Source organism: Phycisphaeraceae bacterium, assembly GCA_019636675.1.
Lineage (GTDB): Bacteria > Planctomycetota > Phycisphaerae > Phycisphaerales > UBA1924 > JAHBXC01.
Genome location: JAHBXC010000001.1, coordinates 115,344 through 172,537, shown reverse-complemented (window position 1 = coordinate 172,537; position 57,194 = coordinate 115,344). Strand labels below are relative to the sequence as shown.

The window sequence follows — 57,194 nt, the reverse complement described above, 5'->3', positions numbered from 1 at the left end:
CGTTCGAGCGCGGGGAGCGCGCGCTTGTCGCGCGTCTCGACGAGCGCGTTCACCGCGGAGCGCCGGACACGCGGGTTGTCGATGCCCTCGCGCAGCAGGGTGAGCAGCTCGTCGGAGTGATTGAGCCGGCCCAGCGTCTCGGCGGCGCGCTGACGCAGGGCGTAGTGCTCGGTGGTGGCGCGGACGGTCGAGCGCAGTGCGTCGACCGTGTCGCGTCCGGGATGATCTCGCAGCGCCGTCACGGCGTCGAGGCGCGACGCGATCGTCGGGCCCTCGCGCAGCTGGGCGATGATCCTCGCGCGCGGCTGCACCATCTTCGGCGTCATCAGCACGTGCAGGTCCGGGTCGACGCAGACCATCTTGGGGTCGCGCGCCAGGGGGACGCGCGTCTCGTGGCGTTTGCCGGTGACGGGGATGACGATCTCCGTCCACTTCTGGCCGTCGTGGATGCGGATCGGCAGGTCGAACGCGAACGCGGGGACCTCGGGCGAGATCGCCTGGGTCTGCTCGACGACGATCCGCAGCGACTTGGACGACTCGTCCCACGAGGCGGTGGTGGTGACGTCGGGCGTGCCCGGGCGGCGCGTCCACTGCTCGAAGAAGTGCTCGAGGGAGAGGCCCGACGCCTTCTCGAGGTGCTCCATGAGGTTGTGGGTGCGGACCGTGCCGAGCCGGTGCTCGGCGACATACGCGCGCAGCGCGCCGAAGAACGCCTCGTCGCCCAGCTTCATCCGGAGCATGTGCAGGACCGACGCGCCCTTGGGGTACGGGTTCGCCGCCTTGCGGAAGTTGTCGATCGGGTCCGCGTAGAGGTTCGAGACCATGCCCGGCGTGGCGAGCGGGTCCTTCGCGGGGACCTTGTCGCGCCCGGCGGCGGAGCGGACATTGATCCATGTGTCGTAGAGATAGCCGGCGTCGTAGCCGTCGCGGTCCTCGAACCAGATGGACTCGAAGAAGACCGCGAAGCCCTCGTTGAGCCAGAGGTGCTCCCACGAATTACAGGTCAGGTAGTCGCCGAACCACTGGTGGATCAACTCGTGGGAGATGAGCGGATCGAGGTCGGCGTCTTCGAGCGCGATCTCGTCGAAGTTGGCGGTGTCGTACATCGTCGTCGCGGAGGTGTTCTCCATGCCGCCGGCGCCGAAGTTCCAGACGACGAGCTGGGCGTAGCGGGGCCAGGGGTAGGGGGTGTCGAGCACGCGCTCATAGGTCTCGAGCATCCGCGAGGTGTTCCCGTAGGTCCCGCGGACTTTGTGGCCCTCGCCCGGGGGCACATAGACGGGCATGGAGATGCGATCGCCGGGTCGGGCGACATCGACGACGTCAAACTTGCCGACGATCAGCGAGACGAGGTAGTTGGGGTGGGGTTTGTCGAGGGCCCAGTGGAATGTGCGGCGGCGGTCGCGCACGCTCTCGGAGCGCAGCTCGCCGTTGCTGCTGACGAGGTAGCCGTCGGGGACGGTGACCACGAGCTCGGTGGCGAGGCGCACGTTTGGGAAATCGTGGGAGGGGAACCAGAACCGGTTGCTCTCGGGCTGGCCCTGGGTGTGGATCTGGGCGGGTCGCCCCTCCATGCCGTTGTCCTCGGTGAGCCAGAAGAGCCCGTCGACCGGGGAGGTGCAGGAATAGGTCGTGACGATGCTTGCGTCCTTGCCGGGGGGCAGGGGCGGATCGAAGGTGACGACCAGGCGCTCGCCGTCGTAGGAGTGGGTGAGACGAGCCCCGTTGAGCTCGACCTTCTGGATGTCCAGCTCGACGGCGTTGAGGGTGAGCGTCGTGAGGGGCTTCGAGATCGGGGCGAAGGTGAGGGTCTGCACCGCCTCGAAGCGAGGGGAGTTCATGTCGGGGATGTCGATGCGCAGGACCATCCGCTTGTGGTCTGCGAGCCGGTCGGGGGGGAAGTTGCGGATGTCCTGCCCGGTCGCGCCGTCGAAACGCAGGTCGGCCATCTCGGCGGCGCCGGCGGCCCAGAGGTAGCGGTCGGTCTTGAAGTGCTGGCAGGTGTGCCCGAGGTGCTCGTGGAGTTCATGGGAGAAGGACCGCTCGCCGGCGCTGCTGACGCCCGCGGCGAAGAGGGCGACGGGCAGGCCGGCCGCCAGCAGGATCCTGGCGGCGTGGGGATAACGCTTCGAGAACGCACGCATGGGAGGCTCCGCGAATCTGGACGCGAGTGAACCGCGGACCCTGGACGGTCGGCGCGGCGGGAGGACCGGGAATGTACCAAACCTTTACGGGGTTGTTGCAACGCCCTCGGCTTGTGTTCGCGCCGATGGTCGCACTACACTTGGTCCATGCCTGACATGAACCCTGCCGGCCATGAGCGGCGGCGACCGGACGAAGGCCCCCTGGGTCCCACCGGCGCCCCCGACAGCGCTGATCTGCTTGCCTCGACACGCGACGCCGCCGCCAGCGAGTTCTACAGCCCCATACCCGACGGCTACCGCAAGGGACGGACGAAGTACGTCGTCGTCCTCGGGACGGTCATGTCCGGACTGGGCAAGGGCATTTTCGCGAGCAGCCTCGCCAAGCTCTTCAAGGACAAGGGCCTCGTCGTCGCCCCCATCAAGATGGAGGGTTACCTCAACATCGACTCGGGCACGCTCAACCCGTTCCGCCACGGCGAGGTCTTCGTCCTCGACGACGGCACCGAGTGCGATATGGACCTGGGCACCTACGAGCGCATGCTCGACCAGAACCTGACGCGCCGGAACTTCATCACGGCCGGTCGCGTGTTCAGCGAGATCCTGGAGCGCGAACGGCGGGGCGGGTACCTCGGGCGCGATGTCCAGTTCATCCCCCATGTCACCGGCGAGGTGAAGCGGACCCTGCGAGAGCTGGCGATGTACGGCGACGGCGAGAAGCCGGCCGACATCGTGTTCGTCGAGGTCGGCGGTACGGTGGGCGACTACGAGAACGCGCACTACATCGAGGCGCTCCGCGAGCTGGCCTTCGAGGAGGGCGAGGGGTCGACCTGTTTCGTCGCGCTGACCTATGTCATCGAGCCCCCGGCGCTGGGCGAGCAGAAGAGCAAGGCCGCCCAGCTGGGCATCAAGCGCCTGCTCGAGGCGGGCATCCAGCCCCACATCATCGCGTGCCGCGCGAGCAACCCGGCGTCTCACTCGGTGATGCAGAAGATCGCGATGTTCTCGAATGTGCCCCTCAAGCGCATGTTCAGCATGCACGACCGCCCGAGCATTTACACGATCCCCGACGCGATGCGCCGGTCCGGGCTCGACCGGGAGGTCCTGAGCATCATGGGCCTGCACGACCGGGTCGACTCGGTCCACGAGGACGAGGCGCGCGGGCAGTGGAGCAAGTTCACCAACGCGCTGCTGCGCCCTCGCAAACGCCAGCTGCGCGTCGGGCTCGCCGGGAAGTACGCCAGTCTGCGCGACGCCTACGCCTCGATCGACAAGGCGCTCGAGCACTGCGCGGCCCACCTCGACTCCAAGGCCGAGCTGGTGTGGATCGAGTCCGAGGACATCAATCACGCCAACGCGAGCAAGACCCTCGACAACCTCGACGCGGTCATCGTGCCCGGCGGCTTCGGGGCACGCGGCGTCGAGGGCAAGATCGCGTGCGTGAAGCACTGCCGCGAGAACGCCATCCCGTACCTGGGCATCTGTCTTGGCTTCCAGGTGGCGGTCATCGAGTTCGCGCGCCATGTCCTTGGGCTCGAGGGCGCCAACAGCACCGAGTTCGACCCCGCCACGCCGCACCCGGTCATCAGCGAGCTGCCCGACCAGAAGAAGATCGAACTCCTGGGCGGCACGATGCGCCTGGGCGGGCAGGACGTGCAGCTGACCCCCGGCTCGCTCGCGGCGCACCTGTACGGCTCGACCTCGGTGCGCGAGCGTTTCCGGCACCGCTACGAGGTCGAACCGGCGTACATCGAGCGTCTCGAGGGCGCCGGCATGGTGTTCAGCGGGCGTCACCCGAAGCACCCGATCATGCAGTTCCTCGAGTTGCCCCGGCGCGCGAAGCACGACGGAGCCCCGTCGCACCCGTACTTCGTCGGCGCGCAGTTCCACCCGGAGCTGACGGGGCGCCCGCTGCGCCCCCAGCCCATGTTCATGGGGCTGCTGGCCGCGGCGATCCGCCGGCGCGAACCCTCGGCCGATGTCGGTCGCTGGGCGTTCCCCGACGACCGCGACGACGAGGGCCGACCTGCCGGCGAGGTCCACGTCTCGCGCGGCGATCGGGCCACGCTCCACGCCTGATTCGCGCGCCGGAACGCCCTAGCGTTGGCCCTCGTGCACGACATGCCCTGGTACATCCCGCTGCTGATCTTCGCTGCGCGAGTGTGCGATGTGTCCGTGGGAACGATGCGCGTGATGCTGGTCGTGCAGGGCAAGCGTTACGCCGCCGCCTGCCTGGGCGTGGTCGAGGTCACCATCTGGGTGCTCGCGGTGCGCGAGGCGCTGCTGCACCTGCCCAACCCCTTCGCGATCATCGCCTACGCCGGCGGGTTCGCGACGGGCACGCTGATCGGGATGACCATCGAGGACAAGCTGGCCTTCGGCTACCGCGCGGTGCGCGTGATCAACCCCGAGGCAGACACCGACCTCGCGCGCACGCTGCGAGAAGAGGGTTATCGCGCCACGAAACTCACCGGCTACGGGCGCGACGGCCCGGTGGACGTCGTGTTCCTGGTCGTGCGCCGTCGAGGGGTGCGCGAGCTGCTGCAGCGCCTCAGCGAGGCGGCGCCCCGCGCGTTCGTGACCATCGAGCGGGTCGAGCAGCCGCACGGAGGGGGCTTCGAGCGCCGCGCGGCGGGCCTGCCGGGTGCGCTCACGGGCGGGCTCAGGAAGTAGCGACCGCGACTCGGAACCCCCGCTGGCGGGCCGGGCGTTGACCCTCCCGGGCTCGCGGATACAGTCCGGACCGGCGCGTCGGGCTGTGTTCCGCCCATCGCGTCCGACGGCGATGTAGCTCAGTCGGTTAGAGCGAGGGATTCATAAACCCTAGGTCGGAGGTTCGAATCCTCCCATCGCCACTTCGTCCCCGCCCAGCCCCGCTCCACGCGGGGCTTTCGCGTTTTGTCGGGCACGCTGCGCTCACGAGGGGCTTGCTCGCGGGCCGATAAGCCCGGCTTGGACCCAGCGATCAGCGTCATCCTGCCTACCCGCGAACGAACCGGCAAACTCGGCTCGTGCCTGCGCGCGTTCGCGACGCAGACCCTCCCGCCCGACCGCTTCGAGGTCCTCGTCGCCCTCGACGGCGAGGACGCGGAATCCGACCGGCTCGTCACCCGCCTCGCGACCGAGACGCCCTTTGCCCTGCGCCTGATCCGCTGCCCGGCCCGCGGCATCGCGCACGCCAAGAACGAACTCCTCGGCGCGGCGCGCGGACGCTTCGTGCTGTCCATCAACGATGACATCCTCCCCGAGCCCGGCTTCGTCGAGGCGCACCTGCGCGCGCAGGAAGAAGCGCTCCCCCGCGGCGGCGCGATGGTCCTCGGCGCGACGCCATGGGTCGTCCACGAGCCCGACCGGCTCTTCGACCGCATGATCCGCGAGACCTCGATGGTCTTCTTCTACGACCGGATGCTCGCGTCTCCCCACCTGCACGACGCAGACCACGACTGGGGCTTCCGGCACGCGTGGAACATGAACCTCTCGATGCCGCGCGACGCGGCACTCGACGCCGGGGGGTACACGGTCTTTCCCGACCCGATCTACTACGAGGATCTCGAACTCGCGCACCGGCTCCAGCGCGAGCGGGGCATGCCGGTGCTGTATCGGCCCGGCGCCGTCGCGCTGCACGATCATCGGTACGAGCCGCGCGGCTACCTCGCTCGCGAAGAGGTCCTCGGACGCACCGCCTGGGGGGTGGCGCAGACGCGACCCCTGTTTGCGCGCGAGGTCTTCGGGCGTGACATCACCACCGAAGCCGAGGCAGCCTTCTGCCGCGACAGCGTCGAGCGTGACCGGGCGCTGGCCGATCGTCTGCGCGCGTCGTTCGAGCGGACGGCGACGCTGCCTTCGGGCGCGATCGACGGCCGACAGCCGGGCTTCCTGATGAACGCGCTCTACGAGCAGCACCTGGCGCTCAAGCGGTGGCACTGGCGGGTGGGGTTCCTTCGCGCCGTCGACGGCGTTCGGCACGACGGCGTACAGCGGGAGGCCCACCTCGCCGGGGATCGGGATCTTCGCGCAGGAAACGCCTTTGGGACTGCAGTGGGTGGGCGGGCTGGCCGATAACGGGAGCGGCGGTCCGAGAAAGCCGCCCTCTGTTTGTCTGCCCACGCCGACCCACCCCGCGCGGAGCGCCGCATGTCGAGCATCGAAGTCTGGTACGCGATCCCGTCCGCCAACCCCGAGCTCTGCCGCAAGACGCTGCCGGTGTGGCGTGAGATGGGCTATCGCATCGCGGTGCTGCAGAACTACGAGGAGGGTCGCATCCCGGCGGACATCACCGTCTGGCGCGACTCGTACCCCGGGTGGGCGCAGTCGATCAACATCCTCTGCAAAGAGGTTGTGCCCAAGAGCGCGTCGATCGTGGTTTCGGGCGGCGACGACATGCTGCCCGACCCTCACACGCCGGCGCACGCGATCGCGCGCCAGTTCATGGACCGCTTCCCCGATGGCTTCGGCGTCATGCAGCCCCAGGGCGACGCGTATATGGAAGCCGAGCACTACTGCGGCTCTCCCTGGCTCGGGCGCGGGTGGATCGACCGGATGTACCACGGGCGCGGGCCGATGTGGGGTGGATACACGCACAACTGGGCGGACCTCGAGCTCTTCTGGCTCGCGAAGGGCCTGGACGCGCTCTGGCAGCGTCCCGACCTCGCGCAGCACCACGAGCACTTCTGGCGCACCGGCGAGGGCAAGCCCAAGTACTGGTCGAACAATGTCGAGCCGAAGGACCGGGCCGATGTCCAGCTCTTCATTGCGCGAAGCTGGCAGAACTTCCCGGGCCACGAGCCCCTGGCCGGCGCCAAGCACACCAAGAGCCCGGTCTTCAACCCGACCCCGATGCGCGAGGACACCAAGCGCCTCGCCGAGCGCCACTGGATGAACATGTACGGCGGCGCCGGTCTGGGCGACACCTGGAACACCCGCATGACCGGGGCTCTCCAGCGCTGCGCCGATCAGGGAATGAAGCGTGTCGCGCTCTTCGGCGCCGGCACGCACACCAAGGGGCTCGGCGCTTCGCTGCGCAACCCGCCCGCGACGGTCGTGGCGATCATCGACGAGAACCCCGACCTGCGCGGCACGACGCTCTGGAACTACCCCATCGTCTCGCTCGAGGACGCCCTCACGCTGAACCTGGACGCGGTGATCCTGTCGTCCAACAGCATGGAGGAGCGTCTGCTCGAGTCGGCCCTGCCCCTTCGCGATCGGGGGGTCCAGGTGATCCGGCTCTACGAGGGCGAGCGCGGGATGTGGCGGGGCGACCGGGACGAGCGAATCCGCGGCCCGATCGAGTCGGCCGACCGCAAGCGCGACACCGCGGCAGCGTGAATCGCCCTCAGAACGCCCTCAAGACCGCCTCTGCGAAGCGTCGATAACCCAGAGTCCGGGAACGCCACGCAGCGTCCCGCCTGCCGCGAAACGGAGCCACGATGTCCCGCACGCCCGAAGTCTGGTTCGCGATCCCCTCCGCCAACCCGAGGAACTGTCGCGAGGTTCTGCCCGCGTGGCGCGACATGGGCTACAAGGTGGCGATCCTGCAGAACTACGAGCGGGCCGAGATCCCAGCCGACATCTGCGAGTGGAGCGACACCTACCCGGGCTGGGCGCGGTCCATCAACATCCTCGCCAAACGCATCGTTCCTCGCAGCGCGGGGATCATCGTTTCCGGCGGCGACGACATGCTTCCGGACCCGAACCTCACGGCGAGCGAGATCGCCGAGCAGTTCTTCGAGCGGTTCCCCGACGGGTTCGGCGTCATGCAGCCCATCGGCGATGACTACATGTGGGCGCCGCATTACTGCGGCTCGCCCTGGCTCGGCCGGCGCTTCTGCGACCTGATGTACCAGGGTCGCGGGCCGATGTGCGAGGGCTATGCGCACAACTGGGCGGACAACGAGCTGCACTGGGTCGCGCGAGGGCTCAACGCCCTCTGGAAGCGCCCCGACCTCTCGCAGCGCCACGAGCACTTCACCCGTCGCGGCGAGGACAAGCCCGCCTACTGGACCACCGCGGTGCAGAACAAGGACAAGCTCGACGTCGAGCTGTACATCGCGCGCAAGTGGGCCGACTGGCCGGGGCACGAGCCCCTCCCCGGGCCGAACGGGAAGATCTGGAAGTACGACCCGGCGCCGCTGCGCGAGGGCGACAACCGTCTCGCCGAGCACCACTGGACGAACCGCTACTCGCCCGATCGCGTGACGCAGGCCTGGGTGAACCGCGCGCGAGAGGCGCTCGAGACGTGCCGCGATCGGGGGCGCCGGCGTGTGGCGCTCTACGGCGCCGGCACGCACACGCGTCAGCTCGGCGCGCTGCTGATGGAGCCCCCGGTCGAGATCGCGTGCATCATCGACGACAAGCCCTCGCTGCGCGGCGCGAAACTCTGGGGTTTCCCAATCGTGACGCGCGACGAGGCGATGCGCATGTCGCTGGACGCGGTGGTGCTCTCGGCGAACAGCCACGAGGACGCCCTGTGGGCGCAGAGCGAGCCGCTGCGCGCCGCGGGCGTCGAGGTCATCCGCCTGTACGGGGACGAGTCCGCGATGCACGCCGGCCCGCTCGCGACGCAGGAAGCCACGACGAAGCGAAAGACCGCCTGAAGACGAGCCCCTTTCACTGGAGCGCCCGATGCGCCTGACGGAATACGACGCGTTCGAGATGATGTCGTGGGTCCTCGATCCGGCGAAGGAGTGGACGATCGTCGACGCCGGCGCGCACGAGGGCGTCGTGGCCGAGCGCCTTCTTGAGGTGTTTCCGCGGTCGGTGGTCTATGGGTTCGAGCCGATCCCCGAGACCTTCGAAACGCTGCGTGCGCGAGCCGAGCGACTCCCGCGTCTGCGTCCGGTGAACGCCGCGCTGGGCGACAGCAACACGACGGCCCGGATGAATGTGAACAAGAACTCGTGGACCGCGAGCTTCCTGCCGCCGAGCGAGCGGGGCCTGGCGTACCACGGCGACTGGCTCGAGCGTGAGCGGACGCAGCAGGTCGATGTCTTCCGCCTCGACGACTGGGCCGCGGAGCACGGGGTTCCCGAGGTGCATGCGTTGAAGATCGATGTGCAGGGCTTCGAGGGTGCGCTGCTCAAGGGCGCCAAGCGCCTGCTTCGCGACTCGGTTGTCGCGGTGTTTTCGGAAGCGCAGCTGATCCCCGAGTACGAGGGCGCCACGACTTTCGGCGAGATCGATGCCGCACTCCGGGAGCTCGGGTTCGGACTGCACCAGATCGTCGACATCCAGACCAAGGGTGAGCTGCAGGAGACCTCCTGCTGTGACGCGCTGTGGATCAAGCAGCCGGCCCTCGACGCGCTCCGGCGCAACCCGCCTTCACTGCCTCTCGACGAACTCAATGCCCGCCTCCGCGGGGTGTTCGACCGGCTGGCGGCGCGCGGGCTCAATCAGATCGCCATCTATGGGGCAGGCGCCCACACGCGGACCCGCCTCGCAGAGATCCTTATGGAGTGCCCGGTCCGTGTCGCGTGCGTCATCGACGACGACCCGCGACGGCAGGGCAACCGTCTCTGGGGCTTCCCCATCGTCTCACGCGACCAGGCGATCGCGATGGGCGTTTCCGCGGTCGTCCTCTCGTCGGACCTGTTCGAGGACGACCTGTGGAAGATATCCGCTGATATCCGCGCCGCCGGCGTCGAGGTGATCCGGCTTTACGGGGCGTCCGTCAAGGACGCGTCGCCCCGACGCCTCAGTGAGCTCGTGGGAGCGATGCACGCATGAAACTCCTCGACACCGATCCATTCGTCACGATGACACGCACCCTGCCGCGGGACGCGCCGCTGACGCTCCTCGATATCGGCGCGAACGAGGGCGCGGTGGCTCGGCGCATGCTCGATGTCTTCCCCAACGCCACCGTGCACGCGTTCGAGCCCGCCCCTGACATGTTCACTCGGCTCGCCGAGCGTGCCGAGCGAACCCCCGGCCTCGTGCCGCACCCCCTGGCGGTAGGCGACCGCAACGGCCAGGCGATGATGCACATCACCCGCAATCACCTGCTGTCGAGTCTTCTGCCCGCGAGCGCAGAGGGTTTTTCCGCGTACGGCCAGTGGGTGGAACGCGTGCGGACCGTTCCCGTCCGATGCGTCCGGCTCGACGATTGGGCGATCGAGGCCGGCGTGGCCCGCGTCGACGCGCTCAAGATCGATGTGCAGGGCCTCGAGCTCGATGTGCTCCGCGGCGCGACCCGGTTGCTGGGTGAGGGAACCACCTGGATCTTCAGCGAGGCGCAGCTCATCCCCGAGTACGATGGCGCCGCCAGTTTCTCGCAGATCGATCTCTTCCTGAACTCGCTGGGCTATTCGCTGCACCAGATGCACGAGATTTATCACAAAGGCCCCGACCAGCGATCCACGGCCTGCGACGCTCTCTGGGTTCGGCGCGACGCGCTGTGCGAGGTCAAGCCCCCCGAGTTCCTCGACGACGAGCGGCTGTACTGGCAGAACCGGGTCAGACGCGCGCTGGACCTCTGCAAACGCGAAGGGCTCACCCGCGTCGCGCTCTACGGCGCCGGGCAACACACCCGCGCGCTGGGCGATGTCCTGATGTCGCCAGCAGCGTCCGTCGTGTGCGTGATCGACGACGCGCTCGGTGCTTCGGGCGAATCGCTCTGGGGTTTCCCGATCGTCACACGCCAGCGGGCCATGGATATGGGCCTTGACGCGGTGATTCTCTCCGCGAACAGCCACGAGCCCGCGCTCTGGAAGGCGAGCGAGCCCCTTCGCGCCAGTGGTGTCCGAGTAATCCGCCTGTATTCGAGCGACGACCCCGCTGGCCTCGAAGCTGCCTGCGCCGCGGGTTGATCCGCTTCAGGGCGTGGCCAGCATCGCGGCGACATCGGCCAGCATGCGCGGGGCGAAGCTCTCGTAGGTGAGGTCCGCTCTCACTCTCGATGCGATGCCAGCGCTTGCGTCAACGCGCCAGATCGGACGCTCGATCGCGCAGGCAAGCACCAGTTCCAGTGTCTCGCACGACCAGAAGGTCAGCGAAGGGATGTCCCCGAGGAAGTGATCCGCCTGCATCGGGCGAGGGACAACGGCGTCGGCCGTCGCCCGAACGCGGTACGCCGGGTCGATCGCGATGTGGTGGTGGCACGCCAGGCCCAGGCGCTGCTTCGTCGAGATCAGGCGCATCAACCACGGGTGCCAGGAAACGGGGTAGACATCCGCCGAAAGCGGGAGCCAGTGCAGCCAGCACTCGCCCCGCGTCAAACATTCGCGCGCACACCATGTCTCCGTTGCCGAGAGCTCGTCCCTGTGCATGCGGCAGATCGGCAGCCCGCCCGACAGCGCGCACTCGAAGACGCGCTGGTGCGCCAGGGTGTTGATCGAGATGTGCAGGTGTGCGCGGGCGGACTGATAGCACGCGCGCAGGTCCTCGCCGTGCTCGATCGCGGGGCGGGCGAAGGCGCGGAGGCGCGGGTGGTTCTGCCAGCCCCGCCCGTGGATGCGGAACCTCCAACCCCTGCGCTCCGCGATGTCGGCCGTCCACGCGAGCGACTGGTGTCGGAACACCCGGTCGGCGAAGGGCTGGGTGCAGCGGGTGTGCAGGAGCGCGACGCTCGCCTCGTCGGGTTCTCGGCCGAGTGTTTCCTTCAGCGCGGAGCGGGTCAGCGCGTCGAGGCCGCCCTGCGGGGATCGCTCCATCGCGTCGTCGATGATCGCCGGCACGCCGGCGCAGACGCGGTCGATGGCGCCGCGCATCGGGCCGGCGGTGGCTTCTCGCAGCAGGCGCTCGCGGAGGCGCTCGGGGGGCTCGGACTGGTGTCCGACATAGCCGACCTCGCACTCGAAGCGTTCGCGTACTTCACGCGTCGCGGGTGTCGCGTGGAACTTGTGCGCCGAGGCGAGCACGGGCGAGCGGATGGCGCGCGAGCGCGGGTACCCGAACTTCTCGAAGAGCGTCGGGTGCAAGTGGCCGACGAGGAAGTCGAGCTCGCCCTGCGCTCCGCCCAGTTCGGAGGTGAACAGGTGCGAGAGCGCGTCCTGGACCCAGCACGCGTAGGGAAGGTTGTCCGGGAAACACCTCTTGAGCGAAGCGCGCGGGTAGTTGATCACCACGACGAGGTCGGGCTCAAAGTCGTCGACGGCCCGCCAGTACGACAGCGCCGTGAGCAGCGAGTGCTCGTCGGCCTCCATCAGCACCCGCGCCTGGTGGCCGGCGCTGTCGATCGCCTGGGCGATGTCCTGAGCGGAGTAACGCACGAACGAGGAGAACCGGCTCGTCGCGACGAGGACGCGCAGCGGATTGTTCGCGCGGTCGGCGAACCGAGCGGCCCACCACGAACGGTCGCGTTCCGAGTAGACACCCTCGACGCGATCGCGCAACGCGAGGAGGGCGCGCTCTTGTGCGGAGATGAGCCCGGTGAGCGTGTCGCGCAGCGCGGGCTGGCCGTGCGTGAGCGGGCTCTCGCGGAGGGGCGGCCCCGGCAGTCGCGCGTCGGGACGCGCCGCGAGCCAGTCACGCAGCGCGTCGATCGCCCGGTCGCCGGTGAACACGCGTACGCGGGCATCGGCGAGTGGGGACGAAAGGTCGAGGAGCGAGAGCGCGTCGAGCGCCGCAATCGGATCGGGCTCGACGACCAGCACCGGCGCGCGGTAGCCGTTGGGCGTGGGGGGCGTGTCGCGCAGCGATTTCTCGAGTAGCCACGGTGTGGTGAGCCCGTCGATGAGAAGCGGGGGCGTCTCGGCCGCGTCGGCGGGCGCGGCCGGGCGCGAGGCGTTGGCGCGGGCGTCACGGAGCCCGCTCCAGCCGTTGGCGCCGCGGGACACGATGTTCCCGTCCTTCGCGCGAAAGTGTTTGACGGAGTGCGCATGCGCGGCCGCCCACGGGTCGAACGCGTCGGCCAGCCCGCCCGCGCGGTCGCCCAGCGCTTCGAGGTTGCGCCGGCAGGTGGCGATGCGCTGGTCGCCCGTCAGTTCGTCCGACGGCAGGCGGGCCGCCGACGCCTCGATCTGCGCCGCCTCGGGCGACGAACGGACTTCGGGCGAGAGCGCCGCGAGGTGTTCCATTGCGCCGGTGCGAAGTCGCAGCTCGGTCAGGTGCAGGGCCGCGAGCAGGCGGATCTCGTGATCGTCGCGGTGGGCGGCCAGGTGCTCGTGGGCGGGGGCGAGGAAGCCCCAGGGCGCGCCCGCTGCGAGGCGCAGGAGTGCGTCGCGTTCGACGGGCGAGGGCCGCGTTCGGGGGGCTGTCGGAGCGCCGGGGGGTGACATCTGAGAGGGTTATCGGCGCGTCGGCTGGGGAAGGTCGGCAAACGGGCCGAGAATGATCGGAGATGGGTTTGTGGAGGCCCGGGCCTTGGCGGCGCAGGGGCCGAATCGCCTAGAGTCGGGTTCCCAGAATGACGCGGCAAGGCCGGCCGGGACGCCCCCCGGGACCGCGCCCCGGCCCACGGCACCCGGAGAGGTTATGACGACCGTGACAGCAGACCGAGCGCAGCGACCTTCGTCCCACACCCCCGGCCTCGACAACGAGACGCTGCTGGGGTGGCTGCGCGACATGCAGCTCATCCGCGAGTTCGAGAGCCGCACGGCGCAGGCCTACCAGCAGGCGAAGATCGGCGGGTTCTGCCACGTGTACACCGGCCAGGAGGCGCTCGTCGTGGGCACCTTCGCCGCGGTGCGCAAGGACGACCCGGTCGTCACCGCCTATCGCGACCACGGGCACGCGCTGGCCCGCGGCATGAGCCCCGAGGCGTGCATGGCCGAGATGTTCGGCAAGATCTCCGGCTGCGCGAAGGGCAAGGGCGGGTCGATGCACATGTTCGACCGCCCCAACGAGCTCTACGGCGGGCACGGCATCGTCGGCGCGCAGTCGGGCCTTGGCGTCGGCCTGGCCTTCAGCGTCAAGTACGAGCGCGAGGTCCTGAAGCGCGATGTCTATGGCAACGAGAACCCGCCCAAGCGTGTGGCGCTGTGCTACCTCGGCGACGGCGCGCTCAATCAGGGCTGCCTCCACGAGTCCATGAACCTCGCGGGGCTCTTCTCCCTGCCGGTCATCTACATCGTCGAGAACAACATGTACTCGATGGGAACCTCGATCGAGCGCGGCACGACGATGGCCCACGACCTGACGGCGAAGGGCCGGGCCTACGGCATGCTCTCGCGGAAGATCGACTCGATGGACATCCTCGACATCTACGAGGAGTTCAAGGCGATCGCCGACGAGTGCCGCGAGGAGCAGAAGCCGGCGTTCGTCGACATCAGGACCTATCGGTACAAGGGCCACTCGATGAGCGACCCGCAGAAGTACCGCACGCGCGAGGAAGTCGAGAAGTACGAGAAGGAGAAGGACTCGATCGCGATGCTGGTGGGCCACCTGATGCGCGATCGCAAGTGCCTGACCGAGGACGAGTGGACGCAGATGCAGGACGAGATCCGCGAGCAGGTCCTGGCGGCGGTGAAGTTCGCCGAGGAAGCGCCCGAGCCCGATCCCGAGACGGAACTGTACAGCGATGTGTATGTGAACCCCCTTCCGCAGATGAGCCCGATGCGTGACTACACGCATGGCGCGCGGAACCCGCTCCTTGAGGGCGAGTGAGATCGCTCCGGATCGCCTCGCTGGAGGATTGATTGAATGGAACTCCTCATCCCCATCATCGTGCTCGCCATCGGGGTCGCCGCGGTGCGCGTGATCGGGATCGTGCTCGCAAAGCCGGGCAAGGTCGACCGGGTGTACACCAAGCCGGTGATCTCGGGGTCCTGGGGCGTGGCGGAGCGAGAGAGGCAGCGTCAGGAACAGCAGAAGCAGCAGCAGCAACCCACCGACACCAATCCCTCTGAGTCAAACGCATGACCACCTTCGTTGAGCCCGACGCCACTCTCTACAACCGCTGGTCGTTCGAGCCGGACTTCGACAAACCGCTGCCTTCGCGCGACGGCGACCGCGTCATCCAGTTCCGCGAGGCGCTGCGCGAGGCGATGAGCGAAGAGATGCGGCGCGACCCGCGCGTGCACCTGCTGGGCGAGGAGGTCGCGCAGTACCAGGGCGCGTACAAGGTCAGCCAGGGGATGCTCGAGGAGTTCGGCGAGAAGCGCATCATCGACACGCCCATCAGCGAGAACGGCTTTGCCGGGATGGCGATCGGCGCCGCGATGCGCGGGCTGCGCCCCATCGTCGAGTTCATGTCGTGGTCGTTCTCCCTCGTCGCGGCGGACCAGATCCTGAACAACGCGCCGAAGATGCTCTACATGAGCGGCGGGCAGTTCGGCTGCCCGGTCGTCTTCCGGGGCAACGACGGCGCCGGCGGGCAACTCGGCTCGACGCACTCCTGGTGCGTCGAGGGGCTCTACGCGAATGTCCCGGGCGTGAAGATCGCGATCCCCAGCAACCCGTACGACGCGAAGGGCCTGCTCAAGACCGCGATCATCGACAACGACCCGGTGTTCTTCCTCGAGTCCGAGCGCATGCTGGGCGACAAGGGCCATGTGCCCGAGGAGGAGTACTACATCCCCTTCGGGAAGGCGGCGCTGCGCGCCGAGGGCGACGCGTGCACGATCGTGTCGTTCGGGCGCCCGGTGAACTTCTGCCTGGAGGCGGACAAGGAACTGCGCGAGGAGGGGATCGAGTGCGACATCCTCGACATGCGCACGATCCGCCCGCTGGACATCGAGTCGGTGCTGAAGAGCGTGAAGAAGACCAACCGGCTCGTGGTGGTGGACCAGTCGTGGCCCTTCTCGAGCGTCGCGAGCGAGGTCATCACCCAGGTGATCGAGCGCGGGTTCGACTGGCTGGACGCCCAGCCGGTGCGCGTGAACAGCGACGATGTGCCTGCGCCGTACAGCAAGCGGCTGGAGCAGGCGTTCCTGCCGCACAAGGGAAAGATCGTGGCTGCGGTGAAGAAGACGCTGGGGCAGGCGTGAGTGCTGCCGCACAACTTCCACGACTGGTGTGTGGTGCGGTACGAGCACCGATGCGCATCGCGGCAGCTCTTCCTTGACCTTGATCCTCCCGGGGGAATGCCGGGAAGCCCCACGCGGCTGACCTTTGAGGGCGTCGCTGCGGTGGAATTCGATGCGCCAGGCGTGGAGAACATCCTGTTCGAGATCGTGGAGCATCCGTGGGATCGAACCCTTGAGGAACTCGAGGATCGGATCGCCCACACTTTGGATCCCCGGGTCGTGCCCCTCAAGCATGACCAGCCAGCGTCACTCGACGAGTTGCTCGAGATACTGCGGGGGACACCCCTGAAGTTCTTTGAGATTGGCACAAGCTACTGTCTGGGCGGCTGGATCATCGCGGAACGGGCATCCGCGGCGCCCCTTCATGCCGAGAAGTAAGACTACCCTGTAGGCGGTTCACGAAGCGAGGAAGACCTATGCCGATTGAAGTCACGATGCCGCGACTGTCCGACACGATGCAGCAGGGGACGGTTGTGAAGTGGAATGTGAAGGAGGGTGACCCGGTCAAGCCGGGGACGATCCTCGCGGACATCGAGACGGACAAGGCGACGATGGAACTCGAGTCCTTCGACGAGGGCACGGTCGCGACCCTGGCGGCGAAGGAGGGCGACAATGTCGGCATCGGCGAGGTGATCGTCGTGCTCGCGGGCAAGGGCGAGGACGCGGCCAAGGTGAAGGCGTCTTTCGGGGGGAAGAAGAGTTCCACCGCAGAGGGCGCGGAGAAGAAGGGGAGTGGGGGGGAGAAGAAGGCGGGGGCCGAGGTGGCGTCGTCGAACGGGAAGGCGTCGAGCAACGGCGCGGCGACGGCGGTGGTCGACGATGACTCCGGGGAAGATTCGCACGGGTCCGGCTCCGGTGGGCGGATCTTCGCGTCGCCGCTGGCGAAGAAGGTCGCGGAGGAGATGGGTGTTGATCTGGCCGAGGTGAAGGGCACGGGGCCGAGCGGGCGCATCGTGCGCGCGGATGTCGAGGCGGCGGCGAAGTCGCCCGCGGCGGCATCGCCCTCGAAGGCCGATCGCGGCGCGCCTGCGCCGAGCATGCCGCCGGTGGGCGCGAAGCTCGAGGCGAAATCGGTCGCGCTCTCCAACATGCGGCGCACCATCGCGGTCCGTCTCGTCGAGAGCAAGACCACGATCCCGCACTACCAGGTCACCATGGCGGTCGACATGGACCCGCTGCTGACGCTGCGCACGCAGTTGAACGAGCAGTTGAAGGCGCAGGGCGTCAAGCTCAGCGTGAACGACTTCCTCGTCCGGGCGTGCGCGCTGGCGATGCACCAGCACCCGCACATCAACGCGTCGTGGAAGCAGACCAAAGACGCGGCGTCGATCGAACTCAAGGACCGCGTGAACATCGGCGTGGCGATCTCGCTGCCGATGGAGCGTGGGGGCGGGCTGGTCGTGGGCGTCCTGCGCGACGCGGACCACGCCGGTCTGCGCCAACTCTCGGCCGAGACGAAGCGCCTGGCCGACAAAGCCCGCGCGAAGGGGCTGAGCGTCGAGGAGATGGACGGCTCGACCTTCACGATCTCGAACCTCGGGATGTACGGCGTGGAGCACTTCACGGCGATCATCAACCCGCCCAACAGCGCGATCCTGGCGGTGGGGGCCGCGGTGGAGAAGCCGGTGGTGCGCAACGGCCAGATCGTCGTCGGGCACGAGATGCAGATGACGATGAGCAGCGACCACCGCGTGATCGACGGCGCGATGGCTGCGGAGTATCTGCAGACGGTCAAGCGGATGCTGGAGGCGCCTGCTACATTGCTGGTGTGAGCACCCTCTTCAAGCGCGTCGTGATGATCGATTGGTCAGGGCGCAATGCGCCCTCCCGAGCGCGAGAGAGTAAAGACGCGATCTGGATTGCCGACGGCACGCGTTCACGGCGCGAGAGTGCTCAATACTTTCGCACGCGGCATGCATCGGAAACATGGCTGCTCGAGAGGCTGCGCGAAGAGACAGTGCGCACGCTCGTCGGCTTCGACTTTCCGTTCGGATACCCCTCCCACACCGGCGGGCCGACGATGCCGAGCGGGCGTGCGCTGTGCGAGATGCTCGCGAGTCGCATCAGCGATGATGCGCGGAACCGCTCGAACCGCTTCGCGATCGCGGGAGAGCTGAACGAGGAACTGGCCGCGAAGTTCGGGGGCGACGGGCCGTTCTGGGGGTGTCCGCCCGCACGGGCGAACGGGTCGATGAGGCCCACGAAACCGCTCGGTCGGTTGGTCGGGGAGTACCGGGTCGTCGAGGAGCATCAGCGCCGCGCGGCGGGGGCGTCGCCGAAGAGCGCATGGCAATTGCTGGGCGCAGGGAGCGTGGGGAGCCAGTCGCTGCTCGGGCTCGCCACGATCGGGCGGCTGCTTCGCGACGAGGAGATCGCTTCGCGCGCCAGAATCTGGCCGTTTGAGACGGGATGGGGCGACGAGATGCGATCGACGCTCGCTTCGGATGCAATCGTGTTCACCGAGATCTATCCGTCGCTGTTCAACGATCGCGCGGCGGGCGTCAACCATCACATCCACGATGCGCGCCAGGTCATCGCGACGCGCGATGCTGTGCTCGACGCGAGTGATGATGATGTCTGCGAGATGCTGTCGCCCTCGCGCTCGATCTCGAACGAAAGCCGACGGATCGCCGCCACGCTCGAGGGCTGGATCCTCGGCGTTCGCTGACGCTCACGCGCTCTCGGCCGGGCGGTCGTCGAGACTGGCGCCGGGGGGCATCTCGTCGATGTCGTCGAACTCGGGGACGTAGGGCTCGATCATCGGCCAGTCCTTCTCGGGCGAGCCCGAGCAGCGCACGAGCGCGAGGCCGACCTCGGCGAGGGTTTCGACGGTCATCTTGTCCTGCGTGTCGCGCGTTGCTTCGGGGCTGCCGCGGTCGATCTCGATCGCGAGCACCGGCGCCCAGTCGGGCAGGCGGCAGACGACGAAGTCGATGGCGCGGACGCGCACGCGCTGGCGCCAGGTGCGCCAGTCGTCGGCCGGGCGCTCGTCGGGGCGCGTGGGCACGAGCAGCGTGTCGAGGCGGAGCTGGGGGCAGAGGACATATCCCGAGGGCATGCGCGCCGTGATCGCTCGCGCGTACGCGCGCTCGCGCCAGGTCATGATGGAGTTGCGCAGCTTGAAGGGCGGCGAGGTCAGCTCCATCGGTCCGTTGGGCGTCATCACACGCCGTGGCCAGCCCTGCCTGGCGGCGTCAGACTCGTCGAGGAGTGAGTCGAGCTGGGGCCCGGTCCACGGCTCGACGGGCTCGCCGTGGAGCGAGTCGGACAGCACGGGAGAGCCGGGGGGCGGGTTCTCGGGGAGAAGGCCGACGCCGGCGGGGGTGATCTCGTCGCGGAAGGGGATTCGATCGCCCGACGCGCCCTCGAGCGAGGCGCCCAGGGGCGTGATCTTTGTGGATCGCGAGCGCGCGGCGCGAACCGCTGAGACGATTGACCAGACAGCGGCGAGGATCGCGACCCCGGCGAGCGTCCAGACGAGAATGAGCATGGCCGGCCTCCCTTGCCTTCCATTGCGGCCACAAGCGGTCTGCCCTGCGGCGGCGTCCGCGCCGGCCGTGTCCTTCAGGGCGTTGGAGGGCGGGCCGCTTGCTCGTCGGCGTCGCCCCCGGATTCTGTTCGGCTCTCCTCATCGGTCGGTTCGACCAATCGGGTGGAGTTCGGCTCCAGATCCGCCTTGGGCGTCTTGAGTTTGGCGGCCCGGAGGGCGTTCCTGAGGTCGTTGGGCCAGGGCGAGGTCGCCACTACGCGTTCCCCTGTGGTCGGGTCGTCGAAGCCGAGGAGGAACGCGTGCAGGGCCAGCCGGCGCGCGCGCTCGGCGATGATCGGCGGCGCATAGCGACGGTCCCCGAGGATGGGGCACTTGATCGACGCCAGGTGCACGCGGATCTGGTGCAGACGCCCCGGCCCGATGCGGCACTCCAGCAGCGAGGCGGTGCGCGAGGAGTCGATCACGCGGTACGCCGTCGCGGCGGGCTTGCCTGCCGGGTGGATCTTCGCGGTTTTCTCGCGCGCCTGGACCTCGAGAATGGGCTTGCGGACCACGCCGGCGGGCTTGGTGGGGCGGGCGTCGACCAGCGCCCAGTAGCGTTTTTCCATCGTGCGGCGCTCGAACTGGCCCCGCAGCGCGTGGTAGGCGTCGATGGTCAGCGCGATGAGGACGAGCCCCGACGCGTCCTTGTCGAGACGGTGCAGCAGGCCGAAATCGCGCGACTCGCCCAGGTTCTGGAGGCGGGCGCCGAAGCGATGAAAAACGCCGTTGAGGAGCGAGTTCGTGAGGGTGCCCTTGCCCGGCTGGGTGGAGACGCCGGCCGGCTTGTCGACGACGAGGTAGTCGTTCGCCTCGATGACGAGGCGGTAGGGGACATGCGGGTTGGGCTCGACGGAGAGGTTCACGGGGATCGCAGTGAAGGCGTGCCGCGCCGGGATGTCATGGAGGGCCGGGGGATTGCGCCGTTCTGCTCGACGCCCCACGGGGCGGGGTCTATTCTGGAGTAGATGAGAATGAGTCTCAACAATGTCCTGTCTGTCGACGCGGCCAGCAACCCGGATCCCACGCCCGAGCCGGCCCCGGGCGCCGGCCCGCGCTGGAAGCGCCTGATCGCGCGGTTCGGCGTCGCCGGGTTCCTGTTCTTTTTCATCAAGGGCCTGCTGTGGCTGATCATCCCCGGGGTGATCGCGCTCTGGGCGGCGCGATAGAGTCCGGGACGCCGCGGGGGCGAACCGATTTCCCATGCACGACGAGAGAGCGACACACGCGATGACGAGCACGCTGACCGAGCACCTGAAGGACTCCACCTGGGAGCTGCACAAGCACGCCGAGGGGCACCCGATCCAGCGCGGGCTGATCCAGGGCAAGCTGTCGCGCGAGATGTACGCGTCGCTGCTGGGGCAGCTGCTGTGTGTGCACCGCGCGCTCGAGAGCGCGCTGCGCGAGCTGCGCACCTCGAAGCCCTCGGTCGGGCGCATCATCCAGGACGGGCGCTTCCAGCAGGAGCGTCTGGAGCAGGACCTGCGCACGCTGGGCGTCGACATCGGCACGGTCTCTCCCCTCCCGGCGGCCAAACGCCTGATGACCACCATCGAGATGGCGCGCGCCGAGCAGCCGATGGCGCTGCTGGGCATGCACTATGTCCTCGAGGGCAGCACCAACGGGGGCCGGTTCATCGCGAAGGCGATCCGCCAGACCTACGCCTTCGAGAGCGACGCCGGCACGCGCTACTACGACCCCTACGGCGAGAACCAGAAGACGCTGTGGGCTGTGTACAAGGAAGAGTTCGACGCGATGACGGTGAGCGAGGTGGAACGCGACGCGATGGTGGCCGCCGCCCGCGACATGTTCCGCGCGATCAGCGAGATCGGCGACGACCTGGTGACCCTCGAGCAGCGCGCGGCGACGGTGTAAGAGGTTCAACGCGGAGACGCCCGGCGTGTGGTGTCAACTTTCCTCAACGGTGGCGTGGTACGGCCGCAGGCCGCGCCACGGTTCGTCGTGCATTCCGCTGAGATGATGATGCATGCGCGGGATCGAGCCACGGTAGAGAAAGAGCCCGGGTCAGGAATGCCCCGGTGCGCCGAAGAGAAGAGAAGAGAAGAGAAGAGAAGAGAAAGACAGAGGTTGAGGAGCGAAGCCCGAAGAAGGGGTAGCCCTCACCCCAGCCCTCTCCCATTCGGCTGCGCCGAACAGGAGAGGGGGCCGGATAGCGAGGTCTCGGATTTCTCCGACTTTCCGGTTCTCAGACCTTCCAATGTGGCAGCGTTTCCGGTAGATTGTGGCTGCACAGGACGCGCCCGTCGGGGGCCGCGTTGATCGAGTCACTCCGTTCCGAGGAGCGTCGCCGTGAAGATCCGTTCGTGTGTTTCTGTCGGGAGCGTGCTCGCGTGTGCGTCATTCGTCGTTGCGCAAGGCGTGCACAACAACCAGCACCTGCGCTTCACGCAGGAGCACGGCTACACCTTCAGCACCATCGGCGATGCCGGCAACGCGCCCGTCACCTTCGGCTCGCGCACGGTGGGGCGTGTTGACTACGAGTACCGGGTCTCCACCACCGAGGTCACCTGGGGTCAGTACCTCGGCTTCCTCAACGCCTACGCGCCGGTGATGCCCGCCAACTTCCGCTCGGGCATCGTCGGCCAAGACATGACGGCGGCGTCCGCGACCACGGGCGGCGCGAACAGCCCGATCACCTACCTCGGCCCCGTCGGCGGCGTGCCCCGCTACACCGTCGACGCGGCGCGCGCGAATCAGCCCGCCGCGTCGACCTGGCAGTTCTTCGCGCGCATGGTGAACTGGCTGCACCATGGGGCCAAGGGGCCGAGCGAGGTCACCAGCGCCGACTTCGAGACCGGCGTGTACGACACCACGACCTTCGTGCGCATCCCCGTGGGCCCGCTGGGGGCGCCGTACTGGACGGATCAGGACACGCGTTCTCCGGGCTCGCGGTTCTGGATCCCCTCGGAGGACGAGCTGACCAAGGCGACCTACTACGACCCCAACCGCCACGGCGAGGGTCAGGGCGGCTACTGGCTGTACGGCCACGGCTCGGATGATGCGCCGGTCCCCGGCGACCCGGCGCTGGGCGGGGAGACGAACGCGGGTCGCGACGGGTTCCAGTGGCCCGAGGGGCAGCTGCGGCCGCTGGATGTTGGCGCCTACGCGCAGACGCAGAGCCCGTGGGGCCTGCTGGACTCGGCGGGCGGGGGCGCGGAGTGGACCGAGGGCTGGAACAGCGAGGTCCAGGAGCTCCAGCAACGGCGGCTGTATTTCGGTGGCAAGAGCCATATGCCAACGGAATGGGGCGAGCTGGGTATGCACCTTCGTTCTTCAGGTCCGACCGGCACCTATGTCTCGCTGCGGCTGGCCGCGGCGATCCCCGCGCCGGGACCGACAGCGTTGATTCTGCTCGGGGGCCTGAGCGTCGGCGTGCGACGGCGGCGCTGAGCTCGCGCTCTCGCCCGCTCCCGTCTCCTGCCTTTTCTGCTGCCCGTTCCCCGCTCCCTTCCCCTCACGACCGCTTGATGTTCTCGCGGCTCAGCATGAGTTCGAGGGTCTGCACCACGAAGTCCTGCTCGTGCTCGGCGAGGCGGTTGTGGAAGGGCAGCGCGATGGTGCGCTGGCTGACGGACTCGGCGATGGGGAACTCGCCGGGGTGGTGGCCGAACATCTGGCGGTAGAAGGGCTGCAGATGAATGCAGGGGAAGTAGTCCGACGCGCCGACATCGTGGCGGCGCATGCCGGCGATGATGCGGTCTCGCTCCTCGCGCGTGTAGTCGGCGCGCAGACGCACGACGAAGACGAACCAGCTCATGCGTGAGCTGGGCTCGATGGTGGGGAGCATCAGGTCGGTGACGCCGATGAGGCGCTCGATGTATCGGTTGGCCACGCGGTCGCGCATGGCCATGATCTCGTCGAAGCGCTCCATCTGGGCGACGCCCAGCGCGCAGTTGATCTCGGGGAGGCGGTAGTTGTAGCCGAGTCGTTCGTGGCAGAGCCACGCGCCCGTGGCGCTGCCGGTCATGTTGACGGCGCGCCCCTGGTTGCGCAGCGAGCGGCAGATGTCGGCGACGCGGTCGTCGTCGGTGACGACCATGCCGCCCTCGCCGGTGGTGATCTGCTTGTTGGGATAAAAGCCGAAGACGCCGACGCGCCCGAAGGCGCCGACGGGCCGGTCCTTCCAGGCGCCGCCGAGTCCCTCGCAGCAGTCTTCGATGAGGGGGATCTCGTGGCGGGCGGCGATGGCGCGGTAGGCGTCCATGTGGGCCGGGTTGCCGAAGGTCTCGACGGCGAGGATGGCCTTGGTGCGCCGGGTGATGGCGGCCTCGACGCGCTCGGGGTCCATGTTGAGCGAGCGCGGGTCGATGTCGACGAAGACGGGCCTGGCGCCGACATACAGGATGCAGTTGGCGCTCGCGATGAACGAGAAGGGCGTGGTGATGACCTCGTCACCCGGGCCGATGCCGAGCGCGAGCAGGGACATGTGCAGGCCCATCGTGCCCGAAGAGCAGGCGATCGCGTGGCGTCGGCCGGTGCGCTGGGCGATGTGACGCTCGAAGAGCTCCTGCATGGGGCCTATGGAGAGACGCCCGGAGCGCATGGTCGCGACGACGCGCTCGATCTCGCGCTCGGTGATGTCGGGCTTGCTGAGGGGGATCTCTTCGAGCATGGGGGAGGCGTCTCTCGTCCGGGGGATGTCGCTCGTCAAAAAAGCGATCGCGGGCTGCCCTCTTTCATCGAGCGGGGGAGGATGCCCGCTCCAATCGAGGGTAGCCCGCGACGCTGAGGAGAGAGGGGCCGACATCGGGGTCGGCCCGAGGGGATGGTCTGTCAGGCGGCGCGGCACTCGCGCGAGGCGGCGTCGTGCACGGCGGCGGTGAGTCGTTCCACGAGGGAGGAGAGGGCGAGGACGCCGTGGCGCTCGCCGGCGTCGACGGTCTCGTCGGCGAGGAGTTGTTTCGCGAGACGCGAGCAGGCGGTGACGACGCTGGAGTGATTCGGCCGGCGCAGGTCCTTGGCGATCTCGGGGAAGCTGCGCGTGGTGAGCTGGCGTGCGAGGTGCGCGGCGAGGGACCGCGCGAGGACGACGCGCCGGTGCCGGCCGGCGCCCAGGAGTTCGGCCTTGGAGACGCAGAGGTGCTCGGCGATGGTGTCGACGATCTGTTCGGTGGTCAGCGGGCGTCGCGACGCGGACGAGGGTCGCGACGCGCCGCCCAGCGCGCGCTCGACGAGCGAGGGGTGTACGGTCGAGCCGGAGTCGTCGTGCGAGGGGGCGAGTTCGCGGATCGCGACGAGGCGCGTCACGACGCCCTCGAGCTCGCGGACCGATCCGGCGCAGCGGTCGGCGACGCCCTCGCACACGCCCGGGGCCGGGATGAGCCCGCGCCGGAGGAGGAGACGGCGCACGATCTCGGCGCGGGTGCGCGGGTCGGGGCGTTCGAGGCGGACGACCATGCCGCTGACGAAGCGGGAGACGAGTTTCTCGTTGAAGCGGCTGATCTTGTGGGGGTGCTCGTCGGAGGCGAGGACGACGCGTGCGCCGGAGAGGTCGATGGCGTCGAAGGTGTGGAGGAATTCGGACTGGGTGGCGGACTTGTTGGAGAGGAAGTGGACGTCGTCGATGCAGAGCAGGTCGAGGGCGCGGAACTGGCGTCGGAACTCGTCGAGTTTGCCGGCGCGGAGCGCCTGGATGAAGGCGTTGGTGAACTGTTCGCCGGTGGTGTAGCGGACGCGTGCGCCGGGGTGGCGCTCGCGGAAGCGCGTGACGATGCCCTGGAGCAGGTGGGTCTTGCCCATGCCGGATTCGCCGTGGAGAAAGAGGGAGGCGAAGGCGCTGGCGTCGTCGGCGGTGGCGATGCGCGAGGAGGCCTCGAACGCGAGGCGGTTGGAGTCGCCCACGATGAAGTCGTCGAGTTTGCGCCAGGCGGCGCCCTGCCCGAGGGCGCGAGTGGGGGAGGCGGGGCGGGTGGATGTCTGCTGTCGAGCGGAGGTGGCCGCTACGGCCCGCTCGTTGGCGCAGGCGGCGTCGGAGGCGCCCGGGTCGATCTCGACGCGGACGATCGCGTCGGGGCCCAGGAGGTCGCGTGCGGCCTTCTGGAGCGCGTCGCCGAAGCGACGGCGGACGGTCTCGGCGATGAAGGGGGTGCCGACGCGGACGGCGGCGTGGCCGGCGTCGACGCGGATGGAGTCGGGGTCGGCGCCGAAGTAGCGATCGAAGCGGTCCTGCCCGATCGCGGCGGCGAGGGTCGTGCGCAGCGTGCCCGACGCCGGAGCGCCGTTGGTTGGTGCGAGAGGGACATCCAACGAGAGAGCTGGGGTCACGGCAGTCCTTTCCGTGAGCATCGGTGCCGCGTCGGGGCGAGACCGGGAGGGGAAGAGGGGGACGCCGAGTCCGTTCGATGTCGCCTGTGGGAGAGTGCTGCTTGCTGCGCGACCGCCGCGACGAGACGACACGACCGCCTTCGCGGAGGGCGCTCGCCCTGTCGCGTTGGGGAACGATGTCGATGCCGGGGTGGTCGACGCGTTGGGCGGAGTCAGAAGCCCAGAGGCGTCGGCCGATCCGTGACCGTGAGCGAACGGTAAAGACTCACGCGCGCCGATACAAGCCCTCGTGTGTTGTGCAGGGGCGGGCAATGGGGGCGCAACGGCGTGTTTTTCGGGGGTTTACGAACGCGCAGATTTTTCAATCCACCGGTTGCCCAATCGTGCGGAGCGATCGTGGACACGATTCAACCGCTGACGGCGCATGGGCTTACGCGACCATGCCGGCGGGGTTTTCCGCGGGTTGTCCACGAAGGCGGCGATTCATCCCCTCGTGGGGGGACTGTTCGCGCGAACGAGGTTGACAGGAGCGCCAGGAGGGCGCACGTCGCCCGACCCGGAAGCCCGCCCGATCGATGTCTCGAGCAAGCGGGCTGGAGGAGGAGAGAACAACTCGGCAAAAAGTACGGACGGCGCGTCGTCGCGGTTCCCGGACGCCCCGCCGGGCGCGCGAGGGGTCGCCTACCTGCGAGAGGTCGCGCGCAGGAGTCGGCTGATGAGCTGGTCGACTTCGCGCTCGTCGAGCCCGCTGGCGAGGCCGATGACCCGCGCGTCCTGATCGAGCAGGATCAGCTTGCCGGAGTGGTCGATCCACTCCATGTCGTCGCCCCCGGGGAGCGGGATGCGGCGCGCAGAGTCCTTGGACAAGCCGAGCTTGAGGCCGCCCTCGCTGATGGCGGCGATCTCCTCGAAATCGCGCCCGGTCGCGAAGGTCCAGACGCGCGGGTCGGCGCCGACCTCGCGTGCGTGCTCGCGAAGCGCCGCGGGTGTGTCGTTGATCGGATCAACGCTGATGCTGAGCAGGCGCACGCCGCGATCGCCGACGGCGTCGTGGATGCGTTTCATGGATCGCGTGAGCGCGGGGCAGATCGCGGGGCAGTTGCTGAAGAAGAAGTCGATGACGGTGAGATGCCCGAGCAGGTCGTCGCGGGAGATGGCGCGCCCGTCCTGCGCCGTGAGCGTGAACTCGGGGACGACGAGCGATTCGAGGCCGGGGTCCTGCTGCAACGCGCGCGACGCGGGGTTTCGGAAGTTGTCGTAGAGGAGCACCGCGAGGACGGTGCTGAGCCCGAACACGACGAGGAACGCGACGGGGCGCATGCTCAGCGGGCGGCGCACGCGCCTGGGCCTGGGGGTTCGTGGGTTTGGCTGGCCTGGGGTGTTCGTGTCGTCGCGTGTCATGCGTGATTGTTCGCACGCCCGGGTCGTGAAGCGCGGAGCATCGACCCGACGGCGGCGGCGCAGCCGAGCGCCGCGAACAGGACCGTGGCGGTCCATGAGAGCGCCGTGGCGTCGACGGAGCCGAGCAGCGAGGATCGCATCGCGGTGGTGGCGTGCGCGAGCGGGTTGAGCGTCGCGAGGGCGCGGAGCCAAGGGGCGGCGGTGGCGATGTCGAAGACCGCGCCGCTGAGCAGCCACATGGGCATGATGACGAGGTTCATCACGCCGTGGAAACCCTCGCTGGACCGGATCCGCCACGCGAAGGCGAGGGAGACGCCCGTGACGCCCAGCGAGGTGAGCGCGACGGCGAGCAGCGCGAGGAGGTACCCCGTTGCGCCGGGAGCGGCGCCGACCAGCGGCGCGGCGACGAGCAGGATGGCCGCCTGCGCGAGCGCGACGCCTGCGCCGCCCAGCGACTTGCCGATCGCGATCGTCCAGGGGGGCGCCGGTGAGACGAGCGCGCCCTGCAGGAACCCGGAGTTGCGGTCTTCGATCAGCGAGAGCGCCGAGAAGATCGAGCTGAAGGTGACGCTGAGCGTGATCGCGCCGGGCAGCAGGAACGCGGCGTAGTCGGGCGCGGCGTCGGCCCCGCCCCCCGGCGCGAACGCGGACGCGAACCCGCCCGCGAAGAAGGCCCAGATCAGCAGGGGGGTCCCGAGGGCGGCGACCACGCGAGCCGGTTGTCGGACGATGCGCACGAGCTCGCGGGTGAGGATGGCGCGCAGCGCGGGGTGCGTGATCACGGCGCGGGCTCCCCCCGGTTCGCGTCGTCGTGGAGCGAGCGACCGGCGCGCGCGGAATAGACATCGCCCAGCGTGGGCGGGCCGAACGCGAAGGGGACGCCGCGCGTCGCCAGCTCACTCGCGGCGTGCGCGATGTCGTCGCTCGCGCCCGACGCGATCAGCTCTCGATCTCGCCTGAGCACGCGGAGGGGCAGGCCCTCGAGCGGCGCGCCGTCCTGTGGAGACAGGCGCAGGACCGCGCCGCCGAGCGAGGCGCGAAGGGCGCCCGGGGCGTCGTCTCCCACGATTGCGCCGTCGGCGAGGAGGACGACCCGGTCGGCGCGTTCGGCTTCGTCCATGAGGTGCGTCGAGAGGACGATCGCGGCGCCGGTCTCGCGTCGCAGCGTCTCGAGCGCGTCGAGGAAGGACGCGCGCGCGTGGGGGTCGAGCCCGGTGGTGGGTTCGTCCAGGAGGAGCAACCGTGGAGCGCTCAGGAACGCTCGCGCCAGATCGACGCGGCGCTGCAGCCCGCCCGAGAGAGTTCCGACGCGATCATGGAGGCGGTCCTCGACGCGCAGCCGGGCCGCGGACGCGAGCGCGGCCGCCTTCGCGTCGCCGGCGCGCATGCCGAAGAGGGCGGCGTGATTGACGAGGTTCTCACGAACGGTCAGCAGCGGGTCGAGGGCGGGGCGCTGGAAGACCACCCCGAGGGCCGCGCGGACCTCTCGCAGCGCACCGGACGGCGGCGCGCCGAAGAGCGCGAGCGATCCGGAGTCGGGCGCGTCGAGCGTGGCCAGGATGCGCAGCAGGGTGGACTTTCCCGATCCGTTGGGCCCGAGGAGCGCGAGGAACGCGCCCTGCTCGACGCGCAGCGAGACAGAGCCGAGCGCCGTGCGCGCCGGGGATCGTCGCCGGGCCGGGTACACGCGTCGGAGTTCGTGCGCGTCGATCGCGAGCATTGTCTGGTGCGTATCGGTCAACTCAGGAGCGAGGTGGCGATCGCGTCGCCGACCATCGCGATGAGGATGAGCGGGAGGTACGCGATGGATCCGAAGAAGAGCGTCGCGGCGGATCGGTCGTCGCGCCGGAGACCGAACCGGATCGCGGCGACGAGCATGCCCAGCCCCAGGAGCAGCGCGACGATCGCGTAGGGGGCTCCGAGCAGGAGCCGGTCGTCGTCGGTGCGCATCGCGGCGACGGACGCGAGCGAGATGGGGATCAGCGCGATCGACCAGACGATGGAGGTCCACGCGGTGCTCACGCCGCTGGGGTCGACGACTGGGAGCACGCGGTGCCCGCCGCGCGCGTAGTCCTCTCGGTACTTCCACGCGAGCGCGAGGAAGTGGGGTATCTGCCACACCGTCATGATCGCGACGATGGACCAGCCACCCGGGTGGTCGAGGCCGTAGGGCGCGCCGGGCCACGCGGCGGTCCACCCGATGAGCGGGGGCAGCGCGCCGGGGGCGGCGCCCACGATCGTCGCGAGGGGCGTGTAGGGCTTGAGCGGCGTGTAGAGCCACACATAGCTGACGATCGTCGCGAGCGCGACGAGCGTTGCGCCGAGGTTCGTGAACGCCCAGAGCGTCCCGAGACCCATCGCGCAGAGGACCAGCCCGATGAGCAGGCCCGTGCGCGCCGACATCCGACCTGCCGGGATCGGGCGGTCGGCGGTGCGCTTCATGCGCTTGTCGCGCACGCGCTCGTACCACTCGTTGAGCGCCGCGGCGCCGGACGAGCACAGCGCGGTGCCAACGGCCGCAGCGAGGGCGAGCAGCGCCAGCGAGAGCGGCGAGCGCGACGCGCCGCCGTGGATCATCGCCGCCATCGCGAAACCAACGAGCGAGGTCACGACGACGAGCTTGGTGATGCGTGGCTTGGTCAGCTCGCCGATGTCGCGCCAGCAGATCGCCGCGCGCGTCGCTGGACGAGCGGGCAGGGGGTCTGCGGCGATGGTCGAAGCGGTCTGCACCCTTTGTTCCTGCGGCACGGCGGGCGATGAGTCCTGCCCGGCAGCACCCCGTGCGGCTGGGCAGGAATCGGACGGAACGATAGCCGTGCCGCGGGCGGCGCGGGGCAGCGTGAGGGCGGGATCTGGCGGGGCGTCGGGGCGGGTGCTCAGGGTTTGGAGGATCCGAAGTTGCTGAGGATGAGGTTGAGGTCGGCGAAGTTCACCTGGGCGTCGGAGTTCACGTTGCCGGGCAGGGCGAGCCCGAGCAGGCCGAAGTTCGAGAGCACATTGTTGAGGTCGGCGAAGTTCACGACGCCGTCGGCGTTGGTGTCGCCCGGCAGGGCCGTGGAGCCCAGGGGGGACATCTGGCGGACATCGCCCAGGAGGGGCGTGGAGTTGGCGAACCAGACGGTGGCTTCGCCGGCGTCCATGAAGTCGCCGTCGGAGTTGAGGTCTTCCAGCACGATCACGATGTCGCCGCCGGCGTCGGTCATGAGCACGCGCCCGTCGGCAAGCGAGACGACGTCGATCGCCGTGAAGCCGGACGCGGCGTTCTCGTAGACGATCACGGCCTCGCCGGTGTCGTTGGCGTCGTTGTCGGCGTTGAGGTCGGTGAGGCGGATGAGTCGATCGACGGCGCCGGGGGCGATGTCGAGGAAGTAGAGCGAGCCGGGGCGCGCGAGGTCGGCCTCGAGCGGGAAGCCAGCGGCGGGGACGATGCCGGACTGATTGGTCGCGTCGAAGAAGACGGTGAACTCGCCGGCGTCGTCGGCGACTCCGTTGCTGTCGAGGTCTTCGAAGCGCCACACGCCGTGGAGGCCGGCGGAGGAGTTGCGCAGGTAGCCGACATCGCCGATGAAGGCGATCTCCTGCGGGGAGAACGGCCCGTTGCCGGGACCGAAGGCGCCCTCGCCCAGGTAGAAGGTGACTTCTCCGGGGCCGTTGCAGTCTCCGTTGTTGTCGAGATCGACGAGCCGGTAGACGGCGTCGGGCCCGAACGCGTTGCCGGCGTTGACGATGTAGAGGTGTCCGCCCGGGCCGAACGCGGCGCCGGTGGGGAAGGCGAACGACGCGCCGGACAGGTTGGTCGCGTCGGCGTAGACGACGCTCTCGCCCAGGTCGTCGGCGTCGCCGTCGGCGTTGTTGTCGCGAAGGAGGTAGATGAGCCGGTTGATCTGGTCGCCCATCGCGACCCAGCCGTTGGACGAGGCGGTCAGCGTCGAGGGGTTCTGCGGCGGGAGCGTGCCGGGCGCGTTGGCGCCGGTGAAGTACGCGAAGACCTCGTTCTCGTCGATGACGCCGCTGGCGTCGAGATCGACGACGCGCCAAATGACGTCGTTGGTGCGGTCGTTGATGACATACGCCTGCTGCGAGAGTGCCGACGAAGCGCAGCCGAGCGTCGCGAGGAGAACGCCGGGGACAACCGTGGATGCACGCATGATGAATCTCCCTTCCTGGCGCGGTATGCGCCTCGCCAGAGGGTACAGGAAGTCGGCCGAGACGCCTATCCCCCGTGGGGGGTGGGCTTGGCGACGCGGGCGCGCGGAACTACGCTCACGCGGGTCGGTTCGGCGTCGCCCGCGCGTGTCTCCGGCCCGCGTGCCCCGGTAGCTCAGTTGGATAGAGCAACGGATTTCTAATCCGTCGGTCGCAGGTTCGAATCCTGCCCGGGGCGTTTCCCGACGCTCACGCCTTCACGGGCACGCGCCCCAGAAGGCCGGACTCGTCGTGCGTGTGGATGAGCTGGCCCTCTTCGGGCGTTGCGAGCTGCAGGGCCGGGCGTCCCTTTCGAACCGACGCGTGGACCCAGTAGTCGGTCGCCATGACCTCGAGGACCTGGATCGCCTGCTGGACGGCGGCGCCGATGTGCTCGGCCGGCACGCTGATCGCGAAGTGATTGCGCAGCGATTCGAGGATCTTGTCGATGTCAGAGTGCCTTTGCAGGATCTCGAAGAGCGTCTTCTGCACGCCGATGAGTTCGAGGCGGCTGTGCCCTCGCAGGTACGCCTCGGCGCGCTCGATGCGCCCCATGCCGTTGGGGCGCCCGATCCAGACCTTCTTCGCGCCCTGCAGGTTGAGCTTGAAGACGTTCTTGCCGTTGATCTTCCAGGTGGCCTGATCGCCGGTGATGCGCATCATGACCTGCTTGACGCCGGCGATGTCGAGGCCTCCGAGGCCGACCTGGCCGGGGATGTCGTCGCCGAAGCCGCCCTGCGCGAGCCACTTGAACGCCTCGGCCGGGTTGAGCTTGAGGCCCGCTTCCTCGGCGATCTTGACGCAGTTCTCGCGGATGTTGTCGAACACGCCGTTGGCGGAGTACCAGTACTCGGCGAAACGCATGTGCTGGAGAACGCGCCGGCGCTGCAGGTCGTCGTAGCGCGCCAGCAGCCACTCGCGGTCGTGCTCGGCGCGGTCGAGTTCGAGGATGGTGTACGCGAGCTCGAGGGCGCCGGTCTGCGTGAGCGTCATACCGGCGGAGAGGATGGGGTCGGCGAAGCCGGCGACCTCGCCCACGAGGAACCAGTTCTCGCCGTAGCAGCGTTCGACGACGTACGACCAGTCGGTGGTGGATTCGACCTTCCCGCGAGGGCTCCCGCCCTCGAGGGCGTTCTTCACCCACTTCTCGTCCTCGAGCGCCTGGGCGAAGATCTCGGCCGGTCGCTTGCCGGACTCTTTGTAATAGCTCGCCGGGGTGACGAGCCCGACGCTGGCGCGCGTCGCGCTGACCGGGATGAACCACATCCACCCGTAGGGCAGCGATCGGATGTGGACGCGCGTGCGTCCGACGGGCTCGACCTCGAGCCAGCGCGGGTTTTCCCAGTAGTCCCAGAAGGCGATGTTCTGGAGGGCGGTGGGGGCGTCGACCTTGACGCCCATCGCGCGACGGAGGATGCCGACGTTGCCGCTGGCGTCGACGTAGTGGCGCGCCGTGACGGTCTCGCCCGAGCCGAGGGTGAGGCCGACGACGCGATCGCCGTCGCGTTCGATGGAGGCGACGCGCGTCTCCTCGCGCACGTCGCAGCCGAGCTCGCGCGCGTGGTCGAGGAGGATCTTGTCGTAGATCGCGCGGTCGACCTGGAACGAGCTGCGCTGGCGCCAGTTCTCGAAGCGATGGGGGCGGGGCTTGGTCGTGTCCATCTCCGAGAGGGGGAAGAGATGGAAGTCCCACGGGTCGGTCGTCTTACCCCAGGTGAAGGTCACGCCGACCTTGATGGGGAAGCCGGCGGCCTCGACCTTGTCCCAGCAGCCCATCTCGATGAGCACCTTGCCGATGGGGGGGAGCTGCGATTCGCCGATGTGGTCGCGCGGGAACTTCTCTTTCTCGAGCACGAGCACGCGCAGCGCCGGGTTGTGCTTCTTGAGAAGACAGGCAAGGGTGGAGCCCCCGGGCCCGCCCCCGATGACGGCGACATCGAACGAATCGGTCATGATCGTGGATCCCTCTGGAGACGCAGGAGTTCGGTGAAAGGTACCACACGCGGCGGGCATTACAAGGGTCGGGCGTCGTCTGGAATAGACACGCCGGGAGGAAACAACAGCCCCGGCCTTGCGACCGGGGCTGCGTGATCAGATCAGGATCATCTCGGTCGGGCGTCGGGATTAGCGACGACGACGCAGACCAGCGAGGCCAGCAACGCCCAGGAGGGCGGCGGCGCCGGGGGTCGGGATGGGCTTGACGATCAGCGCCCAGCCCTGGAAGGAGCCAGTGTCGAGACCGGCGTTGTCGCTGATGTTGAGGGTCCAGGTGCCGTCGACGCCGTTGAGGCCCGCGAAGGAGTTGATGCTCTGGGCGGGGGCGAAGGGGCTGCGGATGGGGGCGTAGGCGCCGGAGGGGATGACCGCGCCGGTGTTCCAGGCGAGGCCGCCGTCGACGAAGGAGTACGAGTTGCCGGCGAGGAAGTCGCCGTTCTGGCCGACGGCGGTGGGGGTGGTCTGGCCGGGGCGGTAGAAGAAGTTGAACGAGTTGCCGGCGCCGCCGGGGCCGGAGAGGGTCATGATCAGGTCGCCGACCCAGGTGTGGCTGAGGCCGGTGAACTGAACACCGACGACCGTGAACGGCGAGCCGACGTTGGTGTTGATCGAGGACGACGCGCCGGCGGGGACGTTGTCCGGGATGGCGAACCCGGCGCCGCCGCCGATGGTCTGGTTGTTGCCGTCGGCCATGGCCATGGCGGCGAGGGCGAGACCGGCGGACGCTGCGATAAACTTCGACATGTTGAATCCCTTCCTTCTCTCGATGCGCAGGACAAGCCGGACGTCCGGGCCATACCCAGCGCATAACTCCAAACACACGATGTCGTCATCGGGGAGTCTCCACCCAGCCATTCCCGCGCGTTTATTCCGCACGGGCCCCAAGCCAAGTGTCGAGCGATGACGCGTTTCTTCAGACAGCACACTGCTGCCTGACCTCGCCTGTATTGTGCCACATCCGCCCGCTCACTGCAAGTGGGTATTCAGGACCAAACGCAGATTTTTTTGCGCCGACAAAAATGAACAGCCCCGGCTTGGGGAAACCGGGGCTGTGTCTTCGTGTGTTTATCCCCGAAGGGGGATCAGCCGGAGCCGTTCGCGATTAGCGGCGGCGACGGAGGCCGGCGACGCCAGCGAGGCCGAGCAGAGCAGCGGCGCCGGGGGTCGGGACGGCGGTGAGGTTGAGGGTCCAGGAGCCGAGGTTGCCGAGGTCGCCACCGGCGTTGTCGGAGATGTTGAGGGTCCAGGCGCCAGCGGAGTTCTGGCCGTTGAACGCCGAGAGGGCGCCAACGGGGGCGTAGGTGCCGGAGGGGATGACGAAGGTGCCGCCGCCGCCGAGGTTGGCGGAGAGGTCAGCGCCGCCGTCGGCGAAGGTGTAGTTGCCGCCGAAGTCGGACGAGGAGCCGAAGCCGGCGCCGCCGACCTGGCCGGGGCGGTTGACCAGCGTGACGGTGGTCGCGCCGTTGGAGAGGGTGGCGATCAGGTCGCCGGCCCAGGTGTGGGTGAGGTTGTTGAGGGTCACGGAGACGTTCGCGATCGAGAACGAGTCGGCGACGTTGATGACGCTGTTCGCGCCGGCGGGGGCGTTGTCAGGAATCGCGAACCCGGCGCCGTTGTACGAGTTGCCGGCGAGGGCGGAGGCCGCGAGGGCGAGGCCAGCGGACGCAGCGAGGAACTTCGACATGTTGAATCCCTTTCTTCTCTTCGGCTTGCATGAACGCAGTCGCCCGACGGCGCAGGATGCGTCGCAAGCCAGATACACACCGTCGCCATAGGTTTGTCCGACCCGTGACCCGCCCGTGTCCCCCACGGACGGCAGATCAGACGACGACGCTCTTCCTACCAACCCGGCCCGCACAGCGCAGACCGGAACGATCACATCTTGCCCGAAACTGGCGAGGAAAGCAAGAGCGCAATGGCTGAATCGGCAAACTTTTGCGCAAAAGCGACCCGATGCCCAGCATATCGGCCTGAAGTGGGGGCCTGTCGCCCCAGGCGGCCAGCGGCCCCTCCAGAAACGGCATCGAAGGGGCCTGCGAGGCGATAACGCGGGCCGCACCGAGGTCGAAGACGACCCTGGAGCGGCCCGCGTCTGAAGTCCTGAACCGATGCAAACTACCCAGAATGGGATCAGCGACGCCGACGGGCGGCGACAATCCCGGCCAGCATCGCCAGCCCGCCAGCGCCGGGCGACGGGATCACCAGCTGCAGACGCCAGCCCTCAAGGGAGCCGATATCGGTCGCGGCAGCGTCGGTGATCGTGAGCGTCCAGTTGCCGGCGGTGGGCATCCCCCAGTACGGCGTGAGAAGTGAGACCGGCGCGCCGGACGCGCCGCTGGCGGCGTAATTCCCGGTTGGCACGACATCATTGGTGCCGAGCCCCCCGACGACATCCCAGAGCGTGGTCGAGTAGCCGTCTTCGAAAAGGTAGTTCCCGTCGAAATTGGCAGACGTGCCGAACCCGGTGCCGGTAAAGCCCACGCGACGGAACAGGTCGACCGTCGCCGATCCGTTGGAAAGGGTTGCCGTCAGATCGCCCGCCCAGGTGTGGGTCAGCCCGACCAGTTCCACCCGGACCATGCCGACGACGTTGAAGTCGTTGACCACGATCGTGCTCGACGCGCCCAGCGGGTTGTTGTCGGGGATCGCGAACCCGGCGCCCTCGTAGATCGGGAAGGCCCCAGCCCCGGCGGCGACAGCCGCGCCCAGGCACGCCGCCGCGATGCTTCGCTTCTGCATCATGATGTTTCTCCTCTCCGAATCGCCGCCCGCCCCCTCGAACGACGAAGGCGCGGCGACAGGCCAGTATGGCCGAAGGCGACCGATCCTCCAAGCGTTCATCCGGACTTTCAGGCAGTTTCTTCCCCGGGCTGCGCGGACGCTCTCCTACCATCCCGGCCCATGAGCCAGACCCACGCCCCGTCAGCCCTCGCCCGCCCCTCGCTCGGCGCCGTCCACCGCTGGTCGCGCACCTACATCCCCACCACCAAGGAAGCCCCGGGCGACGCCGAGGCCATCAGCCACAAACTGCTCTCGCGCGGCGGGTACATCCGGCGCGTCGGCGCGGGCATCTATGACTACCTCCCCTTGGGCTGGCGCGTCCTCCAGAAGATCAGCCAGATCGTCCGCGAGGAGATGGACGCCATCGGCTCGTGCGAGATGCTCATGCCCGCCCTCGAGCCCCTCGAACTCTTCGCGGGCACCAAGCGCGACATCGACTACGGCGACAACCTCTTCCGGCTCACCGACCGGCACGGGCGCGTCAACGCCCTCGCGCCCACCCACGAAGAGATCGTCACCGACGCGCTCATGGCCGGCGTCACCTCGTACACGCAACTCCCGCTCACCGTGTACCAGATCCAGACCAAGTTCCGCGACGAGTTCCGCCCTCGCTCGGGCCTGCTGCGCTGCCGCGAGTTCATCATGAAGGACGCGTACTCCTTCCATATGAACCTCGAAGGAGCGGGGGGGCTCAACGAGATCTACGAGGACATGCGCCGCGCGTACACCAATGTGTTCACGCGCTGCGGGCTCGACTTCACGATGGTCGAAGCCGAGGCCGGCCCCATCGGGGGCAGCGCGTCCCACGAGTTCATGGTCAACGCCGACAGCGGCGAGGACACCATCCTCATCTGCCCGGCGACCGGCTACGCCGCCAATGTCGAGAAGTGCGAGACCGGCGAGCGCGCGTGGTCCTTCGAGGGCGAGCCCAGCGGCGCCCTCGAGAAGGTCCACACCCCGAACCTGCCCGGCATCGACGAGGTCGGCAAGTTCATGAAGGTCAAGCACCAGAACATGCTCAAGACGCTCGTCTTTAGCGTCGTCGACCCCGACAAGGCAGGGGGGAAGCGCTGGGCGCTCGCGACCGTGCGCGCCGACCACGAGGTCAACGAGGGCAAACTCAAGGGCGCGCTCGGCTCCCCGGTGACGATGGCCGACGACAAGGCCGCACGCGAAGCGGGCTTCGCGATCGGCTATGTCTCGCCGCGCGCCGTCGCGACGGTGAAGGACGCCGTCCTCTTCGTCGACCCCGACGCGGCGCAGGCGATCAATGCGCAGACCGGCAAGCCGATGTTCTGGGCGACCGGCGCGGACGAGGCCGACCACCACGTCAAGCACTTCAACTGGTCGCGCGAGATGGGCGATGTCCTGAAGGACTCGTCGAAGGTGCGCGTCGCCGACATCCGCAACGCGATCCCCGGCGACCCCTCGCCGCGCGCCAAGGGCGCGGTGCTCGAAGCGAAGAAGGGCATCGAGGTCGGGCACATCTTCAAGCTGGGCACGAAGTACTCCGACGCGATGGGCTTCCAGATCCTGGGCGCCGACCAGCAGCGCCGCAGCGTCATCATGGGCTGCTACGGCATCGGGGTGTCGCGCACCATGGCCGCGTGCGTCGAAGGGCGCAACGACGAGCACGGCATCGTGTGGCCCATGGCGATCGCGCCGTACCACATCGTCATCACCGTCATGAAGCCCGAGCCCGGCTCGCGCGCCATGCAGGTGGCCGACGACCTGGCGAAACAGTTGTCCGGCGCCGGGCTGGATGTCCTGATCGACGACCGGGACGAGCGCCCGGGCGTGAAGTTCAAGGACGCCGACCTGATCGGCGTGCCCATCCGGCTGACGCTGGGCGACAAGGCGCTGGAGCAGGACGCCATCGAGTTCAAATTGCGCACCGACGCCGGGAAGGGCGAGACGGTCCCGCTGGGCGAGATCGTGTCGAAGTGCGCGGCCGCCGCGGCGGGCTAAAACCCGGGGACTGCCCCGGGTCCCGGGAGCAGGTTGCTTCTTTTTGGATATTTTTCGCGGTTTCTCCGATCACGGTGGTACGGTTTGTGGTAGTCTGAACTGACTACTCGGCGGGCGTGCATACGCGTCTCGTCGACCGGAGGACGCCGTATGCCGTATTGGATCGTCGAAGGCACCAGTCACGAAACCGGGGAGAGCGAGACGCTGACCCTCGAAGCGACCTGCAAGGCGCACGCCGAGGTTCTCGCGCTCAAGCGCGGGCTGAAGATCGACGCCGTCCGCCCGGAAGACCCTGTCGAGGACGATGGGTCCATCCTCGGGCCGATCAACTTCACCGATCCGACCTCGCCGGTGGTCACGTCGGAGCTGCAGGAAGCGGTCGAGCTCGCCGAGCCGGCGCTCGTGCTGCCGCACTGGGTCACCTGCCGGCGCTGCAAGCAGGCGAAGGTGGTGGGGGGGCTGCTGCTCCTGGCCGGGATGGCGGCGTACATCGCGCACCTGCCCCACGAGATCTACGCCTTCGCCGCGGTCATCGGCCTGCTGCTGCTCGTCGGCGGGTGGGCGGCGCGCCGGTTCAATCTGGTGCGCACGATCGCGATCGCGCAGGTCTGACGCGCCCCGATCATTCGACGGCGCGCTGCTCGCCCGTGATCAGAGCCGCGCCGCGCTTGTAGAACACATACGACCACGCCCACTGGATCAGCACGATCAGCTTGTTCCTGAACCCGATCAGGAACAGCAGGTGCACGCCCAGCCACAGCGCCCACGCCGCGTGACCGGAGAACCGGCGCCCGAAGACCTCGGCGACTGCGGCGTGGCGACCGATCGTCGCCATGTCGCCCTTATTGCGATAGGAAAAGCTCGGGCGCTTGCCCGACAGCCCGCGCGCTTCGTCGGCGATGATCCGCGCGACCATGCGCCCGCTCTGCATCGCGCCCTGCGCGACGCCGGGCGTCGGCTCGCCCGTGCGCGCGTCGATCATCCGCGCCGCGTCGCCGATCACGAACACCTCGGCGCGCCCGGGCAGCGCGCAGTCGGGGCCGACGATCGCGCGGCCCGCCTTATCCGTCTCGACTCCCAGCGCCCCGATCAGCGGGCTCGCGCGCACGCCGGCGGCCCAGACCACGCAGCGCGACCCGATCCGCTCGCCGCTCGCAAGCGTCACGCCCTGCGCGTCGATGTTCGTCGCCAGCGTGTTCAGCCGGACCTCCACGCCCAGCCGCGCCAACTGACGCAGCGCCGACGCCGACGACTCGCGCGTCATCGAAGGCAGCACGCGGTCCATCCCCTCCAGAAGGATCACACGCACGGAATCCTTGGCGATGCGCCGGTAGACCCGCGGCGCCGCCTTGCGCGCGATCTCCACCATCGTCCCCGCCAGCTCCACGCCCGTCGGCCCGGCGCCCACGATCACGAAGGTCAGCAGCGCGGCGCGGTCTTCGTCGCGGTCGGCGTTCTCCGCCTCTTCGAACGACAGCAGGAAGCGGCGCCGGATCGCGATCGCGTCGTCGATGCTCTTGAGCGACGGCGCGTGCGTGCGCCAGTGGTCGTTGCCGAAGTACGAGTCGCGCGCGCCCGTCGCGACGATGAGGGAGTCGTAGGGGACTTGCGCCGTCTCGCCCCCGGCCTCGCGCAGCGTGACCAGACGCGCGTCCAGGTCGACGCCCGTCGCCTCGCCCATCACGACATCGCAGTTGCGCTGGCGCGCCAGGATCGCGCGCAGGGGCTGGGCGATCTCGGCAGGGCTCAACCCGGCGGTCGCGACCTGGTACAGCAGGGGCTGGAAGGTGTGGTGGTTGCGCCGGTCCACCAGCGTCACACGCACCGGCGCCCGGCGCAGCGCCTTGGCGGCGTAGAGACCCCCGAAGCCCCCTCCGAGGATGACCACGCGGGTTGCCTGCGCTCCGGTCATCCCTCACGCTAGGCGCGGCGTGATTTCCCGACACCCAACGCGTGAGTGACCATGCTGACCTCGATCCTGACTCTTTCGACCGTCCTCCTCGCCGCGGGCGCCAAGAACCCCTTGCCTACAGACCCGGCGCCGAGACTCCCCGAATGGCACGGCCAGTGGCGCGGCACGCTGACCATCGCGGGCGCCGCCCAGACCATCCCCATGGGGCTGGACATTGAGCCCATCGAGGGACGCGACGCCCTGGCGTGGCGGATCATCTACGGCGAGGGCTCCTCGCGACAGGTCCGCGACTACGAACTCCTCCCGGGCGACGCGCCGGGACGCTTCGTCATCGACGAGAAGAACGGCATCCTGCTGGACGCGCGCCTCGAGGGCGGCGTGCTCGTGAGCGCCTTCGAGGTGCAGGGCAACACGCTGGTCGCCCGCTACGAACTTCGCGGCGAGGAACTGCGCTACGAGATCCTCACATGGACCGGCGCGACGGCGCGGGAGAGCGTCGCCGGGGAAGGGCCGGAGTCGATCAGGGTGAGGGCGTTCCCGGTGAGCGGGTACCAGAGGGCGGCGCTGCGACCGACTCGCTGAGCGCAAGCGTCTGCGGCGGGTGGTACAACTTGGCGACGCGCCCACCGGTCCGAACACCCCCATTTCCACCCCGAGACACAAAGTCCGATAATGCATGTTATGTTAACCAGACTGGAACAGAACGGGCAGGGGGGTCTCACGGAGGCCGTTCTGGGGGCCGCCGTGGGCGGGCGACTGCGGTATCTCGCCCTCGGATCGGACGCCGCGGCACTCCGGGCGGACCTGGAGAGCCGGTTCCCCGGGGTGAAGCCCGAGGAAGACGACGACCCGTTCCTCGCCGGCGTCCTCGGGACGGTCGCTCGATATGTTGAGCAGCCCTCGGGCGTCGACCTCTCGTCCATCCCGCTCGACTACGCCGAGGCGACCGACTTCCAGCGCCGAGTGTGGGACGCGCTGCGCGCGATCCCGGTGGGCGAAACGCGGACCTACGGGCAGATCGCGTCGTCGCTGGGGATGGATGTCGGCGCCGCCCGGGCCGTGGGCGCGGCGTGCGGCGCGAACCCCATCGCGATCGTCGTCCCGTGCCATCGCGCCATCGGCGCCGACGGCTCGCTGACCGGCTATCGCTGGGGCGTGGGCATCAAGCGCGAGCTGCTCGATCGAGAGTCGCGCGCGAGCGGGCTGTTCGCGTCAGCGTGAGGCGTCGCGTCGCTCGGAGGCCCAGCCCGGGGACGGATAGAACGAATACGCCTCGGTCTCGTTGACCGCGCCGGGCGGGATGGGCGTGTCGGTTTGCACATGCCCGTCGGTGAAGGCGATGTTCGCGACGAGGCGCCCGTGGCGTCGCCAGAGGTACCCGGCGTCCGCCCCGCCGTCGTGGTTGTAGATCGCGTGGTCGGCGATCAGCCAGGTCCGCGCGGGCGAAGCGATCGGGGGCATCGGTTCGTCGCGGCCGGGCGTCAGCGTGCGCAGCGTGGGCGCGTACGGGCAAGGCACCTCGTCGAGCGCATGGGTGTTGAGGATGTAGCTCGTGCCCACCAGTTCGAACATGCTCCGCGTCGCCACGCCGCGGATAAGGGGCAGCGCCTCGCGCGCGCCGCGGTCGAGCGGGTCGCGCATCACCTCGACGACCGAGTCGGCGTCGAAGTCGCCGAGGTATCTGTTGAGCGGGCGCGCGTCGGCGCCGCGCTCGCGAAGGTCGAGCTCGTCGAGGGTCCCTCGCGAGCCGGCGAAGGCGAACACGCTCTGGACGATGGCGTTCGGGCCGATGCTGGTCCAGACCTGGGGCAGGCGCTCTCGCTGGTCGCGGGCGTGCTGGATTGACGCGACGGCGCCGGCCCGGAGCTGCGAGGCCCCCTTCGCGACGCGCGCCCGTTCGACGGCGTGCGACACCGAGGGCACGAGCAGGGCCAGCAGCGCGACGACGACGCCGATCACCACCATGAGCTCAATCAGCGTGAAGCCGGTTGTGCGTGTCGCCCGTGGCATGCCGATGCTATCGGACAGCCGGGCGCCCGGATGCGAAGAGTCCTCGCAAAACGAACGCGGCCTCGCGCGAGCGCGAGGCCGGATCGGAAGTGGGGGCGACAGGATTCGAACCTGTGTAGGCGTTAAGCCAGCGGATTTACAGTCCGCCCCAATTGGCCACTCTGGCACACCCCCCACAGGGGTTTCGGCCCCCGGGCCTTGGGCGTCGGGGGAGAGCGAGGGTATGCGCCTCCCCCACCGCCCTTCAAGCGTCGACGCGACGCCGCGGCAGCCCTCCGAGCCCCGCCACGCCCCCCCACCGGGCGGCTGGGCCAGCGCAGGCACGCCCGTGTCCGCCGACCGCACGCTCAAGGTGTTCGGCCACACCCAACGTCAGAGCCGCCGCGCCGTCATACGCCGACATTTTGCGATTCTCATCCGCCCTTCAGCGTCGGGTAAGACCCGCGGCGGATGCTCATGTAACCAACAGCGATCTTCTCTTCGACGCTTCACACGATCACCACAGGAGAAAGAGTATGAACCTCAAAGCACTCGCCGCCCTTGCCGCCCTGCCGCTGCTCGCCGCTGCCCCGATGATCGGGTGCGAAAGCTCGAGCAACCGGCGCGCGATGTACACCACGAACAACGCCAACCTGACCCTCGACGCGTCCTCTGGCCGCGTGCTCGCCGGCGAGACCGTGACGATCATCGCGCGCACCGTCGACACCTACGGTCGCGACGCGAAGATCGAGTGGAACAGCACCGCGGGCGACCTCAAGACCGAGCAGGACGGGCGCGTCGCACGCGTGCAGTTCAAGGAGGTCGGCACCTACACCGTGCGCGCCCAGCTCATGGTCGACGGCCAGGTCGTCGCGAGCGACCTCGTCGAGGTACGCGTCCAGCCCGTCAGCTGAGCCCCGGGCTCAGCCCCCCCCTGCCCATCTGCAGTCCCACGCTCCGAACGCCGGACGACGCACACCACGCGTCTCCGGTGTTTTCCTGCGCCGACGGGTTGTCGTGGTACAGTGGCCCGCGGCAGACTCGCCAGGAGACGGACGCATGGAACTCGGAGACGCACGCAAGGCCGCGCGACAGTTTGCACGCCTCTACCGCGTGACGAAGGGCGATGGGTTCCGCCTCAAAGACACCGACCCGGGCGACACCGCGTGGCTCAGTTCCGAGGACAAGCCCCGCGCCAAGGAAGCGCTCAGCGCCGGCATCGAGTGGCTCGCGAAGCTGCAGGACAAGCTCTACGCGGACGATCGCTGGTCCATCCTGCTGATCTTCCAGGCGATGGACGCGGCCGGCAAAGACGGCGCGATCAAGCATGTCATGTCGGGCGTCAACCCGCAGGGCTGTCATGTGACGCCCTTCAAGGCGCCCTCGGAAGAGGAGCTCGACCACGACTACCTCTGGCGCTGCGTGAAGCGGCTCCCCTCGCGCGGGCAGATCGGCATCTTCAACCGCTCGTACTACGAGGATGTCCTGATCGCGCGCGTGCACGAGGAGATCCTGCACCGCCAGAAACTCCCCCACTCGCTCGTGACCGAGGACATCTGGCGCAGCCGCTTCCGCGAGATCCGCCACTTCGAGCGCTACCTGCACAACAACGGCACGATCGTGCTGAAGTTCTATCTGAACCTCTCCAGGGAGGAGCAGAAGCGACGGTTCCTCGAGCGCATCGACCGCCCCGAGAAGAACTGGAAGTTCTCGATCAGCGACGCGACCGAGCGCGTGCACTGGGACCGCTACATGCACGCCTACGAGGACGCGATCCGCAACACAGCGACCAGGCACGCGCCCTGGTGGGTGGTCCCGGCGGACAACAAGTGGTTCACGCGCATCGTGGTCGGCGCCGCGATCCTCGAGGCGATGGCTTCGCTCGATCTGGAGTACCCGGCGGTGAGCGCGGCCAAACGCGAGGAGCTGGCGGAGGCGCGGCGGGAGTTGCTTGCCGAGGAGGGCTGAGCGCGGAACGATCTTCGTCAGAGGAGATGCTGCCCATGGCCCACGCACGGATGAACTACCCGAAAGTCGCGCCCGAGCCGTTCGCCTCGCTCCGAGCGATCAACGCGTGGCTGGACGCGGCGGACATCGACCCGCGGCTGCGATCGCTCATCGAGATGCGAGTGAGCCAGATGAACGGCTGCGCGTTCTGTCTCGATATCCACGCGCGCGAAGCGCGTGACCGGGGCGTGCCCCAACAGGTGCTCGATGTCCTGCCTGCGTGGAAGGAAGCCCCGCTGCTCTTCAGCGACGCCGAACGCGCCGCGCTCGAGTGGGCCGAGAGCGTCACGCGCATCGAAAGCGGCGGCGTCCCGCAGGATCACTTCGACGCGCTGTCGGCCCGTTTCAGCGAGAGTCAGATCGCGGCGATGACCTGGGCTGTCATCGCGATGAACTCCTGGAACCGTCTCGCGGTCGCGTTCTTCATGAATCCCCGTCCGCGCCATGATCCCGGTCAAAGCCGCTGACAGGAATCGAACCTGCAACCTGTGCTTTACAAAAGCACTGCTCTGCCAGTTGAGCTACAGCGGCCAGTCCCGACAGAATAGCCCCGTTTCGTCCGGCGTTCCCCGTCAGTCCAGGGGGGCGGTCGCGACGCGCGGGGCCGGGTCGTCGGCGAGGCGGAGCGTGGCGGCCAGTTCGGCGATCGCGCCGGGGCGCGAGTCGGCGAGGGCGTCGAACGCCGCCGACCAGAGCGCGTAGCGCGCGTGGTGGTCGTCGGATTCGACGGCCCGCCCGGCGGCGATCGCCCATGCCGCCAGCGTGCGCAGCGACGACGCCAGCCCGTCGGGGTTCTGGTGGGCGCTGGTCGCGGCCAGGTGCGGGCCTGCGCACGACAGCGTGGTCGGCGCGTCGGGGGTGGTGTGCCCCATCGCGGCCCGCGCGACGCGCTCGGCCAGCCCCTCGGTGAACCACTCGGGGTACGCGACGGCGCGTGACTGCACGCCGGTGTTGAAGGCGAGGAGGTGCGCCGCCTCGTGGGCGAGTTTCGCGCGGGTGGCCCGGCGCGCGTGCTCGCGGGCGTGCGACGCGTGGTGTGCCGCGGCACGGAGGAAGGAGTCGCTCGATCGGTCGTCGTACGCGACGACGCGGTTGCGCGCCGGCTCGTAGTACCCGCCCATCCATCGCGCGTCGACGGCGTCGATCTCGCGCGCGAAGCGGATGAAGTCGTCGCGCGACGCGAAGAGCATGACGCGCAGGGGCGAGGCGGGGCGCTGGGTGGTGAAGCCCAGCGTGGTCATCTCGCGCTCGAAGACGCTCGCGACCTGCTCGAGCCACTCCGCCTGCTCGCGCACCCACGAGGGGTCCGCGTCGCTGAGGAGGAGGAACCGTTCGGTGCGCAGGGCGACAGGGAATCGCGTCGAGGGCGCGTAGACGGCGGCGGGCCTGGCGGCCTGGGGCGCGCCTTCGGCCCCGGAGACCGGTCCGGGCTCGCGCGTCCAGACAGCGACGCCCACGACGGACGCGCCGAGGGCGGGGACGATCAACGGGCTGACCTGGCACCAGCGCAGACGCACACACGAGAGATCGTCGCGATGCGAGCGCCGGGTCGGCGGCGGGCGTCGTTCTCGGACGCGCCGGTTCCGTCTGGGGGGTTTATGCGGCCCCGGCGCGCTCGCGTCTGCGCTGGCGCGACTGGCGCACGAGGGAGGTCGAGTAGATCGCGAGGGCGGTCCAGATGCACGCGAAGGCGATGGCGCGGTCGAGGGAGAAGGCCTCGCCGAAGACGAGCACGCCGAGGACGAACTGCATGCTGGGCGAGAGGTACTGGAGGAAGCCCATCGTGCTGAGGGTGAGGCGCTTGGCCGCCTCGACGAACCAGACGAGGGGGATGATGGTGACGGCGCCTGCGGCGATGAGGAAGATGTCGGCGCGCCAGCTTCCGGCGGCGAAGGAGCTGCCGCCGCGAGCGTGGAGCCAGAGGAGGTATCCGGCGGCGACGGGCAGGAGGAGGAGCGTCTCGACGAGCAGGCCGGGGATGGGCTTGGCGCTGGTGCGTTTGCGGATGAGCGCGTAGAGCGCGAAGCTGAAGGCGAGCCCGAGCGAGATCCAGGGCGGCCTTCCCTCGGCGATCGTGAGGTAGAGCACGCCGGCGCCGGCGAGGGCGAGCCCCCCCACCTGCGCGCGGGTCATGCGGTCCTTGAAGAACAGCACGCCGAAGGCGACATTGACGAGCGGGTTGATGAAGTATCCGAGACTCGCCTCGACGATGCGGTCGTTGGTGACGGCCCAGATGTACATCAGCCAGTTGAGGGCGACCAGCGTCGCGGAGAGCGCGAGCGTGGGCAGGACCACCGGCGAGGTGAACGCGGCGAGGACCTCTCGCCAGCGGCGCTTGATCGCGATGAGGACGAGCAGGAGCGGGACGCCCCAGATGATGCGATGGGAGAGGAGCTCGTAGGGCGAGACGGCGCGAGGGAGCATGTCGTCGCGCAGGTGGAGCGTGGCGACGGCTTTGAAGTAGATCGGGACGAGCCCCCACCAGAGATAGGCCCCGAGTCCGTAGGCGAGCCCGACGCCGCGCGCGCGAGCGGCGACCTCGGCGAGGGTCGGGGCGTCGGGGGCGGGTTCGGCGGCGCCCCCGAGGGAGGCGCCGGACGCTTCGGCGGGTGCGCCGACCGGGGTGTGGGCCGGCGAGCTGGATGCCTGGGTGTTCACGGGTGTTCCGCGTGGGGAGGCACGAAAAAAGGCCGCGGCGAAGCCGCCGCGGCCTTGAGCAAGTGGGCGATACTGGGCTCGAACCAGTGACCTCCAGTGTGTCATACTGGCGCGCTAGCCAACTGCGCCAATCGCCCTGCTATTGGGGCAAGTATACCCGGTCGGGAGCGTTCGGCTACCCGTTGCCGTACAGGGGGAGAAGAAGTGGGTCCTCGTCCGAGATTCGTCGCGCGTCGGCTTGAATACGCGTGGGCCGGTGCGCACAATCCCGGCCCCGGCCGGGCCGAGTCCCGGGCGGGTGTGTCCGCCGCGGCAGACGCCCGGCTTTCGAGTCAACGCACGACCCCTTCGAAGGATACTTCCCATGTCAGAGCAGGGCGCTCAGCAGGGCCGTCAGGTGCAGCTCCGCATCGACGAGAGCCGCATGACCACCACCTACGCGAACACGATCCGGACGGCGACCACGCCCGACGAGGTCGTCCTGGATTTCGGCCTGAACATGCCGATGCCTGCGCAGAACAACCAGCCCGCGATGACCTTCGCGGTCGGCTCTCGCGTGGTGATGAACTGGCAGGGCGCGAAGCGTCTGGCGATGTCGCTGAACCAGATCATCGGCCAGTACGAGAAGGCCTTCGGCGAGATCGAGCTCGAGCGTCAGCAGATCGCCCAGCAGGGCTGATCGCGTCTCGACAACCGACGACCACCCAGCGCGGGCGCCCCAGGCGCTCGCGCTGTCGTTTTCAGAGTAGGCGAGTGGCGCGCGGGTAGCTGCCGAGCACGCGCAGCTCGATGCAGTGCGAGGCGGCCTCGTGCAGCGCCTTCGCGAGTTTCTCGTCGGCGCGGTGGCCCTGCGCTTCGATGTAGAACACGTGGGCCCAGTTCTCGCGCCCGCTCGGGCGACGGTCGATGTGCGTGAGGTTGACGCCGCAGCGCTCGAACGCGACGAGCACGTGCGCGAGCGCGCCGGGCTTGTCGGCGGTCTGGAATACGGCGCTGGTCTTGTCGTCGCCGCTGGGGAGGGCTTCCTGCTTCGCGAGCACGAGGAAGCGGGTCACATTGTTGGGGTTGTCCTCGATCGATTCGTAGAGCGGGTGCAGCCCGTACAGCTTGCCGGCCAGCAGCGACGCGATGGCCGCCGCGCCGCAGTCCGGGTCGGCGTCGAGCAGCTCTCGCGCCAGCTGCACCGCCCTGCTGCTGCTGGGCGACGCCACGAGTTCGGCTTTGGGGAGGTTGCGCGTGAGCCAGGCGCGGCACTGCGTGAAGACCTCGGGCTTCGAGAAGACGCGCGTCACCTTCGCCGCCGGTGTCCCGGCGAGCAGGTTGTGGCGCACGCGCAGCATCGCCTCGGCGTAGACCGTGACATCGCCGGGCTTGCAGTCGCGGAACGCGTCGAGCGTTTCGACGATGCCCCCCCCCACCGTGTTCTCGATCGGGACGAGCCCGTAGTCGGCGTGGCCTCGCGCGACCTCTCCGAAGACGCCTGCGATGTCCTGCACGTCGACGAACTCGACGGACGAGCCGAAGTGCGCCGTCGCCGCCTGGTGCGAATAGCTTCCGGCCGGGCCGAGGTAGGCGATGCGCAATGGTCGCTCCAGGAGGAAACTGCCGCTCATGAGTTCCCGATAGATCGCCTCGACGGTGCGCGCCGGCAGCGGGCCCGGGTTCATGGCGAGGACCTTCTTCAGGACAGCCGACTCGCGATGAGGCGCGTAGATCGGTGTGCCGGTGTCGCGCTTGTATCGCCCGACCTCGACGACGACGCGGGCCCGGTCGTTGAGCAGGCGGATCAGCGCCGAGTCGATCTCGTCGATGCGCCGGCGCAGCTCGTCGAGCGAGGCCAGGGGCGCCTCGGAGGGCGGGGGCGGATTCGGCGTCTGGCCGGGATGGTGCTCGTCGGGGGTGGTGCTCACTGGACTCTCTTCATCGGTTGACTGTCGCCGCGGGTCCACCGGGCCGATAATTGGGGGAGGCGTGAAAGGCGCGGGCCGCGGTTCGCAACAACGCCGGCGACGGTTCGATCATGCACACCCCGATCGCAGAAGTCATCCCGGCGATCCCCTTCACGCTCGCGTCGAGCGCGCTGGCCGGGTTGCGCGACCTCTCGGAGCAGGCCGACGCGGCCCAGGGCTGGATCACGGTCCTCGCGCTCGCCGGTCTGGTGGCGCTCGGGCTGGCGCTGTGGACGCTGGGCGGTCGATTCGTGCGCCCCTCGGTGGTCCTGGTCGCCAGCGCGACGGGCGCGTACGCCGGGTATTCGCTCGGGCACATCGTGGACCCTGGCGTCGGTCCCTGGATCGGCATGGCGTTCGGCGTCGTCTCGGGCGCGATGCTCGGCTACGCGCTGTTTCGGTTCGCGTCCGCCGCCCTGCTCGCCGCGTTTCTCGCGCTGGCCGCCCCCACCGGCGCCGCCGTCGTGCTCGATTACGATCTCGCCGATCGGGCGCAGGCCTTCGTCGACGCCGTGCGCGACGCGACCAAGGGCGAGAAGGAGACCGCCGCAGCCGATCGCGACGACGGCCTCTTCACGCCGCGCTCGCTCACCGACGACACCCCGGCGCCCGCCGCCCCGGACGCCGAGGACGAATCCGTCGCGCGCGGCGTGTTGTCGCGCGCCGGCGCGTGGATCACCGGGTTCCTCGCCGACGCCGCGGAGGGCGGCGAAGAGATCTGGGACGAACTCGACCCGCGTGAACAGAACACGCTCCTGCTCGCGAGCGTGATAGGCGCGATCGCCGGGCTGCTCATCGGGGGCATCTTCCCGACCGTCGCGATGGCGGTGCTGACCGCGGGCCTGGGCGCTGCCCTGCTGCTGGGCGCCGGCTCGCACCTCGCGGTCGCGATGCGACCCGAGTGGGCCGACAAGATGCCCGGCTCGCCCATCGCGTGGGCCGCGATCTGGCTCTCGGTCGCGTTCCTGGGCGTGCTGCTTCAGGCTGGCCCGCGGCGCAAACGCAGGAAGCCCGAACCCGTCGCCGCCGAGGGCGCCTGAACAACTCCCGCAGCAAGTTGTGCGAGCAACCCGGGATCAGCGCTGCGCGTCGACCATGTCGGCGTTCTTCGCCGGCGTCGCGACGACCTCGCCCTGCTGGACCGCGTTGCGGCTGGCCTTCTGCAGCGCCCCGAACGAGAAGATCATCGCGATGACCAGCGCCGCCGAGACGAACGCCGCGAGGGGGCGCGTCAGGTACTCGCTCAGTTCCTTGCGCGAGGTCGTCTCGTCGGCGCGATCGATGCACGCCGCGATGATCATGCGCAGGTAATAGAACGCCGCGATCGCCGAGTTCACCGCGAGGATGACCGCCAGCGTGACCTCTCCGGCGCTGATGGACGCGAAGAACAGGTGCAGCTTGGGCCAGAAGCCCAGCAGGGGCGGGAAGCCCATGAGCGACGCGATGCACACCACCCACGCGGCGCACAGCAGCGGGTTGGTGGACCACATGCCCTTGAGATCATTGATCGAGTCGACCTCGCGGTCGGTCGGGTCGCCCGAGCGCCCTTCGCGCCGCTCGAGACTGGCCAGGACGGCGAACGCCCCCGCGTTCGTGACGCCGTAGACGAGCAGATAGAACAGCACCGCCGCCAGCCCGTTGGACCAGATGCTCCCCCCGTCGCCCGGGCCCGCGATGAGCCCGACGAGGATGTAGCCGCTGTGCGCGATCGAGGAATACGCAAGCATGCGCTTCACGCTGGTCTGCAGCAGCGCGAGCACGTTGCCGACCGTCATGGTCAGGGCGGCCATCGCCCACACGACCACGCGGACAGCGTCGGGAAGCCCGCCGGTCGAGATCGATTCGACGCTCGCGGTCCAGCCCCACCCGACGGTCGAGAGCAGCACGAGCAGCGCGAGGAAGCCGGCGGTCTTGGGCGCGAACGCCAGATACCCGGTCACCGGCGCCGCGGCGCCCTGGTACACATCGGCCGTGTAGAAGTGCATCGGGACGGCGGCGATCTTGAACGCGATGCCGATCACCGACAGCACCAGACCCATGACAGCCAGCGTGGGCAGGCCATCGCCCGAAGCCTGCGCGTTGGCGAACATCGCCTGCATCTCGGGCAGCATCGTCGTGCCGGTGGCGCCGTAGAGCATCGCGAAGCCGTACAGGAAGGTCGCCGCCCCAAAGGCGCCGAGGAAGAAGTACTTGACGCCCGCCTCCTGGGCGCGGAGCTTCGAGGAGCTCATCGCGACCATGATGTAGGTAGGCAGCGAAGTCAGCTCGAGCGCGAGGAAGAGCCAGATCAGGTCGTCGGCGCTCGCGCAGAGCATCACGCCCATGACGCTGAAGAGGTAGAACGCGAAGAACTCGCCCCGCGTCGAGCGGATGGGGTCGAAGCGGCCCGTCTTGAGCGCGAGCGTCTCGTAGTCCCGGTCCACCACTCCCACGAGCGTGAGCATGAGCAGGAACGAGACGCCGGCGATCGTCGCCTTCGCGTAGGGCAGGAGCGAGGGGAACATCCCCCCTGCCGAGGGCGACCAGAACGACAGCACGAACGCGCCGATCAGGGCGGCGCCGGTGATGAGCGACGCGAGCCGGCGCGTCGAGGCGTTCTTGGACAGCCCGATCACCATCACCACGCACGCCGCGGCGAAGAGCAGGATCTCGGGGTGGAGCAGGGCGAGTTTCTCGGTCACGGACGCGACTCCTCGATCACGACCACCGACTCACGCGCCGGGACGAGCGCAGGGACCTCGGCCAGCGCGCGCTGGGCGCGGGCCTGATCGATCAGCGCGACGTTCGCCGCGGCCGGGCCCTCGAGGGCGCGGAGCACGGGCTTGGGGTACAGACCGAGCCAGATGCACAGGAACGCGAGCGTCGCGAGGATCGTCACCTCGCGCGCCGTGAGGTCCTTGGGCAGGTCGCCCTCGTCGTGCGCCCCGTGGTGGTGATCGTGGGGCGACTTCGACGGGCCGAACACGACCGATCCGACCATGTACAGCAGATAGATCGCCGCAACGATCATGCCCGTGCCGGCGATGACGGCGTACCACGGACCCAGCGGGCCGGCGGTCCCGCCCACGCCCCAGGTCGCGCCGCTCTGGAACGCGGCCATGACGCACATGATCTCGCTCACGAAGCCGTTGAGCCCGGGCAGGCCCACCGACGCCATCGTGAAGAAGACCATGAAGAACGCCCAGATGGGCATCGACTTCGCGAGCCCGCCCAGCTCGTCCATCGAGCGGGTGTGCAGGCGGTCGTACATGAACCCGATGCAGAAGAACAGCGCGCCGGTCGAGAGGCCGTGGTTGATCATGTAGAGGACCGAGCCCGCCTGGCCGACCTCGTTGAGCGCGAAGAGCGCGAGCACGCAGAAGCCCAGGTGGCTGACCGACGAGTACGCGATCAGCTTCTTGACGTCGCGCTGCACCCAGCAGATCAGGCCGGCGTAGACGATGCCGATGATCGCGAGCACCGCGACGAGGTGGGCGTATTCCATCACCGCGTCGGGCACGAAGGGCAGCACGAAGCGATAGAGCCCGTAGGTGCCCAGTTTCAGCAGCACGCCCGCGAGCACGACCGAGCCGGCGGTCGGCGCCTCGGTGTGCGCCAGGGGCAGCCAGGTGTGCACCGGGAACATCGGCGTCTTGACCGCGAAGCCCGCCATCAGCGCGAGCATCACCCACGCCTGCTGCGACCCGGACATCTGCACCGAGGCATGCTGAAGCGTCGCGATCATGAACGACCACTCGCCCGCGCCCTCGAAGGCGCCGGCGGGCATCTGCGTCGCGTTGAACCACATCACATACAGCAGGCCGACGAGGGTCATCAGCGAGCCGACGAAGGTGTAGAGGAAGAACTTGATCGCCGCCTTGCGACGGTTCGTGCTGCCGAACAGCATGATGAGCACGAAGAGCGGGGCGAGCGTGAACTCGAAAGCGACATAGAAGGTGACGATGTCGCGGGCCGCGAACGCGCCGATGATCGGCGCCTGCAGCGCGATGAGCCAAGCGTAGTAGGTCTTGGGGCGAGTCTTGATCGACGCGAACGAGCCGAAGACGCACAGAGGCGCCAGGATGCCCGTGAGCAGGATCAGCAGCATCGACACGCTGTCGACGGCGAGCGACATCGTCAGCCCGTCGGTGATCGCCACCGATTGCGCGAGCTGGAAGTCAGCCGACCGCGCCCAGTCGAATCCGAACCCGGCGATCATCGTCATCACGAAGAACGCGAGCGACCCGAACGACGCGATCGGCTTGGCCAGGCGCGCCGGCGCGACGGCGATCGCCAGGGCGAGCAGGATCGGGATGACCAGCAGGATCGTCAGCATGGGTTCGCTTCGGGGAGCGTCGTCAGGTCAGAGAAGGAGCCACACCACCACGAGGAAGAGCGCGATGCCCCCGGCCATGCCGGCGGCGTAGGACTGGAGCACGCCGTTCTGGCTGGGGCGAAGCCCCCAGCCCGTCAGCTTCGGCAGCGCGCCGAACAGGTTCACGAGTCCGTCGACCAGCAGCTGGTCGATGAAGTGGAAGATGTGCGAGACCGCCTTGAGGGGCAGGCGGATGGTCGCGTTGTAGAACTCATCCACATACCACTTGTTCTGCGCCCACTTCGGGATCGGCCCGAGCAGCGGCAGCAGGTCGTCGGCCTTGCTCGTCGCGGCGGAGGTGCGCCCACGGTAATGCAGCAGGTACGCGATGAAGATCCCGACGAAACCGACCGCCGCGGACGCGAAGTACATCCACTTGTGCGGGTCGCTCAGGAAACCGCCCTTCTCGGCGCCGTGCGCACCGGCGGCGTAGTCCGCGCCGTGGGCCCCGTACGGGCTCTCGTAGTACGCGCTGGAGTGGTGCACCATCGAGCCGACCCAGCCGTGGTCCTTCTTGTTCACGAAGTACAGGACGGCGGCGAGGACCGCGCAGACGGAGATGATGACGAGCACGCTGTTGATCGCCCAGCCCGGCGCGTGGGGGTGCCAGTGCCCGTGGGGGTGCTCGTCCTCGTGCTTCTCGGCCTGGTCCTGCGCGTCGGCGAGTTCGTGGTCGTCGTCGTGGTGGTGCGAGTGCTTGTGGTCGTCGTGGGCGTGGTCGTCGTGCCCGTGCAGCTCGTCGCCCGGGTGGTACTCAACGGGCCCCATGAACACGCGGAAGAACACGCGGAAGGTGTAGTACGCCGTGATGCCCGCCGTCAGCAGCGCGATGACGCCCAGCGCCGTGAACCCCGGGCCCTTCGTGACGAAGGCCTCGGCGAGGATCATGTCCTTGCTGAAATAGCCGGCGGTGAACGGGAACCCGGCCAGGTTCAGGCAGCCCACGAGCATCGCGATGCTGACGATGCCCCAGCCCTTCATGTGGCGCAACCCGCTGAGTTTCCGCAGGTCCAGCTGCCCGGCGAACCCGTGCATGACGGCGCCGCACGCGAGGAAGAGCCCGGCCTTGAAGAACGCGTGCGTGAACACATGGAACGCGGCGCCGGCGGTCGTCAGCAGGCCAAGCCCCATGAACATGTAGCCAAGCTGCGACACCGTCGAGTACGCCATGATGCGCTTGATGTCGAACTGCGCCATGCCGATCGTCGCGGCGAACAGCGCCGTCAGCCCCCCCACCCACGCGACGGTCGAGAGCGCCCAGCGGGCGTCGTCCATCGCGAACATGGGGTAGAGACGCGCGATCAGGAACACACCCGCCGTCACCATGGTCGCCGCGTGGATCAGCGCCGACACGGGTGTCGGGCCTTCCATCGCGTCGGGGAGCCAGACATACAGCGGCAGCTGCGCCGACTTGCCGAACGCCGCGAGCATGAACAGGAAGGGGATCCATCGCTCCTGCCAGGTCCCGGCGAGCGAGTTGCCGGCGCCGTCGACGCCCTGGCTGATGCTCGCGAACAGCGGGCCGAACTCGACCGTGCCGTAGGTCACGAACACCGCGAAGATGCCGATCGCCAGACCCAGGTCGCCGATGCGGTTGACGATGAACGCCTTCTTGGCGGCCGCCACCGCGGCGGGCTTCTGATAGAAGTACCCGATCAGCAGGTACGAGCAGAGACCAACGCCTTCCCAGCCCAGATAGAGCAGGAGCAGGTTGTCGGCCATGACCAGCGCCGACATCGAGAAGACGAACAGCGAGAACGCGCCGAAGAAGCGGCAGTACCCGAGCCCGACATCGTGGCTCATGTACTCGCTCGCGTAGAGCGCGATGAGCGTCGCCAGCCCGGTGACGAAGAGCATCCAGAGGATGGTCAGCGAGTCGAGGTACAGGCCGAAGTTCGCGACGAGCTGCTGTCCCTCGCCGCTGCCCCACGCGAAGTTGATCCAGTCGAAGCCGTGCACGAGCGACGCGGTCTGTCCCACATTGAACCAGGTCGCAAGCACGACGAGGAAGCTCACCGCGAGCAGCGCGACGGTCGTGAACGCAGGCAGCTTGCTCTTGACGCCCAGCATTGCGAACACGCCGCAGAGAACCGCCGAGAGGGCGGGCAGCGCGAGGATCAGGAGCGCCATCGACGGGCCGGCGGCGATCGCCTCGGCGGCGTGGGTGTGCGCGTGACCGTGGTGGTCGCCCCCACCCGGAGCGGCGGCTGCGAGGGTCAGCGTCGGCAGGATGCTCGAGAGCACTCCGGTCATCCCTTCAACTCCGCCCAGGCCGAGGCATCGAGCGTTTCTTTACGCCGGAACAGGTACACGACCAGCGCGAGCGCCAGGGCCGCTTCCGCGGCGGCGATCGTCAGCACGAAGATCACGAACACGGGTCCCGACGCGTCCATGTGGTATCGCCCGAACGCGATGAACGCCAGACCGGCGCCCTGGAACATCAGTTCCGTGCAAAGGAACATGATGATCAGGTTCCGCCGGCTCAGGAACCCGACCACGCCCAGGCAGAACATCGCCGCCGAGAGGATCAGGAAGTGCTGGAGCGTCTCGACCGGCATCGCGGTCGGCAGCGCGCTCGCGAGCGTCGTGGTCAGGTCGATCACGCCTCACCCCCCAGCCGCGCGGCGGCGTGGACTTTCTTCTCTTCCTCGATCTCGGTCTGCTTGCGCGCCAGGACCACGGCGCCCAGCATCGCCATCAACAGGATGATGCCGGCCAGTTCCAGACCCAGCGGGTGATCCCCCACCAGCGCGAAGCCGACCCGCTCGATGTCCTGCGCGCGGAACGCGCCGGGCAGGCGGATCAGCGCGTCTGCGCCGTCGCGAGCGACCACGAGATCTTGCATATGCTGAGGAACAGCAAGACCTTGCGCGCCGCGGATGCGGATCAGCCCGTCCTCGACGCCCACGATGTCCCACTGCGTCGTCAGGCCCTCGTCACGCAGCACACGCTCCAGCTTTCTGGGCATCCGCTCGGCGTAGGCGACCTGGTTCACCGACGCGACGCCCGGGCCCATCTCTGACACGCCCCGGTTGATCAGCCCGATCATCGCCGTCAGCAGCACGAAGCCCGCAAGCACGGCGGCGACGGGCTCCCGTGCGAAGCGGTCGTAGAGGGAGAGCGACTCAACCTCTTCCGCAGACGGGGCTTCCGTAGCGAGCATGATCACGAACAGATAGGTGATCAGGATCGCGCCGGCATAGATGATGATGAGCGCGAACGCCATGAACTCGGCGCCCAGGAGCAGGTAGAGCCCGCACCCGGCGATGATCGTCAGGATGAAGAACAGGGCCGCGTACACCGGGCGAGGGTGGCTGATCAGCCGGACACCCCCGAACAGGGCGAGCAGGCCGAACGCGTAGAAGAGTGCGTTGGGACGACCCGATCCCGCCGCCAGCGAGAGGCCGGTCATCGAGATCGCGAAGGCGATCAGGGCGATGATCCCGCCCAGCCCGCGCGGCGAGACTCCCGGCTTGGGCAGCATCAGCAGCACGCCGAGGGCGCCGAGCGCGACGCCCGCGTACAGCAGAATCGGCTGCGCGACGATGTCCAAGCAGTGCACTCCGCGAGGGGTGGAGTCTGGAGCGAGGGGACGCGAGAGACAGGGAGACGGCGACGCCGCTCCCGTGGGCGGGCAGGATAGATCGGAGGTTAGCGACCTTCAACTTGCGCCGCACGGCCCAAGACCCCTTTCGTGCGCTCATTCTGCGGCGCTGTACCATCCGCCCCCCGGACACCCCCATGCCGACAGACGCATCCTCTTCATCCCGTCCCCCCGCCGTCGGCGCCCGACGCCAGATCCCCAACCTCCTCACGACGCTGCGCCTCGTCCTCGCCGGGGTGTTCTTCGGGGTCCTCGCCTTCTACGACCCCGCCCGCCCGTCGCACGACGCGCTCCTCGTCGTCGCCGCCGCGATCTTCCTCGTCGCCGCCCTCACCGACGCGCTCGACGGCCACCTCGCCCGGCGCTGGAACGCCGTCACCGTCTTCGGGCGCGTCATGGACCCCTTCGCCGACAAGGTCCTCGTGCTCGGCGCGTTCGTGATGCTCGCCGGCGCGAACTTCTCGCGATGGACGGTCCACGCCGACCCCGTCACCCTCTCGGGCGTCGAGACTTGGATGGTCGTCGTCATCCTCGCGCG

At 68.8% G+C, this 57,194-nt stretch carries 51 protein-coding genes and 5 tRNA genes (2 of these 56 cut by a window edge); 28 read left to right on the top strand and 28 right to left on the bottom strand.

Translation table 11 applies throughout. From position 1 onward, the window contains the following. A protein-coding gene (locus KF684_00760) for a HEAT repeat domain-containing protein (GenBank protein MBX3351435.1) crosses the window boundary here: on the bottom strand, positions 1-2,144 show its 5' portion. 562 nt of this gene lie to the left of the window's left edge; the window shows 2,144 of its 2,706 coding nt (coding positions 1-2,144); its start codon is at positions 2,142-2,144; its stop codon lies beyond the left edge, outside the window. A 147-nt stretch (positions 2,145-2,291) separates the two neighbouring features. Here KF684_00760 and KF684_00755 point away from each other — a divergent pair, with 147 nt between their 5' ends. The 8 genes from KF684_00755 to KF684_00720 all read left to right on the top strand — a co-directional run bounded on the left by KF684_00755 (position 2,292) and on the right by KF684_00720 (position 10,942). Further along, positions 2,292-4,220 carry a CTP synthase gene (locus KF684_00755; protein ID MBX3351434.1) on the top strand — a complete coding sequence of 643 codons (1,929 nt, stop codon included), beginning with the start codon at positions 2,292-2,294 and terminating at the stop codon, positions 4,218-4,220. 33 nt (positions 4,221-4,253) lie between these two features. Further along, entirely contained in the window at positions 4,254-4,814 is a 561-nt protein-coding gene (locus KF684_00750) for a DUF2179 domain-containing protein (protein MBX3351433.1), read from the top strand. A 108-nt stretch (positions 4,815-4,922) separates the two neighbouring features. After that, positions 4,923-4,996, top strand: a tRNA-Met gene (locus KF684_00745). Between the two features lie 97 nt (positions 4,997-5,093). Beyond that, positions 5,094-6,203 (top strand): glycosyltransferase family 2 protein, encoded by a 1,110-nt coding sequence (locus KF684_00740; GenBank protein MBX3351432.1) that lies wholly within the window; start codon positions 5,094-5,096, stop codon positions 6,201-6,203. A 72-nt stretch (positions 6,204-6,275) separates the two neighbouring features. Beyond that, positions 6,276-7,466: a hypothetical protein gene (locus tag KF684_00735; GenBank protein ID MBX3351431.1), complete on the top strand. Its 1,191-nt coding sequence runs from the start codon at positions 6,276-6,278 to the stop codon at positions 7,464-7,466. Positions 7,467-7,567: 101 nt separating this feature from the next. Beyond that, on the top strand, positions 7,568-8,734 hold the full coding sequence (locus tag KF684_00730; protein MBX3351430.1) for a hypothetical protein: 1,167 nt from the start codon (positions 7,568-7,570) through the stop codon (positions 8,732-8,734). Between the two features lie 28 nt (positions 8,735-8,762). Further along, a complete protein-coding gene (locus KF684_00725) occupies positions 8,763-9,863 on the top strand; it encodes an FkbM family methyltransferase (protein MBX3351429.1) in 1,101 nt (366 codons plus the stop codon). Continuing rightward, positions 9,860-10,942, top strand: a complete 1,083-nt coding sequence (locus KF684_00720; protein ID MBX3351428.1) for an FkbM family methyltransferase — start codon at positions 9,860-9,862, stop codon at positions 10,940-10,942. Before KF684_00725 ends, KF684_00720 begins: the two co-directional genes overlap by 4 nt. 6 nt (positions 10,943-10,948) lie before the next feature. Here KF684_00720 and KF684_00715 read toward each other — a convergent pair whose 3' ends face one another. Then, complete coding sequence (locus KF684_00715; protein ID MBX3351427.1) at positions 10,949-13,351, bottom strand: hypothetical protein; 2,403 nt, start codon at positions 13,349-13,351, stop codon at positions 10,949-10,951. Between the two features lie 196 nt (positions 13,352-13,547). On the opposite strand from KF684_00715, the gene pdhA reads away from it, so the two are divergent. The 6 genes from pdhA (at position 13,548) to KF684_00685 (ending at position 18,707) form a co-directional block, all read left to right on the top strand. After that, positions 13,548-14,678, top strand: a complete 1,131-nt coding sequence (gene pdhA, locus KF684_00710; protein MBX3351426.1) for a pyruvate dehydrogenase (acetyl-transferring) E1 component subunit alpha — start codon at positions 13,548-13,550, stop codon at positions 14,676-14,678. 36 nt (positions 14,679-14,714) lie between these two features. Beyond that, positions 14,715-14,933 carry a hypothetical protein gene (locus KF684_00705; GenBank protein MBX3351425.1) on the top strand — a complete coding sequence of 73 codons (219 nt, stop codon included), beginning with the start codon at positions 14,715-14,717 and terminating at the stop codon, positions 14,931-14,933. Next, entirely contained in the window at positions 14,930-16,000 is a 1,071-nt protein-coding gene (locus KF684_00700; GenBank protein ID MBX3351424.1) for an alpha-ketoacid dehydrogenase subunit beta, read from the top strand. Before KF684_00705 ends, KF684_00700 begins: the two co-directional genes overlap by 4 nt. Then, a complete protein-coding gene (locus tag KF684_00695) occupies positions 16,001-16,417 on the top strand; it encodes a hypothetical protein (protein ID MBX3351423.1) in 417 nt (138 codons plus the stop codon). Positions 16,418-16,455: 38 nt separating this feature from the next. Continuing rightward, entirely contained in the window at positions 16,456-17,811 is a 1,356-nt protein-coding gene (locus KF684_00690) for a 2-oxo acid dehydrogenase subunit E2 (protein MBX3351422.1), read from the top strand. 185 nt (positions 17,812-17,996) lie between these two features. Beyond that, entirely contained in the window at positions 17,997-18,707 is a 711-nt protein-coding gene (locus KF684_00685; GenBank protein MBX3351421.1) for a hypothetical protein, read from the top strand. A gap of 3 nt (positions 18,708-18,710) precedes the next feature. Here KF684_00685 and KF684_00680 read toward each other — a convergent pair whose 3' ends face one another. Further along, positions 18,711-19,529 (bottom strand): DUF2726 domain-containing protein, encoded by an 819-nt coding sequence (locus KF684_00680; GenBank protein ID MBX3351420.1) that lies wholly within the window; start codon positions 19,527-19,529, stop codon positions 18,711-18,713. A gap of 74 nt (positions 19,530-19,603) precedes the next feature. After that, positions 19,604-20,434 (bottom strand): RNA pseudouridine synthase, encoded by an 831-nt coding sequence (locus KF684_00675; GenBank protein ID MBX3351419.1) that lies wholly within the window; start codon positions 20,432-20,434, stop codon positions 19,604-19,606. Between the two features lie 102 nt (positions 20,435-20,536). Between KF684_00675 and KF684_00670 the strand changes: the two genes are divergently transcribed. The 3 genes from KF684_00670 to KF684_00660 all read left to right on the top strand — a co-directional run bounded on the left by KF684_00670 (position 20,537) and on the right by KF684_00660 (position 22,979). After that, positions 20,537-20,737, top strand: coding sequence for a hypothetical protein (locus KF684_00670; GenBank protein MBX3351418.1), 201 nt, complete (start codon positions 20,537-20,539; stop codon positions 20,735-20,737). A 61-nt stretch (positions 20,738-20,798) separates the two neighbouring features. Next, complete coding sequence (locus KF684_00665; protein MBX3351417.1) at positions 20,799-21,443, top strand: biliverdin-producing heme oxygenase; 645 nt, start codon at positions 20,799-20,801, stop codon at positions 21,441-21,443. A gap of 435 nt (positions 21,444-21,878) precedes the next feature. Next, complete coding sequence (locus KF684_00660) at positions 21,879-22,979, top strand: hypothetical protein (GenBank protein ID MBX3351416.1); 1,101 nt, start codon at positions 21,879-21,881, stop codon at positions 22,977-22,979. 64 nt (positions 22,980-23,043) lie between these two features. Here KF684_00660 and KF684_00655 read toward each other — a convergent pair whose 3' ends face one another. The 7 genes from KF684_00655 to KF684_00625 all read right to left on the bottom strand — a co-directional run bounded on the left by KF684_00655 (position 23,044) and on the right by KF684_00625 (position 31,402). Next, positions 23,044-24,201: a DegT/DnrJ/EryC1/StrS family aminotransferase gene (locus KF684_00655; protein ID MBX3351415.1), complete on the bottom strand. Its 1,158-nt coding sequence runs from the start codon at positions 24,199-24,201 to the stop codon at positions 23,044-23,046. Positions 24,202-24,362: 161 nt separating this feature from the next. Further along, complete coding sequence (locus KF684_00650) at positions 24,363-25,853, bottom strand: ATP-binding protein (GenBank protein MBX3351414.1); 1,491 nt, start codon at positions 25,851-25,853, stop codon at positions 24,363-24,365. A 681-nt stretch (positions 25,854-26,534) separates the two neighbouring features. After that, positions 26,535-27,254 carry an SCO family protein gene (locus tag KF684_00645; GenBank protein ID MBX3351413.1) on the bottom strand — a complete coding sequence of 240 codons (720 nt, stop codon included), beginning with the start codon at positions 27,252-27,254 and terminating at the stop codon, positions 26,535-26,537. Continuing rightward, positions 27,251-28,036 carry an ABC transporter permease gene (locus KF684_00640; GenBank protein ID MBX3351412.1) on the bottom strand — a complete coding sequence of 262 codons (786 nt, stop codon included), beginning with the start codon at positions 28,034-28,036 and terminating at the stop codon, positions 27,251-27,253. Before KF684_00640 ends, KF684_00645 begins: the two co-directional genes overlap by 4 nt. Beyond that, positions 28,033-28,974, bottom strand: a complete 942-nt coding sequence (locus KF684_00635; protein MBX3351411.1) for an ABC transporter ATP-binding protein — start codon at positions 28,972-28,974, stop codon at positions 28,033-28,035. The genes KF684_00640 and KF684_00635 overlap by 4 nt, the downstream gene beginning before the upstream one ends. 17 nt (positions 28,975-28,991) lie before the next feature. Continuing rightward, on the bottom strand, positions 28,992-29,984 hold the full coding sequence (gene cyoE, locus KF684_00630; protein ID MBX3351410.1) for a heme o synthase: 993 nt from the start codon (positions 29,982-29,984) through the stop codon (positions 28,992-28,994). 146 nt (positions 29,985-30,130) lie between these two features. Beyond that, on the bottom strand, positions 30,131-31,402 hold the full coding sequence (locus KF684_00625; protein MBX3351409.1) for a hypothetical protein: 1,272 nt from the start codon (positions 31,400-31,402) through the stop codon (positions 30,131-30,133). A 162-nt stretch (positions 31,403-31,564) separates the two neighbouring features. On the opposite strand from KF684_00625, the gene KF684_00620 reads away from it, so the two are divergent. Further along, positions 31,565-31,638, top strand: a tRNA-Arg gene (locus KF684_00620). Between the two features lie 11 nt (positions 31,639-31,649). On the opposite strand, the gene KF684_00615 is transcribed toward KF684_00620, so the two are convergent. The 4 genes from KF684_00615 to KF684_00600 all read right to left on the bottom strand — a co-directional run bounded on the left by KF684_00615 (position 31,650) and on the right by KF684_00600 (position 36,176). Continuing rightward, positions 31,650-33,392, bottom strand: coding sequence for a tryptophan 7-halogenase (locus KF684_00615; GenBank protein ID MBX3351408.1), 1,743 nt, complete (start codon positions 33,390-33,392; stop codon positions 31,650-31,652). 171 nt (positions 33,393-33,563) lie between these two features. Then, positions 33,564-34,178 carry a hypothetical protein gene (locus KF684_00610; GenBank protein ID MBX3351407.1) on the bottom strand — a complete coding sequence of 205 codons (615 nt, stop codon included), beginning with the start codon at positions 34,176-34,178 and terminating at the stop codon, positions 33,564-33,566. A 358-nt stretch (positions 34,179-34,536) separates the two neighbouring features. Next, positions 34,537-35,118 (bottom strand): proprotein convertase P-domain-containing protein, encoded by a 582-nt coding sequence (locus tag KF684_00605; protein MBX3351406.1) that lies wholly within the window; start codon positions 35,116-35,118, stop codon positions 34,537-34,539. A 446-nt stretch (positions 35,119-35,564) separates the two neighbouring features. Beyond that, positions 35,565-36,176, bottom strand: a complete 612-nt coding sequence (locus KF684_00600) for a proprotein convertase P-domain-containing protein (protein ID MBX3351405.1) — start codon at positions 36,174-36,176, stop codon at positions 35,565-35,567. Between the two features lie 159 nt (positions 36,177-36,335). On the opposite strand from KF684_00600, the gene KF684_00595 reads away from it, so the two are divergent. Together KF684_00595 and KF684_00590 are read left to right on the top strand one after the other, a co-directional pair. Continuing rightward, complete coding sequence (locus KF684_00595; protein ID MBX3351404.1) at positions 36,336-38,183, top strand: proline--tRNA ligase; 1,848 nt, start codon at positions 36,336-36,338, stop codon at positions 38,181-38,183. A gap of 150 nt (positions 38,184-38,333) precedes the next feature. Beyond that, positions 38,334-38,795, top strand: a complete 462-nt coding sequence (locus KF684_00590) for a hypothetical protein (protein ID MBX3351403.1) — start codon at positions 38,334-38,336, stop codon at positions 38,793-38,795. A gap of 10 nt (positions 38,796-38,805) precedes the next feature. Here the strand turns inward: KF684_00590 and KF684_00585 are convergent, their stop codons facing one another. Next, positions 38,806-40,095 (bottom strand): NAD(P)/FAD-dependent oxidoreductase, encoded by a 1,290-nt coding sequence (locus KF684_00585; GenBank protein MBX3351402.1) that lies wholly within the window; start codon positions 40,093-40,095, stop codon positions 38,806-38,808. A gap of 51 nt (positions 40,096-40,146) precedes the next feature. Between KF684_00585 and KF684_00580 the strand changes: the two genes are divergently transcribed. Together KF684_00580 and KF684_00575 are read left to right on the top strand one after the other, a co-directional pair. Continuing rightward, positions 40,147-40,677 (top strand): hypothetical protein, encoded by a 531-nt coding sequence (locus tag KF684_00580; GenBank protein MBX3351401.1) that lies wholly within the window; start codon positions 40,147-40,149, stop codon positions 40,675-40,677. 99 nt (positions 40,678-40,776) lie between these two features. After that, entirely contained in the window at positions 40,777-41,316 is a 540-nt protein-coding gene (locus tag KF684_00575; protein ID MBX3351400.1) for a methylated-DNA--[protein]-cysteine S-methyltransferase, read from the top strand. On the opposite strand, the gene KF684_00570 is transcribed toward KF684_00575, so the two are convergent. Together KF684_00570 and KF684_00565 are read right to left on the bottom strand one after the other, a co-directional pair. Continuing rightward, the gene (locus KF684_00570; protein ID MBX3351399.1) at positions 41,308-42,105 is read right to left on the bottom strand and encodes a hypothetical protein; all 798 of its coding nucleotides are present in this window, start codon (positions 42,103-42,105) and stop codon (positions 41,308-41,310) included. The genes KF684_00575 and KF684_00570 overlap by 9 nt on opposite strands. Before the next feature lie 90 nt (positions 42,106-42,195). Continuing rightward, positions 42,196-42,279: transfer RNA gene (locus KF684_00565), tRNA-Tyr, on the bottom strand. 341 nt (positions 42,280-42,620) lie between these two features. On the opposite strand from KF684_00565, the gene KF684_00560 reads away from it, so the two are divergent. The 3 genes from KF684_00560 to KF684_00550 all read left to right on the top strand — a co-directional run bounded on the left by KF684_00560 (position 42,621) and on the right by KF684_00550 (position 44,558). Then, the gene (locus tag KF684_00560) at positions 42,621-42,998 is read left to right on the top strand and encodes a hypothetical protein (protein MBX3351398.1); all 378 of its coding nucleotides are present in this window, start codon (positions 42,621-42,623) and stop codon (positions 42,996-42,998) included. A 145-nt stretch (positions 42,999-43,143) separates the two neighbouring features. Further along, a complete protein-coding gene (locus KF684_00555) occupies positions 43,144-44,052 on the top strand; it encodes a polyphosphate kinase 2 family protein (protein ID MBX3351397.1) in 909 nt (302 codons plus the stop codon). A gap of 35 nt (positions 44,053-44,087) precedes the next feature. After that, positions 44,088-44,558, top strand: a complete 471-nt coding sequence (locus tag KF684_00550; protein ID MBX3351396.1) for a carboxymuconolactone decarboxylase family protein — start codon at positions 44,088-44,090, stop codon at positions 44,556-44,558. On the opposite strand, the gene KF684_00545 is transcribed toward KF684_00550, so the two are convergent. The 4 genes from KF684_00545 to KF684_00530 all read right to left on the bottom strand — a co-directional run bounded on the left by KF684_00545 (position 44,550) and on the right by KF684_00530 (position 46,886). Next, a tRNA-Thr gene (locus KF684_00545) sits at positions 44,550-44,622 on the bottom strand. The genes KF684_00550 and KF684_00545 overlap by 9 nt on opposite strands. Positions 44,623-44,663: 41 nt before the next feature. Continuing rightward, positions 44,664-45,608, bottom strand: a complete 945-nt coding sequence (locus tag KF684_00540) for a DUF1570 domain-containing protein (protein MBX3351395.1) — start codon at positions 45,606-45,608, stop codon at positions 44,664-44,666. Positions 45,609-45,687: 79 nt separating this feature from the next. Next, positions 45,688-46,749 (bottom strand): EamA family transporter RarD, encoded by a 1,062-nt coding sequence (gene rarD / locus KF684_00535; GenBank protein ID MBX3351394.1) that lies wholly within the window; start codon positions 46,747-46,749, stop codon positions 45,688-45,690. Positions 46,750-46,812: 63 nt separating this feature from the next. After that, a tRNA-Val gene (locus KF684_00530) sits at positions 46,813-46,886 on the bottom strand. Between the two features lie 227 nt (positions 46,887-47,113). Here KF684_00530 and KF684_00525 point away from each other — a divergent pair. Then, the gene (locus KF684_00525) at positions 47,114-47,428 is read left to right on the top strand and encodes a DUF3467 domain-containing protein (protein ID MBX3351393.1); all 315 of its coding nucleotides are present in this window, start codon (positions 47,114-47,116) and stop codon (positions 47,426-47,428) included. A gap of 61 nt (positions 47,429-47,489) precedes the next feature. On the opposite strand, the gene pheA is transcribed toward KF684_00525, so the two are convergent. Continuing rightward, positions 47,490-48,590: a chorismate mutase gene (pheA, locus tag KF684_00520; protein ID MBX3351392.1), complete on the bottom strand. Its 1,101-nt coding sequence runs from the start codon at positions 48,588-48,590 to the stop codon at positions 47,490-47,492. Between the two features lie 179 nt (positions 48,591-48,769). Between pheA and KF684_00515 the strand changes: the two genes are divergently transcribed. After that, positions 48,770-49,738, top strand: a complete 969-nt coding sequence (locus tag KF684_00515; protein ID MBX3351391.1) for a hypothetical protein — start codon at positions 48,770-48,772, stop codon at positions 49,736-49,738. Between the two features lie 36 nt (positions 49,739-49,774). Here the strand turns inward: KF684_00515 and KF684_00510 are convergent, their stop codons facing one another. The 5 genes from KF684_00510 to KF684_00490 are packed head-to-tail and all read right to left on the bottom strand — an operon-like array spanning position 49,775 to position 56,605. Beyond that, positions 49,775-51,379 carry an NADH-quinone oxidoreductase subunit N gene (locus KF684_00510; protein ID MBX3351390.1) on the bottom strand — a complete coding sequence of 535 codons (1,605 nt, stop codon included), beginning with the start codon at positions 51,377-51,379 and terminating at the stop codon, positions 49,775-49,777. Continuing rightward, positions 51,376-53,013 (bottom strand): NADH-quinone oxidoreductase subunit M, encoded by a 1,638-nt coding sequence (locus tag KF684_00505; protein MBX3351389.1) that lies wholly within the window; start codon positions 53,011-53,013, stop codon positions 51,376-51,378. The genes KF684_00510 and KF684_00505 overlap by 4 nt, the downstream gene beginning before the upstream one ends. A gap of 27 nt (positions 53,014-53,040) precedes the next feature. Then, positions 53,041-55,305: an NADH-quinone oxidoreductase subunit L gene (gene nuoL, locus KF684_00500; protein MBX3351388.1), complete on the bottom strand. Its 2,265-nt coding sequence runs from the start codon at positions 55,303-55,305 to the stop codon at positions 53,041-53,043. Further along, positions 55,302-55,610, bottom strand: a complete 309-nt coding sequence (gene nuoK, locus KF684_00495; GenBank protein MBX3351387.1) for an NADH-quinone oxidoreductase subunit NuoK — start codon at positions 55,608-55,610, stop codon at positions 55,302-55,304. Before nuoK ends, nuoL begins: the two co-directional genes overlap by 4 nt. Before the next feature lie 41 nt (positions 55,611-55,651). Then, on the bottom strand, positions 55,652-56,605 hold the full coding sequence (locus KF684_00490; protein ID MBX3351386.1) for an NADH-quinone oxidoreductase subunit J: 954 nt from the start codon (positions 56,603-56,605) through the stop codon (positions 55,652-55,654). Positions 56,606-56,793: 188 nt separating this feature from the next. Here KF684_00490 and KF684_00485 point away from each other — a divergent pair, with 188 nt between their 5' ends. Next, positions 56,794-57,194, top strand: the 5' portion of a protein-coding gene (locus KF684_00485; GenBank protein ID MBX3351385.1) for a CDP-alcohol phosphatidyltransferase family protein. Its footprint extends 277 nt past the window's final position; only the first 401 of its 678 coding nucleotides appear in the window; its start codon is at positions 56,794-56,796; its stop codon lies beyond the right edge, outside the window.

Excerpts from the sequence above, each read along its gene's own strand:
- nuoK (MBX3351387.1), bottom strand. The coding sequence starts at position 55,610 with ATGCCGGTCGAGACGCTCCAGCACTTCCTGATCCTCTCGGCGGCGATG.
- nuoL (MBX3351388.1), bottom strand. The coding sequence starts at position 55,305 with ATGACCGGAGTGCTCTCGAGCATCCTGCCGACGCTGACCCTCGCAGCC.
- KF684_00525 (MBX3351393.1), top strand. The coding sequence starts at position 47,114 with ATGTCAGAGCAGGGCGCTCAGCAGGGCCGTCAGGTGCAGCTCCGCATC.
- KF684_00575 (MBX3351400.1), top strand. The coding sequence starts at position 40,777 with ATGTTAACCAGACTGGAACAGAACGGGCAGGGGGGTCTCACGGAGGCC.
- pdhA (MBX3351426.1), top strand. The coding sequence starts at position 13,548 with ATGACGACCGTGACAGCAGACCGAGCGCAGCGACCTTCGTCCCACACC.
- KF684_00720 (MBX3351428.1), top strand. The coding sequence starts at position 9,860 with ATGAAACTCCTCGACACCGATCCATTCGTCACGATGACACGCACCCTG.
- KF684_00725 (MBX3351429.1), top strand. The coding sequence starts at position 8,763 with ATGCGCCTGACGGAATACGACGCGTTCGAGATGATGTCGTGGGTCCTC.
- KF684_00625 (MBX3351409.1), bottom strand. The coding sequence starts at position 31,402 with ATGCGTGCATCCACGGTTGTCCCCGGCGTTCTCCTCGCGACGCTCGGC.
- KF684_00610 (MBX3351407.1), bottom strand. The coding sequence starts at position 34,178 with ATGTCGAAGTTTATCGCAGCGTCCGCCGGTCTCGCCCTCGCCGCCATG.
- KF684_00585 (MBX3351402.1), bottom strand. The coding sequence starts at position 40,095 with ATGACCGGAGCGCAGGCAACCCGCGTGGTCATCCTCGGAGGGGGCTTC.
- KF684_00665 (MBX3351417.1), top strand. The coding sequence starts at position 20,799 with ATGACGAGCACGCTGACCGAGCACCTGAAGGACTCCACCTGGGAGCTG.
- KF684_00755 (MBX3351434.1), top strand. The coding sequence starts at position 2,292 with ATGCCTGACATGAACCCTGCCGGCCATGAGCGGCGGCGACCGGACGAA.
- KF684_00555 (MBX3351397.1), top strand. The coding sequence starts at position 43,144 with ATGGAACTCGGAGACGCACGCAAGGCCGCGCGACAGTTTGCACGCCTC.
- KF684_00505 (MBX3351389.1), bottom strand. The coding sequence starts at position 53,013 with ATGCTGACGATCCTGCTGGTCATCCCGATCCTGCTCGCCCTGGCGATC.
- KF684_00605 (MBX3351406.1), bottom strand. The coding sequence starts at position 35,118 with ATGTCGAAGTTCCTCGCTGCGTCCGCTGGCCTCGCCCTCGCGGCCTCC.
- KF684_00570 (MBX3351399.1), bottom strand. The coding sequence starts at position 42,105 with ATGCCACGGGCGACACGCACAACCGGCTTCACGCTGATTGAGCTCATG.
- KF684_00735 (MBX3351431.1), top strand. The coding sequence starts at position 6,276 with ATGTCGAGCATCGAAGTCTGGTACGCGATCCCGTCCGCCAACCCCGAG.
- KF684_00700 (MBX3351424.1), top strand. The coding sequence starts at position 14,930 with ATGACCACCTTCGTTGAGCCCGACGCCACTCTCTACAACCGCTGGTCG.
- KF684_00730 (MBX3351430.1), top strand. The coding sequence starts at position 7,568 with ATGTCCCGCACGCCCGAAGTCTGGTTCGCGATCCCCTCCGCCAACCCG.
- KF684_00550 (MBX3351396.1), top strand. The coding sequence starts at position 44,088 with ATGGCCCACGCACGGATGAACTACCCGAAAGTCGCGCCCGAGCCGTTC.
- KF684_00580 (MBX3351401.1), top strand. The coding sequence starts at position 40,147 with ATGCTGACCTCGATCCTGACTCTTTCGACCGTCCTCCTCGCCGCGGGC.
- KF684_00715 (MBX3351427.1), bottom strand. The coding sequence starts at position 13,351 with ATGTCACCCCCCGGCGCTCCGACAGCCCCCCGAACGCGGCCCTCGCCC.
- KF684_00705 (MBX3351425.1), top strand. The coding sequence starts at position 14,715 with ATGGAACTCCTCATCCCCATCATCGTGCTCGCCATCGGGGTCGCCGCG.
- KF684_00600 (MBX3351405.1), bottom strand. The coding sequence starts at position 36,176 with ATGATGCAGAAGCGAAGCATCGCGGCGGCGTGCCTGGGCGCGGCTGTC.
- KF684_00690 (MBX3351422.1), top strand. The coding sequence starts at position 16,456 with ATGCCGATTGAAGTCACGATGCCGCGACTGTCCGACACGATGCAGCAG.
- KF684_00560 (MBX3351398.1), top strand. The coding sequence starts at position 42,621 with ATGAACCTCAAAGCACTCGCCGCCCTTGCCGCCCTGCCGCTGCTCGCC.
- KF684_00515 (MBX3351391.1), top strand. The coding sequence starts at position 48,770 with ATGCACACCCCGATCGCAGAAGTCATCCCGGCGATCCCCTTCACGCTC.
- KF684_00680 (MBX3351420.1), bottom strand. The coding sequence starts at position 19,529 with ATGCTCATTCTCGTCTGGACGCTCGCCGGGGTCGCGATCCTCGCCGCT.
- KF684_00645 (MBX3351413.1), bottom strand. The coding sequence starts at position 27,254 with ATGACACGCGACGACACGAACACCCCAGGCCAGCCAAACCCACGAACC.
- KF684_00670 (MBX3351418.1), top strand. The coding sequence starts at position 20,537 with ATGAGAATGAGTCTCAACAATGTCCTGTCTGTCGACGCGGCCAGCAAC.
- KF684_00590 (MBX3351403.1), top strand. The coding sequence starts at position 38,334 with ATGCCGTATTGGATCGTCGAAGGCACCAGTCACGAAACCGGGGAGAGC.
- KF684_00595 (MBX3351404.1), top strand. The coding sequence starts at position 36,336 with ATGAGCCAGACCCACGCCCCGTCAGCCCTCGCCCGCCCCTCGCTCGGC.
- KF684_00655 (MBX3351415.1), bottom strand. The coding sequence starts at position 24,201 with ATGCTCGAAGAGATCCCCCTCAGCAAGCCCGACATCACCGAGCGCGAG.
- KF684_00615 (MBX3351408.1), bottom strand. The coding sequence starts at position 33,392 with ATGACCGATTCGTTCGATGTCGCCGTCATCGGGGGCGGGCCCGGGGGC.
- KF684_00635 (MBX3351411.1), bottom strand. The coding sequence starts at position 28,974 with ATGCTCGCGATCGACGCGCACGAACTCCGACGCGTGTACCCGGCCCGG.